This window comes from Methylobacterium sp. UNC300MFChir4.1 (genome assembly GCF_900110155.1).
Taxonomy (GTDB): domain Bacteria; phylum Pseudomonadota; class Alphaproteobacteria; order Rhizobiales; family Beijerinckiaceae; genus Methylobacterium.
Window position 1 is genome coordinate 165,299 of sequence record NZ_FOCS01000010.1, and the last position, 56,754, is coordinate 222,052.

A 56,754-nucleotide genomic window follows, 5' to 3' on the forward strand; every position below is an offset into this window, starting at 1 on the left:
GTCGCTCTCCACCTGCCCGACCTTCGTGGCCTCGGGCGTCGCGCCCCGCCACGTCGACCTGCGGCCCTTCGTGCTGTGCGGGGCCGACAAGATCCGCATCGTTCCGGGCGGCCTGACCCGGGTGGCGCTGAAGGAAGGCTCCCTGGTGGTCAATTCCAGCCAGGGCGGTGGCACCAAGGATACCTGGGTGCTCGACGCCTGAGCTCCGCGATATCCGGACGTTCCGAGGCGCGGACACCGTGGTCCGCACGACTTGGCTGAAGACCGATGCTCTCCAGGACTGCCGACAACCTCTTCTGGCTCTCCCGCTACGTCGAGCGCGCCGACTTCGTCGCCCGCATCCTCGACGCGGCGCACCGATTCGCGTCTCTGCCGACGAGCTACGGCGGCGGCGGGAGCAACGAGTGGGAATCGGCCCTCGCCTCGGCCGGTGACCCCGACGCGTTCAAGACCCATTACAGCGCGATCAACGCCGACACGGTCTGCGACTTCCTGGCCTTCAGCCCACACAACCCGTCCTCGATCCGCTCCTGCATCGAGGCGGCCCGCGAGAATGCCCGCTCGGTGCGCACGGCGCTCACCACCGAGATGTGGGACGCGATCAACGGCGCGTGGCTGGAACTGCGCAACTACGCCGGCAAGGACCTGAACCGCGACGAGTTCGGCCGCTTCCTCGACTGGGTGAAGACCGTCTCGCTGACCTTCGACGGCTCGGCCTTCCGGACGATGCTGCGCAACGACGCCTTCTGGTTCACCCGGCTCGGCACGGCGATCGAGCGGGCGGACAACACCGCCCGCATCCTCGACGTGAAGTACCAGATCCTGCTGCCGCACGACGAGACGGTGGGCGGCAGCCTCGACTACTTCCAGTGGACCACGATCCTGCGCGAAGTGTCGGCGTTCAACGCCTACCACTGGGTCTACCGGGAGAGCATCAAGCCGCTGCTGGTGGCCGACCTCCTGATGCTCAACAAGCAGATGCCGCGCTCCTTCGCGAACTGCTACGGCGTGATCGTCGAATATCTCGACCTGATCGCCGACGCCTACGGCCGCCGGGGCCCGAGCCAGCGCCTCGCGGGAAACATGTTGGCGAAGCTGGAGGGCGAGGATATCGACCGGGTCTTCGCCACCGGGCTGCACGAGTTCGTCGAGGCGTTCATCGCCGAGAACAACAAGGTGGGCGAGGCGATCGCGAAGCAGTATCTGGTCGGCTGAACAGGACGGACAGGACGGCGCATGCGCATCCGCGTGGTTCACGAGACCATCTACACGTACGAGCAGCCCGCCCGCGGGCTCGTGCAGGTTCTGCGGCTGACGCCGCGCGACCATGATGGGCAGTACGTCCGCGGGTGGCGGATCGACACCACCGTCGACGGGCGGCTGACCGCCCGCGAGGACGGGTTCGGCAACGTCGTCCACTGGTTCACCCCGGACGAGCCGGCCGACGCCCTGACCATCCGGGTCACCGGCGAGGTCGACACCGACGACACGCACGGCGTCGTGCGTGGCACGGTGGAGCGCCTGCCGGACGAGTTCTACCTGCGCGACACGGACCTGTGCGCCGCGAGCCCGGAGTTGCACGCCTTCGCGGAGCGCGTCGCCGCCGAGGACGACGGTGCGACCTTGGGCCGACTCCACCGGCTGATGGGGGCGGTCCACGGTGCTGTGGCCCACGAGCCCGGTCCCGCGAGCGGCGCGGTGCCGGCCGGCAAGGCGTTCGCGGCGGGCCGCGGGATCTGCCAGGATCTCGCCCACGTGCTCATCGCCGCCGCACGCCACATCGGCATCCCGGCGCGCTACGTCGCCGGCTACCGGGCCCGGGAGGACGGGCAGGCGGATGTCGAGGCGCCCCACGGCTGGGTCGAGGCCCTGGTGCCGGATCTCGGCTGGGTGGCGTTCGACCCGTGCTACGACGTCAGCCCGACGGACAACTACATCCGCGTCGCCACCGGCCTGGACTATCTCGGGGCGGCGCCGATCCGCGGCAGCCGGACCGGCGGTGGCACCGAGACACTGGACGTGAAGCTCCGGGTCGAGCAAGGCAGGGCCGCCGCTCAATCCTGACCGTCCCGACCCCGGTCCGCTGACCGCACGAGAGCCCGAAAACGATGACCTACTGCGTCGGTGTCCTGGTGGAGGAAGGGCTGGTCATGGTCGCCGATACCCGCACCAATGCGGGGCTCGACGACATCTCGACCTACCGCAAGCTCCACCATTTCAACGTGCCGGGCGAGCGGGTGATGATGCTCGCCTCCGCGGGCAACCTCTCGATCACCCAGTCGGTGCTCAGCCTGCTCCAGGAGGGCGTGCCCGGCGAGGAGGAGGGTGAGCCGCCGCAGAAGCTCGTCGAGGCGCCGACGATGTTCCAGGCGGCGCAGCTGATCGGCCGGGCCATCCGGCGGGTGCGCGCCATCGAGAAGGACGGGTTCGAGGCGGCCAATATCCGGTTCTCGATCTCGCTGCTGTTCGGCGGCCAGATCGGCACCGGCGAGATGCGGCTGTACCTGATCTACTCCGCCGGCAATTTCATCGAGTGCAGCACCGACGCGCCGTTCCTCCAGATCGGTGAACACAAGTACGGGAAGCCGATCCTCGACCGGGCGGTGAAGTACACGACCGACCTCTATGACGCCCTCAAGGTGAGCCTGGTCTCGATGGATTCGACCATGCGCTCCAATCTGGGCGTCGGCCTGCCGATCGACATCGCGGTCGCCCGCCGGAACGCGCTGACGCTCGAGGTGAACCACCGGATCGAGGCCGGCGAGGGCTACTTCCACGATCTGCGCGAGCGCTGGTCGGCTGCGCTGCGCGCGGCGCACCGGGCGATCCCGCGCCCGCCCTACGGACCGTCCAACGCCTAGGGCGACCACAGCATCGGCCGTCTTGCTCCGCTGCGCTCGCCGGGACGGGGGCAGATTTCTACGTGGCTGTCCGAGCCGCTGAAGACTCCGCTGCGCCCCAGGCCGTCAGGAGCGCCCGGGTCGCGTCGGCCGGATCCAGGGCGCGCATCGGGCCACCCATGACGGCGAAGCCCGCAGCCCCCGCCGCGCGACAGGCCCCGATCACCTCCGGACCGACACCGCCCAGGGCCACGATCGGCAGGCCCACCGCGCGTGCGGCGGCGAGGCCCTCCGGTCCGAGAGCCGGTCCGTAACCGGGCTTGCTCGTGGTCGTGAAGATGGGGCTGAGGGTCACGTAGTCGGCGCCGGCCCGCGCGGCGGCCGCGGCCTCACGCGGCGCGTGCGTGGAAACGCCGATGAGCGCAGCCGCGCCCAGGGTGGCCCGCGCCGCCGCGATCGCCTCCGGTCCCGAGCCGCCGCCGAGATGCACGCCGTCGGCACCGAGGGCGCGCGCGAGCGCGACGTCGCCTCCGACCGTCAGGACGCCGTTCGCGGCCCGCACGCGCTCGGCCACGCGCGCGCCGAGGCGCAGGCGGGCATCCGCCTCCAGGTCCCGGTCGCGGAACCAGATCCAGCGCCCGCCGCCGTCGAGGACCGCCTGGACGGTCTCGACGAGGGGCCGCGGATGCCCGTGCCGGTCCGTCACCGCGAGCAGCGGCGACGGCAGCGCCCTCACGAGCCGACGAGGCCGAGCTGCGGGCTCGACGGCTCGGCCCGGCCGCGGCGGGGGATTCGCCCGGCGCGGTGCGCGTCGCGCCCGGCCTCCACGGCCCGGCCCATGGCGCGGGCCATCCGCACCGGATCGTCGGCCTTGGCGATCGCGGTGTTGATCAGGCAGGCGGAGGCGCCGAGTTCCATGGCGATCACCGCGTCCGAGGCGGTGCCGATCCCGGCATCGATTACCACCGGCACTGTCGCCCGGCGGCAGATCAGCTCTAGGTTGGCCGGATTGGCGACACCCATCCCGGAGCCGATCAGCGAGCCCATGGGCATCACCGCGGCGCAGCCGAGATCCTCCAGGCGCTGGCACACGATCGGGTCGTCGTTGCAGTAGGGCAGCACCACGAAGCCGTCGTCCACGAGATGGCGGCAGGCCTCGATCAGCTCCATCACGTCCGGGTAGAGCGTCTCCCGGTCGCCGATCACCTCGACCTTGATCCAGTTGGTGTCGAGCGCCTCGCGGGCGAGCTCGGCGGTCATGATCGCGTCGCGGGCCGTCTCGCAGCCGGCGGTGTTCGGCAGGAAGCGCTTGCCCTTTAGGATCTTGACCGTGTCCGAGCCGTGGCCCTGGAGCGAGACCCGGCGGATCGAGGCGGTGACCACGTCGGCGCCGCTCGCCGCGACGGCGTCGCGCATGATCGCCTGCGTCGGGTAGCCGGCGGTGCCGATGAACAGCCGGGACGACAGCCTCACCCCGGCGATGGTCAGGCTGTCATCCCCACCCTCGGGGCGTGGCGGCGTGTGACTCTGGTCCATGCTCAACCTCCCTGCATGGCGCGGACGATCTCGACCCGGTCGCCCTCCGCGACCGGTGTCTCGCCCCAGTCCCGGCGGCGCAGAACGCGGCCGTTCAGCGCGATGGCGACGCCCTGCGGACTCTCGATACCGCTCTCCTCCGCCTCGAGGCGGAACAGGGCGTCCACCGTCTCGACCGCGCACTCGCGCGGCTCACCGTTGACCAGGAGTTTCATGCCGAGGCCCTCAGCGCTCCCGGCTGGCCGAAGCGCGCGCGGGTGAAGGTACGCGCCACCTCCGGCAGCGCGCCGCGCAGCACCAGCGCGGCGATCGCGTCGGCGGTGACCGGGGCGAGCAGGTAGCCGTTGCGGTGATGCCCGGTGGCGGCGACGAGGCCAGGGGCGATCGCGTCGAGGATCGGCGCGTCGTCGTCCGAGGTCGGTCGGTAGCCGCTCCACACAGCCTCCACCTCCATCTCCTCGATGCCGGGCAGCACCCGGCGGGCGCCCTCCAGCAGGGCGTAGAGTCCGCCCGCGGTGACGCCGGGCCGAAAGCCGCAATCCTCGACGGTCGCGCCGACGATGAGCTGGCCGTCGCTCTTCGGCGCCATGTGGACCTGCTCGGTCCAGACCATCCGCGCCAGGGTACCGGTCCGGGCGGTGGTGCGCAGGGCCAGGGACTGGCCCTTCAGCGGGCGGACCGGCAGGGCGAGCGCGTCGGGCAGCAGGCCGCCCTCCCCGCTCCAGGCGCCGGAGGCAAGGATGACGGTCTCAGCCGACACGACGCGGTCACTGGCGCGGATCCCGGTCACGCGGCCGCCCGACCAGTCGAGGGCGGTGACGGGGGTCCGCTCCGCCAGGATCGCGCCGGCGCGGCGGCAGGCCTCGGTGAGGGCGTCCATGACCAGGCGAGGATCGACCTGATGGTCGCGCGGACAGTGGATCCCGGCGGTGACGGAGGGGCGCAGGCCCGGCTCCAGGCGCCGCACCTGGCTGCCCGGCAGCCACGTGGCCTCGAGCCCCGAGCGGCGCTGCAGGTCGTAGCGGAAGCGCAGGCGCTCGACCTCCTCGCGGCCGACCGCCAGCACCAGGGTGCCGTCGGCGCGGTAGTCGATCGCGCGGCCGGACTCGGCCTCCAGGGCGTCGCGGAACGCCGGCCAGAGCCGGAGCGAGTCCAGGGCGAGAGGGAGCAGCGGATCGGAGCCTGGCTCGTGCTCGGCGGCGGGGGCCAGCATGCCGGTGGCCGCGAGGCTCGCGCCCGCCCCGATCGTGTCCCGCTCCAGCACCGTCACGGCGCGGCCGGCCCGGGCGAGGCGCCACGCGATCGACAGCCCGATCAGCCCGCCGCCGACCACGGCGACGTCCGTCCGCGCCGGAAGGGTCGCCGGCGCGACGCTGCCGTCCGGGTTGCGGCGGCGGCCGATCGGTGAGGCGGGTCGGTCGAGGGGCACAATCATCTCCGCGGATTGCCGTCGCGGAGATCGGGCCGTGCGCTTCGGTGAGAAGCTGTGGCCTGCCTTTCAGGCGGCCGCGGTCCAATCCCTACGCCGGTATGAGCCGGATCAGGTTCGAAGGATTTCCGCGCCGCAGGTCCTGACGGACGTGCCAGCGGTTTCTCAGCCCCTTGCCGGGGATCTCCCTGGAACAGACGCAGATGTGGCTCCCCGGCCGCTGCCGGTCAACCCCGCGCCGCGAGCATCCAGTCGTTCCCGCGACAATCCGCGGATCCCGGTGACGATCTGGACACCAAGCGTAGCGGAATCGGCGCGCGCGCCGCGGCGGCGACCGCGATCGCGCACCATCCCTTCACCGGTCTGGCATCTCATCACCGGGATTCCGGAACGTCTCCGGTCGCCGGCACTCCACGTCACGGGCGGACTCGCGTGCGCGCAATCCTATTGATCTGCCTGCTCGGCTTCCTCGGTGTCACGGCCGCCTTGAAGCTGCGCGACGGCATGAGGTCGGCGCCGGTGGCCCTCGCCGTCACGCCGCCGCCGGAGCCCGTTCCCGCAGTCGACGCCGCCGGCGTGGCTCTCCAGGCCGGGCGCAACGGCCACTTCTTCGTCAACGCGCTGCTGGACGGCCGCTCGCTGTCGATGATGGTCGATACGGGAGCGAGCGCCTGCGCGTTCTCCGAGGAGGATGCCGCGCGGATCGGGATCCGGGTCACTCCGGCCGATTTCACCCGCGTCTGGAATACCGCGAACGGCACGGTCCGCGTGGCGCCGATCCGGATCGCCATCGTGCAGATCGGATCGATCACGGTCCGGGACGTCGATGCGGTCGTGATCCCGCGCGGGCTCCTGTCGACGAGCCTGCTGGGCATGTCGTTCCTCAGGCGTCTGCGCGATTTCGGCATCTCCGGCAGCACGATGACGCTCAGGGGCTGAGGCGGCCGGAGATCGACGCTGATCTGTCTGGCCGAGGCGCGCCTGTGGGGATCCCCCGGGCCTGCACCACGGGATCGGCTGCGGGCCCAACGCCCGCGCCGATGACCTACGGCGTTCGGGCCTCGTGCCAGCCCGATGGCGGGTGTCTCCTGATCCGCTCGATCAGTCTATCGGTCGCGGGTATTTGCAGTCATAAGACCGTGAGCCGGAGTATTTATATATAACTGGCCGATTATATGTAGTTTCAGATATTTAATCCAAATTTTGCCGAAGGATATGTTTGTTTTTTCAGCGCATTCCGGCAATGCTAGGAGCGTTCATGACTGCGCATCCGACACGTGAGCGCACGATGGGACGGCTTCGGTATGAAGAATCGCGGATCGACGATCTGTTTGTCCATGATCGTGAAGGACGAGGCCCACGTTATTCGGCGTTGCCTCGATTCTGTTCGTCCGATCATCGATCATTGGATCGTCGTCGATACCGGCTCGACGGATGGAACCCAGGATGTCGTCCGTGCCGCGCTCGCGGACATACCGGGTGCCCTGGTCGAGCGCCCCTGGGTCGACTTCGCCTTCAACCGGAACGAGGCCTTGAAACTCGCGCGGCGTCACGCGCAGTACGCATTGATCATCGACGCCGACGATGAGCTGATCATCCCGGCGGACTTCACGATGCCGAAGCTGCGTGCGCCCGGCTATCGGTTCGAGATCATCGACGCGCACACGCGGTACTGGCGCAACCAGCTGGTCAGCACCCGGGAGAACTGGCGTTACCGGGGCGTCCTGCACGAATTCCTCAGCTGCCCCGGCGTGACAGAGACACCGATCCTCCCCCTCGCGATGCGTCGGGGCGACGACGGTGCCCGCCACCGCGACGCGACGGCGGACGCGCGGGATATCGCCGTCCTCGAGAAGGCGCTAGCGGTCGAGACGGACGCCTTCATGATCGCCCGGTACACGATGTACCTCGGCACCACCTACGACGCCGCCGGCGAGTACCGGAAAGCGCTCGCCTGCTTCCTGAAGCGGGCCGATCTCGGCGGATGGGACGAGGAGGTCTATTTCAACCTGCTGATGGCCGCGGTGAACGCGGAGCGCCTCGACGAGCCGGAGGACAGGGTGCTGCAGCTCTACGAGCGCGCCACCGCAATCCGTCCGGGACGGGCGGAGGCGCGCCACGGGGCCAGCCGATTCTGCAGGCTGAGGAAGCGGTTCGCGGAAGGCTATCGTTACGCCGAGGCGGGCTTGGCTCTCGAGCTTCCGAGCGAGGGCATCTCCCTGAACCCGTGGGTCTACGAGTACGGTTTGCTCGACGAGTTCGCCCTCAACGCGTACCACAGCGGCCAGTTCAGCGCCTGCGGACATGCCTGCCTGAAGATCCTCGAGCGGGCGCATGTCCCGCGGGAGGTCGCCATACGCGCCGGCGCCCTGGCCCGGGACGTGATGGCGCAGATGATCGATCCGGTCTGGGGTTGCCGGCACACACCCTACGCTCTGCCGTTCGTGCCGACGTGGTGACACGCACCGCGCGCGGATCGCCCGCGAGCCTCAGATCGCGGCGGATCTCCGCGAGCGCCGCGTGACGTCGGGTCCGATCGGAGGGCCGCTCAGCTGGACTTGCGCGGGCGCAGGAATTTCGGCCGGAACACCGCCATGGGCTCGTCGAAGCCGTTGAGCCGGTGCTCTCCCATTGGGATCGGGTCTCCCCAGAGGAAATCCACGAAGGGCTTCGACATCAGCAGCGGCTCGCCGAGGGCGCGGTTCAGCTGCGCGATGCGGCTCGCGAGGTTCACGTCGCGGCCGATCACCGTGAAGTCGAGGCGTGAGCCGGACCCGACATTGCCGTAGGCGGCCTCGCCGTGGTGGAGCGCGATGCCGGCGGCCACCGGCACCGGGAACTGGTGCAGGGCGTTCGCCTCGTCGAGGGCCGCCAGGGCGTGCTGGGCCGCCGTGAGCGCGCCCTTGGCCGCGCCGCCCAGATCGTCGCCGGTTTCCCGGAAGATCGCCAGCAGGCCGTCGCCGAGATACTTCAGGACCTCGCCGCCCTCACGCTCGATCGGCGGCACGAGGCAGTCGAAGAACACGTTGAGCAGGCCCACCGCCTCCTCCGGCGTCATGTCGGCGGTGGTGCGGGTGTAGTCGCGCATGTCGGCGAACAGGATCGCCGAGCGGATCCGGGTCACCTGCCCGCGGCGGATGTCGCCGGCCAGGATCGCCCGGTGCGGCTCGTCGCCGACATAGAGCCGGAGCACGTGGTCGAGCTGCTTGTTGAGGACGCGCATCTCCATCACGGCCGCCAGCGCCGGCATGACGAAGCGGAGGATCGCGATGTCGTCGTCCCGGAACCCCTCAGGGGCCCGCGTGGCGAAGGTGATGCCGTTCTGCGTGCCGTTCGTGAAGAACAGGGGCGCCACGACGTAGTGGGTGTAGCCGCCGGCCTTCAGGTCGGGAACGATCGCGTAGGCGTCGTCCGGAGTCTTCGACAGGTCGAGGATGAGCCACTCCCCGGTCTCGTGGACCGTGTGGAACGGGCTGTTGAGGTACGCGTCCGTCGAGCGGGCCCCGTGGGGGAACAGCCGCACGGTGGTGCCGCCGTCGCGGGTCCAGATTCGGCCGACTCCGGCATATTCCGAGTGCAGGGTGTCGATCGCCGTGGAGGCCCGGTCCACCGGCACGCCGATCGCGATCAGGCGCTCGGCGAGCCCGGCCAGCATCTCCTCGGCGTTGGGCATCCGCGCGCCCTCGCCGAGAAGCCAGTCGCGGATGCCCACGGAGGGCTGGAGCGCGCCGAAGGGCACGTCGTCGGCCTCCGAGCCGTCCGCGAAGGCCGTCGGGGATCCGGGCGTTGGCGGGCGGCGTTCGAGCATGGCGCCAGACTGGATGCCGCGCGGCACCGTGGCAACGCGGGCGACGGGGAAGCGCCGCGCGGTTCGCGGCGCGGGCTCAGTTGTCCAGGAAGCTCCTGAGCTTCCGGCTGCGCGAGGGATGCTTCAGCTTCCGCAGCGCCTTCGCCTCGATCTGGCGGATGCGCTCGCGGGTCACCGAGAACTGCTGGCCGACTTCCTCCAGGGTGTGGTCGGTGTTCATGCCGATGCCGAAGCGCATGCGCAGCACGCGCTCCTCGCGGGGCGTGAGCGAGGCGAGCACGCGCGTCGTGGTCTCGCGCAGGTTCGACTGGATCGCCGCGTCGATCGGCAGGACGACGTTCTTGTCCTCGATGAAGTCGCCGAGGTGGCTGTCCTCCTCGTCGCCGATAGGCGTCTCGAGGGAGATCGGCTCCTTGGCGATCTTCAGGACCTTGCGGACCTTCTCCAGCGGCATGGCCAGCTTCTCGGCCAACTCCTCCGGGGTCGGCTCGCGGCCGATCTCGTGCAGCATCTGGCGCGACGTGCGGACGATCTTGTTGATCGTCTCGATCATGTGCACCGGGATGCGGATGGTCCGGGCCTGGTCGGCGATCGAGCGGGTGATCGCCTGCCGGATCCACCACGTGGCGTAGGTCGAGAACTTGTAGCCGCGGCGGTACTCGAACTTGTCGACCGCCTTCATCAGGCCGATGTTGCCCTCCTGGATCAGGTCCAGGAACTGCAGGCCGCGGTTCGTGTACTTCTTGGCGATCGAGATCACGAGGCGCAGGTTCGCCTCGATCATCTCCTTCTTGGCCTGCCGGGCCTCGCGCTCGCCCTTCTGGACCATGTTGACGATGCGGCGGTACTCGCCGATCTCCAGGCCCGTCTCCGAAGCGAGGTCGAGGATCTGCGCGCGCAGCTCCGCCACCTGCCTCGAGCCGCGCTCGACCAGGTTCTTCCAGCCCTTGCCGCCGAGCGTACCGACGCGCTCCATCCAGTTCGGGTCGAGCTCGTAGCCCTGGTAGTGGCGCAGGAACTCGTCGCGGGCCACGCCGTGGCTCTCGGCGAAGCGCATCAGCCGGCCCTCGTGGCCGATCAACTGCTTGTTGATCGAGTAGAGCTGGCCGACCAGCGCCTCGATGCGGTTGTTGTTCAGAGACAGGGACTTCACGTCGGCGACGACGATGTCCTTCAGCTCGATCTGCTTCTGGTTCTGGGCCGGGGTGTTCTGCTCGCCGGCGGCCTTGCGCTCGGTGCCCTCGATCTGGAACTTGCGCAGCTTGCGGTAGTTCGCGGCGATCGCGTCGAAGGTCTCGAGGACCCGCGGCTTGATCTCCGCCTCCATGGCGGCGAGCGAGACGTTGTTCTCGAGGTCGTCCTCGTCGTCGCCACCCTCCGGCGGCGCGGGCGGCTCCGCGTCGTCCCCGCCATCCTCGCCCTCGGCGATCTGCGGCGCGTTCTTGCCGTCCGGGCCCGCGTAGGTCGCCTCAAGGTCGATGATGTCGCGCAGGAGGACCTTGCCCTCCACGAGCTCGTCCCGCCAGATGATGATCGCCTGGAAGGTCAGCGGGCTCTCGCAGAGGCCCGCGATCATCGCCTCGCGGCCGGCCTCGATGCGCTTGGCGATGGCGATCTCGCCCTCGCGGGACAGGAGCTCCACCGAGCCCATCTCACGCAGGTACATGCGCACCGGATCGTCGGTGCGGTCGGTCGGCTCCTTGGTGGTCGTGGCGACCGCGACGGCGCGCGCCGGCGCGACCTCGGCGACCTCGCCGCCTTCGGCCTCCTCCTCCTCGCCGTCCGCGGCCTTCTCGCCCGCGGCCTCGTCGGTCTCCTCGGCCTCGACGACGTTGATGCCCATCTCGGAGAGCTGCGAGAGCACGTCCTCGAGCTGGTCCGGATCGGACTGCCCCTCGGGCAGGACCTCGTTGACCTCCTCATAGGTCACGTAGCCGCGCTTCTTGGCGAGCTTAACCATCCGCTTGACCGAAGCATCCGTCAGGTCGAGGAGCGGCCCGTCGGTCTGCTGCTCGGGGGCAGCGTCCGTCTCGTCCCGTTCCGTTGCCTTCGTCGCCATGATCAGCCTATTGTTTCGCACGCGGCGCGTAGCGGAGGCCCCGATGAGGCCAGTCCACGCCGTCGGCGCCGCTGTATGAGATCGGCGCCGGATCGCTCCGGTCGCCGTGAGTCGTCGGTTTCCGTATGCAAGCCCGAGGCTTGACCGATTGTTAACTATGGCGGGACACGTCACCCCGCCACCGCCATGACACAGGCATCACACGGCCGTCGAGTCGCTCGACACCGGTGCATCGGCCTCCGCCTCGGCGGCGATGACGGTTTCCAGCCTCGCCTTCACTTCGCAGAGCCATGCCCACCCGGCATCGGTCGGATCGTCCTCAAACGCCTGCCGTGCTTCGCGAAGTTCGCTATGTAGCGCTCCTGCCTGCCGGTGCAAGATCATCGCCTGTCGGAGCGCGTCTGCGCGGTGGGCAGGATCGGCGTGCGGGGCCAGGGTCGTGCGGTCCCGCGAGCGGGCCAGGGCGAGGATTCGGTCGGCCGCCCCTGTGAGTCCGGCGCGATTGATGCGGTTCTGCAACACCTCGGGCGCCGTGTCCTCGTCCTCGGCCGCGCAGGCCAGCAGGACCGACAGCAGCGCCCGGGCGTCGGGATCGGCGAAGTCGAGCTCGGCCGCCTCCTCACCGAACTCCGCCATCATCTCGGGATGGGCCAGCAGGGTGCCCACGATCACCGCCTCGCGCACCGGGGCAGCGCCCGTGAAGCCCGCCGAGGCCGTCACCGAGGGACTCGGGCTCCCGGTGATGCGCGGCGAGATGGGCTCGCCGGGCCGAGCGAAGCGCTGGCGTCCGCGCGGGGCCGCGCCGGTGGCGCGGTTGGCGCGGGGCGACAGGCCGCGCAGGCGCTCCTCGACATCGTCGCGATAGTAGCGCCGCACGGTCTCGTCGCGGATCGTCGCGACGGTGGTGCGCAGGGTCTGGGTCAGGCCGGCGCGGCGCTCCGGCGTGTCGACCGGTCCCGCCTCGAGGGCGCGCCGCCACAGCAGCTCCGAGAGGGGAAGCGCGGCCGCGAGCACCTGGTCGATGGCCGTCGGGCCGCCCGAGCGCAGCAGGTCGTCCGGATCCTGGCCGCCCGGCAGCAGCGCGATCCGCAGCGAGCGGCCGGGCTCGAGGAGCGGCAGCGCGATGTCGAGGGCCCGGAAGGCCGCCCGCTGGCCGGCCTTGTCGCCGTCGAAGCACAGGATCGGCTCGTCGGCGTGGCGCCAGAGCAGCCCGAGCTGGTCCTCGGTGAGAGCGGTGCCCAGCGGCGCCACCGTCTCGGGATGGCCCGCGAGCGTCATGGCGATGACGTCGACGTAGCCCTCCACCGCGATGATCGAGCCGCGATCATGCGCGGCCTTGCGGGCGCCGTGCAGGTTGTAGAGCGTCCGGCCCTTGTGGAAGAGCGGCGTCTCCGGCGAGTTGAGGTACTTGGCGCGCACCTCCTTGGCGAGCGCCCGGCCGCCGAAGGCCACGACCCGGCCGCGGGTGTCGGTGATCGGGAACATCACCCGGTCGCGGAAATAGTCGTAGGGGACGGAGACCCCCTCCCCCGCCGCGAGCAGGCCGAGTTCGACCATCAGCGCCTTCTCGACGCCCTGACCGGCGAGGTGGTCGCGCAGGGCGTAGCGCTCGCCCGGGGCGTAGCCGAGGCGGAAGGCGCGCTGCGTCTCGTCCCGCAACCCGCGCCGCTCGAGATAGGCGCGGGCCTCGCTGCCCTGGCCGGATCGCAGGCGCTCCTCGAACCAGCGCGCGGCCATCTCCATGACCTCGATCGCCCCGGCCCGCTTCTGCTCGCTGGCCCGGTTGTCCTCGGTGGGCGCCGGCAGGCTGACGCCGGCCTCGCCCGCCAGCCGCTCGACCGCCTCGGGGAAGCTGAGGCCCTCCGTCTCCATCAGGAAGGTGAAGATGTCCCCGTGCTTGGAGGACGAGAAGCAGTGGTAGAACTGCTTCTGATCGTTCACGTAGAAGGACGGCGTCTTCTCGGCGTTGAACGGCGACAGGCCGCGCCACTCGCGTCCGGCCTTCTTCAACTGCACGCGGCGGCCGACCACCGACGAGGCCGGCAGCCGGGAACGGATCTCTTCCAGGATGTGGGGCGGATAGCGCACGGGGCCTGGGACGGGTTGCGTGAACCCGCTCCTATAGCGCGAGAGGCGTGACCGAGTCCCTCACACGCCCGGAATCCGGTGGAGGATTGCGGGGAGAGGTTCAGCCCTTCGCCGCCAGCGCGGCCTTCACCAGGCCGCTCGCCTTGCCGAAATCCATGCGGCCCGCGAAGGTGCCCTTCAGGGCGGCGATCACCTTGCCCATGTCCTTCGGGCCGGCCGCGCCGGTCTCGAGGATCGCCGCCTCGACCGCGGCCTTCGTCTCGGTCTCGTCCATCTGCTTCGGCAGGAACGTCTCGACGATGGCGATCTCGGCGCGCTCGTTGGCGGCGAGTTCCGGCCGGCCGCCCTGCTCGTAGACCGCGGCCGATTCGGTGCGCTGCTTGATCATCTTCTGGAGCAGCGACAGGATCTCCTCGTCGGAGATCGGCTCCTTGCCGTTGCCGCGGGCCTCGATGTCCCGGTCTTTCAGGGCGGCCTGAATCATCCGGACGGTCGCCAGCCGCTCCTTGTCGCCGGCCTTCATGGCCTCCTTCATCTCGGTGGTGAAGCGCGCGCGCAGCATCTCGATGAACCTTCCAACGGTCGAAGCGGGGGGCTGGCCTGCGATTTGCGGGTGTTGAGCCCTGCCGGCAGCGGAGCCACATTGACCCCATCGCGGGCCGCTCGCTAAGAGCGCCGCACACGATCATGCCGCAAGCCGAGAGCGCCGCAACCCGGCGCCCGCCTTCGGCCGGACATAAGCGAGACTCAGCCCATGCTGCAAGACGCCGCCGCGCATGCCCCCGAGCCTCAGGCTCCCGAGCCCTGGGCCGAGCCCGTCGCGACGGCCCTGCTGGTGCTGGCCGACGGCACCATCCTGGAGGGATTCGGCATCGGCCAGACCGGCGTGGCCGACGGCGAGGTCTGCTTCAACACCGCGATGACCGGCTACCAGGAGATCCTGACGGACCCGTCCTATGCCGGTCAGATCGTCACCTTCACCTTCCCGCATATCGGCAACGTCGGCACCAACGACGAGGATCTGGAGAGCCTGGAGGCGGCGCCGGCCTCGGGCGTCCGCGGCACCGTCATCGCCTCGGCGGTGACGAACCCGTCGAACTGGCGGTCCTCGTCGCATCTCGACGGGTGGCTCAGGGCGCGCGGCATCGTCGGCATCACCGGCGTCGACACCCGGGCGCTCACGGCCCGCATCCGCGACCAGGGCATGCCCAACGCCGTGATCGCCAACGATTTCCAGGGCAATTTCGACCGCGAGGCCCTCAAGGCCCGCGCGGCGGCCCTCGCGCCGATGGAGGGGCTGGACCTCGTTCCGCCGGTGACGAGCCGCGCGCCGTCGGAATGGTCCGAGACCGTCTGGGCGCTGGGCAACGGCTACGGCACGCGCGCACCCGGCGAGGGCCTCAGGGTCGTGGCCATCGATTACGGCGTGAAGCGCAACATCCTGCGCCTCCTCGCCCAGGCCGGCTGCGACGTCACCGTCGTGCCGGCCACCACGACGGCCGAGGAGATCCTGGCGCTGAAGCCGGACGGCGTGTTCCTGTCGAACGGCCCCGGCGACCCGGCCGCCACCGGCGCCTACGCGGTCCCGGTGATTCGCAAGCTCCTGGACGAGAAGGTGCCGACCTTCGGCATCTGCCTCGGCCACCAATTGATGGGTCTCGCCCTCGGCGGCCGGACCGTGAAGATGGGCCAGGGCCACCACGGCGCGAACCACCCGGTGAAGGATAAGACCACCGGCAAGGTCGAGATCGTGTCGATGAACCACGGCTTCGCGGTGGACCCGGACAGCCTGCCGGAGACGGCCGTGGAGACCCACGTGTCGCTGTTCGACGGCTCGAATTGCGGCCTGACCCTCACCGACCGCCCGGCCTTCTCGGTGCAGCACCACCCGGAGGCCTCCCCCGGCCCGCGCGACAGCCACTACCTCTTCGAGCGCTTCGTGACGCTGATGCGCTCGGGCGAACCCGAGCGCGCCTGACGCGTCGTCCTCGCGAGCGCCGCGGAGCCGCGGCGCGGCCTTTCAGTCCTGCGTCCCGACCCCAATCGGGCCGCGGCGGGGCCATAAAATCCGCCAGATCGGACGGCTTAAGGGAGCCCACGACGGCCCCTGAACGGCGGCGCATCCGCGCCCGGCGACGGCGGCCCGTCGCAGGGGATTGCCGGATGACCATCGACGAGGCGCGCGACGATTTCTCCCGCCTGCACCGCAGCTTCACCTTCCATCTCGGCGTCGCCGCGGGCCTGTCCTGGCTGACCGCCCTCTACGCCGCCGTCTACGCCCCCTGGGTGCGCAACATCCGGGCGCTGATCGATCCGACCGGCGGCTTCGACCGCGTCGAGAGCACGGTGTCCTACCTCTTCGCCATGCCGGCGGTCCTCGCCCTCGCCTGGGTCTCGGTCTATTTCGGCCGCGAGGCCCTGCGCCGCGCGCAGACGCTCTCGAACGTCGCCGTGGAATTCGCGGCCGCCGCATTGGTGGCCTTCGGAGTGTTCTACCTCTCGATCGACCGGGCGGTCGCCGCGCTCCACGCCGGCTTCTGAGACGGATCGGGGCGGCCAGAGCCGCCCCGGCGCCTACTGGACCTTCTCGAACAGCGGCTCGAACCGCTTGGCGGCCAGCTTGTTCTGCGGCACCGCCCGGGCCGCCTCCAGGTTCTCGGGCCTGTCGCCGACCTGGACGAGGCCGACCATCCCCATGATGTAGTGCGGCGAGCACTTGATGCCGTAGAGGCCGGGCTTGTCGAAGGTCACGGCCTCCTCCTTGCCGACCACCGTCTTGAACGGCGTCGCGCCCTCGGGCGCCATCCCCTTGATCAGCTCGGCATTGTGACCCTTGTCGGCCGGCACGAACCGCACCGTGTCGCCGGGCTGGATTTTCACGAAGGCCGGGTCGAAGACCATCATCCCGCCCGGACCGCTGTTCAAAGTCTTGATGGCGACCTCCGAAGCGTTCGCGCCCGTCATCGAGCCGATCAGAAGTATCGCGAAGAGTGTCGCTGGCCTGGGCATTTTCAGTCTCGAACGATGATGATGTCGATCGGCGCGCTAGCCGATCCATCGGAGCTTAAGGTCCGGTGTCGATTTCCTGCAAGAAATCGATGAATTCTTGTGAGAATTTATAAATCCTCCAAATCGAAGGATCGATGCCGCATCCATGCGCCGGGCGCGCGGCCAGACTGCGCGGTTGTCCCGGCCTTCCAATGCGCCCGTCGCCCGTGTAAACGCGGGGCTCAACGACATTCCCGCCACGCGCGTCCGGGAGCAGGGCTCAGTCGAGCCGTGCCCGATCGGGCGCGCTTGGCCTGAGAAGGCCCACGATGCCCAAACGCACCGACATCTCCTCGATCCTGATCATCGGTGCGGGTCCGATCATCATCGGACAGGCCTGCGAGTTCGATTATTCCGGCACTCAGGCCTGCAAGGCGCTCCGCGAGGAGGGCTACCGCATCGTCCTGGTGAACTCGAACCCCGCGACCATCATGACCGACCCGGACATGGCGGACGCGACCTACGTCGAGCCGATCACCCCGGAGATCGTCGCCAAGATCATCGAGAAGGAGCGCCCCGACGCGATCCTGCCCACGATGGGCGGCCAGACGGCGCTCAACTGCGCCCTGTCGCTGCAGAAGATGGGCGTGCTCGCGAAGTACGGCGTGCAGATGATCGGCGCCACCGCCGAGGCCATCGACAAGGCCGAGGACCGGAGCCTGTTCCGCGACGCCATGACCAAGATCGGGCTCGACACCCCGAAATCGGCGCTAGCCAACGCGTCCGCCGCCAAGAAGGCGGACCGTCAGGCCTACCTGGCCGAGATCGCCAGGATCGAGGCGGCGAACAGCGATCCGGCGGCGCGCCAGGCCGCGCTGGCGGCCTACGAGAAGAGCTGGGCCGCGGGCGAGACCGAGCGGCGCAAGCGCTACGGTGAGCACGCGATCGGGCAGGCGCTGATCGCGCTGGCCGAGGTCGGCCTGCCGGCGATCATCCGGCCGTCCTTCACCATGGGCGGCACCGGCGGCGGCATCGCCTACAACCGCGAGGAGTTCCTCGACATCGTCGAGCGCGGCATCGACGCGTCGCCGACCAACGAGGTGCTCATCGAGGAGAGCGTGCTCGGCTGGAAAGAGTACGAGATGGAGGTCGTCCGGGACCGGAACGACAACTGCATCATCGTCTGCTCCATCGAGAACATCGACCCGATGGGGGTCCACACGGGCGATTCGATCACCGTCGCGCCGGCGCTGACGCTCACCGACAAGGAGTACCAAGTGATGCGCGACGCATCGCTGGCGGTGCTCCGCGAGATCGGCGTCGAGACCGGCGGCTCGAACGTGCAGTTCGCGATCAACCCCGAGAACGGGCGCATGATCGTGATCGAGATGAACCCGCGCGTCTCGCGCTCCTCGGCCCTCGCCTCCAAGGCCACCGGCTTCCCGATCGCCAAGGTCGCGGCCAAGCTCGCCGTCGGCTACACGCTCGACGAGATCGCCAACGACATCACGGGCGGAGCGACGCCGGCCTCGTTCGAGCCGACGATCGACTACGTCGTCACCAAGATCCCGCGCTTCGCCTTCGAGAAGTTCCCGGGCGCCGAGCCGACGCTGACCACCGCCATGAAGTCGGTGGGCGAGGCCATGGCGATCGGCCGCTGCTTCGCCGAATCGCTGCAGAAGGCCCTGCGCTCGCTCGAGACCGGCCTGACCGGCCTCGACGACATCGAGATCGAGGGGCTCGGCAAGGGCGACGACCACAACGCCATCAAGGCGGCGATCGGCACCCCGACCCCGGACCGGCTGCTCAAGGTCGCGCAGGCCCTGCGGCTCGGCGTCAGCCACGAGCAGGTCTACGCCTCCTGCAAGATCGACCCGTGGTTCCTCGAGCAGCTCCAGGCGATCATCGACCTCGAGAACCGCGTGAAGGCCCACGGCCTGCCGAAGACGGCCGGCGCCTTCCGCCAGCTCAAGGCCGCCGGCTTCTCGGATGCCCGCCTCGCGGTGCTGGCCAAAACCGACGAGGCCGCCGTCAGCGCGGCCCGGCGCGCCCTGGCGGTGCGCCCGGTCTACAAGCGGATCGACACCTGCGCGGCCGAGTTCAAGTCGCCCACCGCCTACATGTACTCGACCTACGTGGCGCCGTTCGCGGGCGCGGTCGTGGACGAGGCGGAGCCCTCGGATCGCAAGAAGGTCGTGATCCTCGGCGGCGGCCCGAACCGGATCGGCCAGGGCATCGAGTTCGACTATTGCTGCTGCCACGCCTGCTTCGCGCTGTCGGACGCCGGCTACGAGACCATCATGGTCAACTGCAACCCGGAGACGGTCTCGACCGACTACGACACCTCGGACCGGCTCTATTTCGAGCCGCTGACCGCCGAGGACGTGCTGGAGATCATCGAGACCGAGCGGCAGGCCGGCACCCTGCACGGCGTGATCGTGCAGTTCGGCGGCCAGACCCCGCTGAAGCTTGCCCGCGCCCTCGAGGCCGCCGGCGTGCCGATCCTCGGCACCTCGCCCGACGCGATCGACCTTGCCGAGGACCGGGACCAGTTCAAGCGGCTCCTCGACAAGCTCGCGATGAAGCAGCCGAAGAACGGCATCGCCTACTCGGTCGAGCAGAGCCGGCTGGTGGCCGAGACGCTCGGCCTGCCCTTCGTGGTCCGCCCGAGCTACGTGCTCGGTGGCCGCGCCATGGCAATCATCCGCGACGAGACGCAGTTCGCCGACTACCTGCTCGACACGCTGCCGAGCCTGATCCCCTCCGAGGTGAAGGCCCGCTACCCGAACGACAAGACCGGCCAGATCAACACGGTGCTGGGTAAGAACCCGCTCCTGTTCGACCGCTACCTCTCGGACGCGGTCGAGGTCGACGTCGACGCAGTCTGCGACGGCAAGGACGTGTTCATCGCCGGCATCATGGAGCACATCGAGGAGGCCGGCATCCATTCCGGCGATTCGGCCTGCTCCCTGCCGCCGCGCTCGCTCTCGGCCGAGATCATGGACGAGCTGGAGCGGCAGACCAAGGCCATGGCGCTGGCGCTCAACGTCGTCGGCCTGATGAACGTGCAGTACGCCATCAAGGACGGCACGATCTACGTGCTGGAGGTGAACCCCCGCGCCTCGCGCACGGTGCCGTTCGTCGCCAAGGTCATCGGCGAGCCGATCGCCAAGATCGCGGCCCGGATCATGGCGGGCGAGCCGCTCGCGACCTTCGGCCTGAAGCCCAAGACCCTGCCGCACATCGCCGTGAAGGAAGCGGTCTTCCCCTTCGCCCGCTTCCCCGGCGTCGACGTGCTGCTCGGACCGGAGATGCGCTCCACCGGCGAGGTGATCGGGCTCGACGCCAGCTTCGGCGTGGCCTTCGCCAAGAGCCAGCTCGGCTCGGGCACCCAGGTACCGAAGGCGGGGGCCGTCTTCGTCTCGGTGCGGGATGCCGACAAGGCCCGCATCCTGCCGACCATGAAGCTCCTGTCCGATCTCGGCTTCACCATCCTGGCGACCGGCGGCACGCAGCGCTACCTCGCGGAGAACGGCGTTCCGGCAGAGCGGATCAACAAGGTTCTGGAGGGCCGGCCGCACGTGGTCGACGCGATCAAGAACGGCGGGATCCACCTCGTCCTGAACACCACCGAGGGGGCCGGCGCCCTTTCGGACTCGCGCTCGCTCCGGCGCGCGGCCCTCTTGCATAAGGTGCCGTATTACACCACTCTAGCCGGCGCGATGGCCGCGGCCGAGGGGATCAAGGCCTATCTAGAAGGCGATCTCAAGGTCCGCGCGTTGCAGGAATACTTCGCGGCCTGAACCTCAGGGTTCCGCTGACTTCATTTCATGGCCCGGGGAGAGTGCTGCACTCTCGGCCGGGCCTCTTCATTGTGGCGCGAGACGATGGCGATAGACAAGGTTCCGATCACGGTGCGCGGGCTGGCAGCCCTCGAAGAGGAGCTGAAGCACCGCCAGCAGGTGGAGCGCCAGCGCATCATCCAGGCGATCGCGGAGGCCCGCGCGCTCGGCGACCTGTCGGAGAACGCCGAGTACCACGCCGCCAAGGAGGCGCAGTCCCACAACGAGGGCCGCGTCCTCGAGCTCGAGAGCATGATCGCGCGGGCCGAAGTGATCGACGTCACGAAGCTCTCTGGTGACAGGATCAAGTTCGGCGCCACCGTGAAGCTCGTCGACGAGGACACGGAGGAGGAGAAGACCTACCAGATCGTGGGAGAGCCGGAGGCCGACGTGCGCTCGGGCCGGGTCTCGATCACCTCGCCGATCGCCCGCGCGCTGATCGGCAAGGGCGTCGGCGACACGGTCGAGGTCACCACCCCCGGGGGCGGCAAGTCCTACGAGGTCGTCGCCGTCCAGTACGGCGGCTGAGCCGATGCGCCCGCGTACGTGGGGCCGGCTCGCCGGCCTGCTCCTCGGTGCCGTCGCGGGGTCCGCGACGGCGAGCGACTTTCCGCCGACCCCGGTCTTCTCCGACGTCCGGGTCGACGTGCGGCCGCTCCTGAACAAGGGCGCCGGGCTGCAGGCCGAGGCGCTGGCCGGCGACCTGACCGACGCCCTGCGGAAGAACTTCGCCGGTCGGATCGGCGGCCGCGGGCCGCGCCTCGTCGTGGTCGTGACGAGCCTGTCGCTGCGGCCCTATGTCGGCAGCGGTTCCCTGCGCGGCCTGGGCGGCAACTTCGAGACCGACTACATGGAGGGCGAGGCGCTGCTCGTCGGGCCCAAGGGGCAGGTGCTCGGGCGCTACCCGCAGATGACCGCGACGCCGTCGAGCTACGGCGGCGCGTGGTACGATCCGCAATTCGAGCAGCGCCGGCTCGCCGCCATCGCCGACATCTACGCCCAGTGGCTCGCCCGCGACCTGCCGCGGGATTAGAAGGCGGCCGCCGGCCCCGGTCGGCAGCGTGGGGCGTATCCGGTGAGGAGCATGGCAAGCATCGACGTGTCGGAGGCGCAGAGCGCGCCGGTCAGCAATTCGGACCCGCGGCGCGAGCGCCTGCCCGAGCTCGCCCGCGCCCGCGCCTGGATCGTCACGGACGGCAAGGCCGGCGACGAGAACCAGTGCGTCGGCATCGCCGAGACCTTGGGTCTCGACTTCGAGATCCGGAAGGTGCCGGCCTCAGGACCATTCGGCTGGATGGCGCCCTGGGGGCCGATCGACCCGCGCGAGGGCCCGCGCCGCCGGGCCGGCGCCCTGTCGGGCCCCTACCCCGACATCCTGATCGCCTCCGGCCGCCGGTCGGTCCCGTACCTGCGGACCGTGCGGCGCGCGACCGGCGGCCGGACCTTCACGGCCTTCCTGAAGGATCCGCGGACCGGCGCCGACAGCGCCGACTTCATCTGGGTGCCGGATTACGACGATCTGCGCGGTCCCAACGTCTTCACCACGCTCACGGCGCCGCACCTCGTCACCGCGGCGCGCCTGGCCGCGGCCCGGGCCCGGCCGGATCCGCGGCTCGCGCGCCTCGACGGCCCGCGGGTGGCGGTGCTGGTCGGCGGCGACAGCCGTCACCTGAGCTACCGCAAGACCGACATGAACCGCCTCGTGGAGGATCTGCGCGGGCTGGCCGCGCAGGGCTGCCGGCTGATGGTGACGATCTCCCGCCGGACGCCGAACCCGCTCCGCGACGCCGTGAAGGTGCTCGCCGCCGAGACCGGGGGGTTCCTCTGGGACGGGAGCGGCGACAATCCCTACGTGGCCATGCTGGCGCTCGCCGAGGCGATCGTCGTGACCTCCGACTCGGCCAACATGGTGAGCGAGGCGGTGTCCACCGGCGCGCCGGTCCTGCTGTTCGACCTGCCGCGTACTTATATCCGGCATCGGCGCATGTTCGCCGGGCTGGCGATCGCCGGGGCGCTGCGACCGTTCACCGGTCAGTTGGCAGATCTGACGTACAAGCCGATCGACGCGACTCCGGTGATCGCCCGGGCGCTCGCCGACGCCTATGCCGCGCGCCGCGCGGCCGGACCGGCCTGAGGAGACCGAGACAGATGGCCCACACCCACGCCAAGCTCGTCATCATCGGCTCGGGACCCGCCGGCTACACGGCGGCGATCTACGCCGCCCGCGCCATGGTCGAGCCGCTGCTGATCTCCGGCTTCCAGCCGGGCGGCCAGCTCATGATCACCACGGATGTCGAGAACTACCCGGGCTTCGCCGAGGCCATCCAGGGCCCCTGGCTGATGGAGCAGATGCGCCTCCAGGCCGAGCACGTCGGTACCCGGATCGTCTCGGAATACATCACGAAGGTCGATCTCAAGCAGCGGCCGTTCCGCCTCGAGGCCGATTCCGGCGAGACCTACTCGTGCGACGCCCTGGTCATCGCCACCGGGGCGCAGGCCAAGTGGCTCGGCATCCCGTCCGAGGCGGCGTTCCAGGGCGGTGGCGTCTCGGCCTGCGCGACCTGCGACGGGTTCTTCTTCCGCGGCAAGGACGTCGTGGTGGTCGGCGGCGGCAACACTGCGGTCGAGGAGGCCCTGTACCTCGCCAACATCGCCAGCAAGGTGACGGTGGTCCACCGCCGCGACAGCTTCCGCGCCGAGCGGATCCTTCAGGAGCGCCTGTTCAAGCACCCGAACGTCGAGGTGCTGTGGCACCGCGAGATCGCCGAGATCTGCGGCGTGCAGAAGCCGGCACCGAACGTGACGCACGTCCGTCTCAAGGATCCGCGTTCGGGCGAGATCAGCGAGGTGAAGGCCGACGGCGTGTTCGTGGCGATCGGCCACCAGCCGGCGACCGCCATCTTCGAGGGTCAGCTGCCCATGCGCCACGGCGGCTATCTCACCGTGAAGCCCGGCACGACCGAGACCGAGATCCCGGGCGTGTTCGCCGCCGGCGACGTCACGGACGACGTCTACCGCCAGGCGATCACCGCCGCCGGCATGGGCTGCATGGCGGCTCTGGAGGCGGAGAATTTCCTGGCCAATCTCGAGATCGGTGAGAGCCCGGTCCAGGCCGCCGCGGCGGAATGACGGCCGGACGGGCCTCCGCACCTCCCGCGCGAAGCCGTCAGGCCCCGCATTTCAACAAGTTCGCGCTGCTTATGCTTGCGCAGGACCATGCACCGTGTGCATAGGAGTGCTGACTGCGCCGGGATGCACCGATTGCATGCCCGCGCGGTGTCGGGAGCGGCCATCCGCACGCGGCACCGCGCAGTTCGCCCGGTGATCTGCCCGCCGCTTCGCGCCCCTTCTCCACCCCGGGCGCGACCCGCGGGCGCGCGCTGGTAGGGGTTCTCGCCTTGGACTGGGACAAGATCCGGATCTTCCTCAACGTCGCGGAGGCGGGGAGCTTCACCAAGGCGGGTGACGATATCGGGCTCAGCCAATCGGCGGTCAGCCGCCAGATCAGCGCCCTGGAGCGCGAGCTGAAGGCGCCGCTCTTCCATCGCCACGCCCGCGGCCTCCTGCTCACCGAGCAGGGCGACCTGCTGTTCCGCGCCGCGCGGGACATGAAGCTGCGCCTGGAGAATACCCGGGCGCGCCTCGTCGAGACCTCCGAGCGGCCGACCGGCGACCTCAAGGTCACCACCACGGTCGGCCTCGGCACGTCCTGGCTGTCGCAGCGGGTCGGCGAGTTCCTGGACCTTTACCCGGACGTGCGCATCGAGCTGATACTCACCAACGAGGAGCTCGATCTGGCCATGCGCGAGGCCGACGTGGCGATCCGAATGCGCCGCCCGGCGCAGCCGGACCTGATCCAGCGGCGGCTGTTCACCGTGCACTACCACGCCTTCGCCAGCCCGGATTACGTGAAGCGGTTCGGCGAGCCCAAGACCATCGAGGAGCTCGACGACCACCGCCTCGTCTCCTTCGGCGGCAACGAGCCCTCGTACCTGCTGGCCGCCCACTGGCTCGCCGATGCGGGCCGCGAGGGCCGCGAGCGGCGCCAGGTCCACCTGACGGTGAACAATATCGGCGCCCTGCAGCGCGCCATGGAGGCCGGCGCCGGCATCGGCATCCTGCCCGATTACGCGGTGGATGGCGGCCAGCAGCTCGTGCAGGTTCTGCGCGAGACCGAGATGCCGAGCCTGGAGAGCTACCTCGTCTACGCCGAGGAGATGCGCTCGGTCGCCCGGGTGCAGGCGTTCCGCGACTTCCTCGTCTCGAAGGCGCAGCGCTGGACCTACTGAGCATCCGATGGTTGGATCCGTCTCCTCACGGAGACGATTCGATGCGCGCTGCTCTCTACGCTCTGATCCTCGTCGCGGGCTCCACCGGCGCGATGGCGGATGACTGCGCGGAAGCTTGGTACCAACGCAACCTGATCTACAAGCAGGCCGGCTACTGCTTCACCACGCCGCGCGCGATCCAGACCTTCGGCAACGCCGATTGCCGGTACGACGCCATGGATCGCGTGCCGCTCTCGCGCCAGGAGCAGGCGACGGTGGCGGATCTGCAGGCCTTCGAGCGGGCCCATGCCTGCCCGCGCTAGGCCGCGGACCGTCGACCTCGTCGGCCGGGCAGCGTAGGAGCCGCGCCGTCGCTGCGGAAGCCGCGCCAGATCAGCACGGCTCCGGCAGGCCGGTGCTCACACGAACAGGCGCTCGCCCTCGAGGCCCTTGTAGAGGCCGGCGACCTGCTCGCCGTAGCCGTTGTAGATCAGCGTCGGCACGCGCTGGTCAGTGCCGAGGACGCGCTCGGTCGCCTGGCTCCAGCGCGGGTGCGGCACGGCCGGGTTCACGTTGGCCCAGAAGCCGTACTCCGAGGCCTGCAGACCCTCCCAGAAGGTCTTCGGCCGGTCGGCCGTGAACGAGATCTTCACCAGCGACTTGGCCGACTTGAACCCGTACTTCCACGGCACCGCGACGCGGATCGGCGCCCCGAACTGGTTGGGCAGCGGCTTGCCGTAGATCCCCGTGACCATGAAGGCGAGGTCGTTCCCGGCCTCAGCCAGTGTCAGGCCCTCCGTGTAGGGCCAGGGATAGAAGAACGCCCGCTGGCCGGGCGCCATCGCCTTGTCCATGAAAGTCTCGAAGCGGATGTACTTCGCGCCGGAGGCGGGCTTGGCCAGCGCCACGAGCTTCGCCAGCGGGAATCCGGTCCAGGGCACCGCCATCGACCACGCCTCGACGCAGCGGTGACGGTAGAGACGCTCCTCCAGGCCGACCTTCCGGATCAGGTCGTCGACGCCGATCTCGAACGGCTTCTCGACGAGCCCGTCGATCTTGAGGGTCCAGGGCTGCGTCTTGAGGGCGTTGGCCGCCGGCAGCACCGTCTTCGACGTGCCGAACTCGTAGAAATTGTTGTAGTCGGCGCTGAAGCGCTCCGGGGTCAGGGGGCGGTCGAGCGTGTAGGCGGGGTTCTGCGGCGCCGGGTAGAGCGGTTGGTCGCCCGCCGCCGCGAGGGCCGCGCGCCCACCCAGGAGCGAGCCGGCCGCGAGCCCGGCCGCGCCGCCGATCAGGGCCCGCCGATTGAGGAAGACGGCCTCGGGCGTCGCCAGATGCTCCGGAATCTCCCAACCGCGCCTGCGCTTGATCAACATGGCCGTCTCCTCGGATCTCCTGCCTGCACAACCCACAGATCGGCCGCGGCCGACAGGGGCGCAAGCGCCGCAGCCTCACCTTTCGGCGAACGGCGCGCAGGAGTTACGCCGCCCGTGAGCGGCACCGGGACGCAGGCCGTCGTCCGCCGCGCGGGCGAGGCTCAGGCCGGCGGCGTCTCGTCGCGCAGCATCCGCCGCAGCACCTTGCCGACATTGGTCTTCGGCAGGGTCTCGTGGAGCACCACGCGGCGGGGAACCTTGTAGCCGGTGAGCTGTGTGCGGGCATGCGCCCGCAGGACATCGGTGGAGACCGACGGGTCCTTCAGGACCACGTGGGCCACCACCATCTCGCCCGTCTCCTCGCTCGGCGCGCCGACCACCGCGCATTCGAGCACGGCCGGGTGGGCCGCCAGCACGTCCTCGACCTCGTTCGGATAGACGTTGAAGCCGGAGACGAGGATCATGTCCTTCATCCGGTCGACGATCCGGACCTGGCCGTCCGCCTGCAGGATCGCGACGTCGCCCGTCCGGAAGAACCCGTCCGCGGTCATCGCCCGCGCGGTCTCCTCCGGCCGATTCCAGTAGCCGCGCATCACCTGCGGGCCGCGCACGCAGATCTCGCCCGGCTGCCCGGCCGGGAGGGGTTCGCCGGAGACGGCGCGGATCGAGACCTCCGTGGAGGGCAGCGGGTAGCCGATCGTGCCGGAGAAGTCGCGCATGCCCCGCGGGTTGACGCACACGACCGGCGAGGTCTCCGACAGGCCGTAGCCCTCAATGATCGTGTTGCCGGTCAGGGCCTTCCAGCGCTCGGCCACCGCCCGCTGGACGGCCGTGCCGCCGCCGACCACGAAGTCGAGGTGGGCGAAATCCACCGTGCCGATCTTCGGATGGTTGATCAGGACGTTGAACAGCGTGTTCACGCCCATCAGGTGGGTGAAGCGCGTGCGGCTCAGGGTCTTGACCATGCCGTCGCAGTCGCGCGGATTGGGGATCAGCAGGCAGGAGCCGCCGCTGCGCATGAACTGGAAGAAGCACGCGGTGAGCGCGAAGATGTGGTAGAGCGGCAGCGCCGTGACCACGCAGCGCGCGACGCTCGGATCCTTCGAGTTGAACCAGAGCTGCGACTGCTCGACGTTCGCCATGATGTTGCGGTGGCTCAGCATCGCCGCCTTGGCGATGCCGGTGGTGCCCCCGGTATATTGCAGGAAGGCGAGGTCCTCCGGGTCGACCGCGGCGGACGCGCGCGGCATCGTCCGGCCCTGGCGGAGCACGGTGGCGAACGGGATCGCCAGCCCTTCCGGCAGGCGGAACGGCGGCACCGCCTTGCGAACGTGCCGGCTCGCGAGGTTGATCACCCGCCCCTTCAGCCCCAGCCCGTCGCCCGGACCCACGAGGACGACCCGCTCCAGGGCCACGTCCGGCAGCGCCGCCGCGATGGTGGCGCCGAAATTCTCCAGGACGATCAGGATCCGCGCGCCGGAATCGTTGATCTGCTGCACGCATTCCCGGGGCGTGTAGAGCGGGTTGGTGTTGACCACCGTTCCCCCCGCCAGGAGGACGCCGAAGATCGCCACGGCGTAGGCGGGGACGTTCGGCAGCATGATCGCCACGCGGTCGCCCTTCGCCAGACCCTGTCCGCGCAGCCAAGCCGCGAGGTCGCGCGCCTGCTGGCCGAGGGTCGCGTAGGTCATGGTCGAGCCGAAGCACAGCATCGCCGGCCGGCTTGCGAAGGCGGTCACGCTGGTCTCGAACAGGTCGACCAAGGTCCCGAGGCCCGCGACGTCGATCTCCGCCGGGACGCCGGGCGGATAGAAGGGCAGCCAGGGCCGGTCGGAGGCCCGGTGGCCCGGCATCGCTCCGGCCGTGGCGGCTCGAGCGCCGTGCTCCATCACGTTCGCCTCATGCATCGCGATGCCTCCCGCGGGCCCGACTCTCGGGGGCCGAGTCCCGCAACGCCTGTCGCGCGGACTCTGCGGGAACGGAGGCCGGCCCGCAAGGCAGGGGGGTCAGAGGGCTGGACGATGCCGGCGCAATGTCGCCAGCACGGTGTGGGGCAGGGCCGCCGCGATCAGCAGGCCGGCGGCGAGCGCGGCCTCCTCCGGCCGCATCGCCCGCCGGGGCCAGGGGCCGACGCCCAGGTCGCCGGCGAGGCCGATCAGGATCGCGCCGAGCCACAGGGTCAGGAAGGCGAGCGCGCCGTAGCCGACCCGGCGCAGCCGCGGCCGCAGGGGCCGGTTGGCCGCGACCGCGAACAGGCCGAGGACGCCGCCGAACGTCAGCGCGCCCACGGCGGCGCCGAGCCCGTAGGCCAGCCACAGGGGCTGGTGGGTGAGGAAGGCCATGCCCCCGGCGGCGAAGGCGCCGCGCAGGACGAGGCCGCCGAAGGTCGGGTAGAGCCCGGCGGCGAGGAGCGCGGCCGCGCCCGCCAGTCCGAACACGATCCGGCGCGGCGCGGAGCCCGGGCCCGGGCCCGTCACCACCCGCGCGAGGTGGCCGAGCCCGTAGACCAGCGCGAAGGCGAAGAGCGGGTAGCGGGCGATGAAGTAGCCGAAGATCCAGGGCTCGAGGGCCTCCGGCACGGCGTCGCGCTGGCTCAGGCCGGTCGCCGCGACGAGAGCCAGGGCGGCCAGCATGGCGAGGATCGGCCCCGCCGCTGCCAGAAGGCCGCCGGCGCGGCCTCCGGACGTCCCGGCGCCGGGACCGACCCGGTCGAGCGCGGCGTTGGCGTGTGCGGCCATGCTGGGATCAGCCGGAGAGGCGCGCGGGGTCGGGACCGCCGCGGCCGCTCTAGCGGGCCTCGTAATGGTCGCGGATCAGCCGGTCGAGGAGCCGCACGCCCCAGCCCGCGCCCCAGCTGCGGTTGATCTCGCTGGCGTTCGACGACATCGCGACGCCGGCGATGTCGAGATGCGCCCACGGAACGTCCTCGACGTAGCGCTTGATGAACGACGCCGCGGTGGCGGCGCCGCCGTGGCGGCCGCCGGTGTTCTTCATGTCGGCGAACTTGGAATCGATCGCCTTGTCGTAGGCGGGGATCAGCGGCATCCGCCACACCTTCTCGCCGGTCGCCTCGCCGGCGGCGTGGATGTTGCCCGCCAGCGTGTCGTCGTTCGAGAACATGCCGGCGATGTCCTGGCCCAGCGCCACGATGATCGCGCCGGTCAGCGTCGCGAGGTCGACGATCGCCTTGGGCTTGGTGCTGCGGATGACGTGGGTGATCACGTCGGCCAGCACCAGCCGGCCCTCAGCGTCGGTGTTGATCACCTCGATGGTCTGGCCCGACATGGAGGTCAGGATGTCGGACGGGCGGTACGAGCCGCCGTCCGGCATGTTCTCCACGATGCCGATGGCGCCGACCACGTTGCAGCGCGCCTTGCGGGCGGCGAGCGCGTGGAGCGCGCCGACGACGGCGGCGGCGCCGCCCATGTCGCCCTTCATGTCCTCCATGCCGCCGCCCGGCTTGATCGAGACGCCGCCGGAATCGAACACGACGCCCTTGCCGATGAGCGCCACGGGCGCCTCGGCCGCGGGGCCGCCGTTCCAGCGCATGATCACGATCCGCGGCTCGCGGGCCGAGCCCTGCGCCACCGCGAGCAGCGCGCCCATGCCGAGTTCCCGCATCCGGGCCGGCTCCAGCACCTCGATCTCGACGCCGAGCTTGGCGAGTTCCGAGGCGCGGCGGGCGAACTCAGCCGGGAAGAGCACGTTCGGCGGCTCGTTCACGAGGTCGCGGGCCAGGACCACGCCGTCGGACAGGCACTTGGCGCCCTCGCCCTCGCGGGCGGCCGCGCCGTGATCGGCGAGCAGCAGGGTCAGCGCGGTGACGGTCTTGTCGTCGGCGTCGGGCTTCTTCTTGGTCTTGTAGCGGTCGAACGCGTAGGTCCGCAGGCGCGCGCCGAGGGCGAACTCGCCGGCCTGCGCCGCCGTGACGGTCGCGCCCGGCCAGTCGAGCACGACCCGGGCGGTCCGTCCCGCCACCTTGCCGGCGGTGAAGCCGCCGAGCGCCGGCCAGTCGGTCTTGGCCCGGTCCTTCTCCGAGCCCAGGCCCACGACCACGAGGCGGTCGGCACCGACGCCCGCCGGGGCCGGCAGGGACAGGGCGCTGAGCGAGCGGCCCTTGAACTTCTCGGAGGCCGCGGCGCGGGCCACGAGATCCGCCCCGGAGGCGCCCAGCGCCTCGCGGGCGGCCGACCCGAGCGACAGGTCGTCGCCGACGAAGACCACGAGATCGCCGGATCCGCCGGGGCCCTGGCCGCTCTGCTCCAGGGGACCGAAACCGACCTCGATACCGTCCGCCATACCCGTCGCCCTGCCCGTTATTCCGGAGCCGTACTACGCACCCGCGCGCCGAGGCGCGGGCGATCCGCCCTGTGTAGCCGCTGAGACGGAGAACGCAACGCGGCGTGACAGCCCTGGAATCGCCCCTTTTGTCGGGTCCCTGCCGCCACGAGGGCGCGAGAGGACGAGCGGGACTGCCGGGCCGATGAGGCAGATCGAGCGCTACATCTTTCGGATCGCCCTGGGCGCCACCCTCGCCTGCCTGATCGGGCTGACGGGCACCATCTGGCTGACCCAGGCCCTGCGCGAGCTCGATCTCGTGACCGCCAAGGGCCAGACGCTGCTGGTCTTCCTCTTCGTCACCGGCCTGTCGCTGCCGACCCTCGTCGTCGTCATCGCTCCCGTGGCGCTGTTCATCGGCACGATCTACGCGCTCAACAAGCTGAACGGCGATTCCGAGCTGATCGTCATGTCGGCGGCCGGGATGCCGCCGCGCTCGCTGCTGCGGCCCTTCCTCACCCTGGCGCTGTTCGTCAGCTTCCTGGTGGGATTCCTGGTCGTGGTGGTCATGCCCGCGAGCTTCCAAGAGCTGCGCGACGTGATCACCCGGGTGCGCGGCGACTTCATCGCGAACGTCGTCAAGGAAGGGCAGTTCACCCAGCTCGACAACGGCATCACCTTCCACTTCCGCGAGCGCGGGCCGGGCGGCACCCTCAAGGGGCTGTTCATCCAGGACCGGCGCGAGGCCGGGAAGACCAAGGTCTACCTCGCCGAGCGCGGCAACGCGGTCGACGTCGACGGCCAGAGCTACCTGATCCTGGAGAACGGCAGCGTCCACCAGCAGCAGAAGGACTCCCGCGATTCCTCGATCCTGACCTTCGAGCGCTACACGATCGACCTCGCGGCCTTCGCGCCCCCGGATTCCGACACGATCTACAAGCCGCGCGAGCGCTCGACGGCGCAGCTCCTGTTCCCCGACACGACGGAGGGCTACTACAAGCTGCAGAAGGGCCGGTTCCGGGCCGAGCTGCACGACCGGCTCTCCGCCTGCCTCTACCCGCTGGCCCTGGTCTTCATCGCCTTCGCGGCTCTGGGCGATCCCCGCACGACCCGGCAGGGGCGCGGCGTCGCGATCGCCGGCGCGATCGTCGCCGTCGTGGCGCTGCGCATCGGCGGCTTCGCGGCGGTCAGCGCCGCCGCGCGCAGCCCCGCCGCGGTCCTGGCGGTCTACGGCGTGCCGCTGCTGGCGATCCTCCTGTCGAGCCTCCTCATCTTCTACGGGCCCCGGGTGCGCGCCTTCAACGCCGCCCTGGCCCGCGCCGTCCGCGGCCGGTTCCGCGGCCCGCGCCTCGCGCCGGCGGCCTGAACCCGATGATGCTGATCGGTCCCACTCTCGGGCGATACTTCGCCGCCCGGTTCCTCCGCACGGTGCTCGGCGTCTTCATCACCGTGTTCGCGCTGGTCTACACGCTCGACTTCGTCGAGCTGCTCCGCCGCGCCGGCGAGGCCCAGGGCGCGTCCGCCGGCCTGATGGCGCAGCTCTCGCTCTACCGCACCCCCGCGGTGGCCGAGGGCGTCCTGCCCTTCGCGGTCCTGTTCGGCTCCATGGCGGCCCTGCTCCAGCTCTCGCGCAAGCTGGAACTGGTGGTCGCCCGCGCGGCCGGGATCTCGGCCTGGCAGTTCCTGCAGCCCGGCTTCTTCGTGGCCCTCGCCCTCGGCGCGCTGGCGGTCGGCGTCTACAACCCGGTCTCCGCGATGCTGAAGCAGCGCTCCACCGAGATCGAGGCGAAGATCTTCGCCAAATCCACCAAGGCGAGTTCGGGCAAGGACCTCTGGATCCGACAGAAGGGCCTCGATGGCGAGGCGATCCTGCGCGCCGAGACCGCCATCGAGGGCACGACCACCCTGGCGGGCGTGTCGGTCTTCACCTTCGACGGCGCCGGCAAGTTCGCCGAGCAGCTCGTCGCGGCCCGCGCGACGCTCCACGACGGCTACTGGGAACTCTCCGATGTGCGCGTTCTCACACCGGGCACACCGCCTGAGTCGTTCGACACCTACCTGATCGCCTCGAACCTCGACCCCGCACAGGTGCGTCAGGGGTTCACCCCCCCGGAATATGTGCCTTTCTGGCAACTTCCCACAACGATCGCGCGGACCGAGCGGGCCGGTTTGGACGCCACCCGCTACCGTCTCCAGTACGATGTCCTGTGGGCGCGGCCGGTGCTGTTCGTGGCCATGGTCATCGTCGCCGCAACCGTTTCCTTACGGTTCTTCCGCTTTGGTGGTGTCGGTAAACTCGTCCTCGGTGGCGTCGCGGCCGGCTTCGCCCTCTACGTGGTCCGACAGGTCATGGAGGGGCTCGGAGCATCCGGACTCGTCGCCGCACCGGTGGCGGCCTGGTTCCCGGCCGTGGTAGGCAGTCTTCTCGGTACGCTCACGCTTCTGTACCAGGAAGACGGCTGACTTCCGCGATCCTTCGCGGGACGGGAGACGGGTGTTGAGGTTGGTGGCGGCAGACGTCACAGGGGTTGGGACGCGCGTTGCGTAAGGTCGCCGACATCCTGCGGAAGGCTGGTTTCCGGGCCGCGCTGGCGCTCGCCGCGCCGCTGGCCGGGGGCCTGTCCGCCCATGCCCAGGGCCTGCCCGCCGTCGCGGCCGGGAAGCCCGGCGACAAGCTGCTCGTCGAGGCCGACGAGCTGATCTACGACAACGACCGCGGCACCGTGACGGCCCGTGGCAACGCCGAGCTGCATTACGGCCCCCGGACCCTGCAGGCCGACCGCGTGCGCTACGACCGGAATTCCGGCCGGGTCTTCGCCGAGGGCAATGTCCGCCTCACCGAGGCCGACGGCGGCGTCGTGACCGGCGCGCGCATGGAGCTCACCGACGACTTCAAGACCGGCTTCGTCGACGCCTTCCGCGGGCAGCAGACCGTGCAGCGGAAGTTCGAGACGGTGCGCACCCGCTTCTCCGCGCCGCGGGCCGAGCGCCTGAACGGCGAGCAGACGAGCTTCGAGTCCGGCAGCTACACGGCCTGCGAGCCGTGCAAGGACAACCCTGAGACGCCGCCGCTGTGGCAGATCAAGGCGAAGAAGATCATCCACGACAACGAGACCCACACGGTCTACTTCGACGACTCGACGCTCGAGATCGCCGGCATCCCGGTGGCCTACCTGCCGTATTTCGAGGCGCCGGACCCGACGGTGAAGCGCAAGACCGGCTTCCTGACGCCGCGCTTCGTCACGACGACGGCGCTCGGCAACGGCGTGTCGCTCCCGTACTTCATCAACCTCGCGCCGAACTACGACCTGACGCTGACGCCGACCCTGCTCAGCCGCCAGGGCCTGCTCGCGCAGGGCGAGTTCCGCCAGCGGATCGACAACGGCTTCTACAACATCCGCCTGTCGGGCATCTCGCAGACGACGCCCTCGGCGTTCCTGCCGAGCCCCCTCGGCGCCGGCGAGCGCGACTTCCGCGGCTCCGTCGAATCGCAGGGCCGGTTCTACATCAACCCGCGCTGGCGCACGGGCTGGGACCTCGTCGGCGTGACCGACAAGTGGTTCCTCGACAATTACCGGATCCGCAACCAGAACATCACCACGGACTATTTCCGTGAGGCCACCTCGACCGCCTTCCTGATCGGCCAGGGCGACCGCTCGTGGTTCGAGGCGCGGGGCTACTACTTCAAGGGCCTGTCGAGCTTCGACTGGCAGAAGCAGCAGCCGATCGTGGCGCCGGTGATCGACTACGACAAGCGGATCAATGGCCCATCGGAGATCGGCGGCGAGGTGCGCTTCCAGGCGAACATCACCAGCCTGACCCGCGAGACCACGCAGTACCAGGGCCTGCCGCGGACCTCGAGCTACCTGTTCTCGCCGAGCGTCAACGGCGTCAGCTTCCCGCTCTACCAGACCTGCACGGTCTTCCAGCGCGGCCTGTGCGCCATCGACGGGCTCGCCGGCACGAACACCCGCGCCTCCGCGGAGCTGTCCTGGCGCCGCAGCTTCATCGACGATCTGGGCCAGAAATTCACGCCCTTCGCGTACCTGCGCACGGACGCGTTCTTCAACAGCACGAGCTTCTCGGGCTACCAGAATGACCTCGTCCCGCAGGTCGCGCACGTCGATCAGGGCTTTGCCGGGCGGGTCATGCCGGCGATCGGCCTCGACTACCGCTACCCGTTCGTCGCCAATTTCGGCGCGCTCGGCGTCCACACCCTGGAGCCGATCGGCCAGATCATCGCGCGCCCGTCGGAGACCCGGATCGGCCGCCTGCCGAACGAGGACGCGCAGAGCCTCGTCTTCGACGACACCTCGCTGTTCGAGTGGGACAAATTCTCGGGCTACGACCGGGTCGAGGGCGGCGTGCGCACCAATCTCGGCGGCCAGTACTCGGTCGTGACCCCGTCCGGCTGGTACGCGAACGTCCTGTTCGGCGAGTCCATCCAGCTCGCGGGCGTCAACTCGTTCCGCCGCGGCGACATCGCCAACACCGGCCTCGATTCCGGGCTCGAGACGCAGCGCTCGGACTTCGTCGGCCGTTTCCAGGTCTCGCCGAACCAGAACATCACGTTCATCAGCCGGGCCCGGTTCAACCAGTCCGACTTCCACGTGGCGCGGTTCGAGACCGGCGCGACGGCGCGGTTCGCGCCGTTCCTGCCGCTCACCGTCTCGGCCTTCTACTCGTACTACGAGGCGCAGCCTCTGCTGGGCTACAGCCACTACCGCGAGGGCATCACCGCCACCGCGACCTACAACATCACGCCGAACTGGTTCGTGTCGGGCTCGCTGCTCGTCGACCTGACCCACTACCTCGACGTGCGCAACACCTACACGGACGCGCTGAGCTCGTACCTGGCGAACCCGATCGGGACCGTGCCGATCTACCAGAACCCGGGCCGCTTCTACCTGTCGGGCGCGAGCTTCGGCGGCGGCTACCAGGACGAGTGCACCACCGTCTCGCTGAACTACATCAACTCGCCGATCGCGACCGCGACGGGCGTCCGCGAGCGCAACCAGACCGTGCTGCTGCGGGTCGAGCTGAAGACCCTGGGCGAGGCCGACCTGCGCCAGAACGTCGGGACCGCCACCACCGCCGACGGCATCGCCTCGATCCGCTGAGGAACCGGGACCGGCGGCGCGCCGGTCCGGCGCGTCGGCCGCCGCGATCCCGCCGCTCGGTCTGAGCCGCCGAGGATGCGCCCGCGCCGCGCGGGCGCTATAGAGCGCCCATGCCGCCCCTCGCCCTCACCCTCGGAGATCCCGCCGGCATCGGCCCGGAGCTGGCGCTCAGCGCGTGGCTCGGGCGCGGCGGGGCGGATCCGTTGCCGCCGTTCTTCTTGGTGGCCGATCCCGACTTCGTCGAGCGCCTCGCCCACCGCCTCGACCGCCCCGTCCCGGTGGCGGAGGTCGATCCTGAGACGGCCGCCGAGGTGTTTCCGCGCGCGCTCCCCGTGGTGCCCTTGCCGAGCGGCGCCCGCGTCGCGGCCGATCCCGGCGTCCCCGATTCCGGCAATGCCGGCGCGACCATCGAGTCGATCACCGCGGCGGTGGAGTTCGTGAAGGCCGGGCGCGCGAGCGCGGTGGTGACCAACCCGATCGCCAAGTTCGTGCTGACCCGGACGGGCTTCGCCCATCCCGGGCACACCGAGTTCCTGGCCGCCCTCGCGGTGCCGCCCGGCGTGACGCCGCCCCGGCCGGTGATGATGATCTGGAGCGCCGGCCTCTCGGTGGTGCCGGTGACGATCCACGTGCCGCTGAGGGACGTGCCGGACCTGCTCACCCAGGAACTCGTCGAGGAGACCGCCGCGATCGTCGCCCGGGACCTGCGGGAGCGGTTCGGCCTGCCCGAGCCGCGCCTCGTCCTCGCCGGCCTGAACCCGCACGCGGGCGAGGCCGGAACGATCGGCCGCGAGGACCGCGACGTCCTCGCCCCCGCCGTGGCGCGCCTGCGGGCGCGGGGCATCGACATCCGCGGGCCGCTCCCCGCCGACACCCTGTTCCACGCCCGCGCCCGGGAGACCTACGACGTCGCCCTCGCGCCCACGCACGATCAGGCCCTGATCCCGATCAAGACGATCGCGTTCGACGACGGCGTGAACGTCACCCTCGGCCTGCCCTTCGTGCGCACCTCGCCGGACCACGGGACGGCCTTCGACATTGCCGGCCAGGGCGTCGCCCGGCCGGACAGCCTCGTGGCGGCCCTGCGCCTCGCCGACCGGCTGGCCGCCAACGCGGCGGCGCGGAGCGAGGCCCCCGCCGGGGCCGAGATCATCCCGTTCAGCGTCTATGCCGGCCGTCCCCGGCCCGTCGGCGCCCGCCACTTCGATCCCGAGGACGAGCTGTGAGGCAGCCAGCATGAGCGCCGGGGACGGTCTTCCCCCGCTGCGCGAGGTCGTCGCCCGCCACGGCCTGGAGCCGAAGAAGGCGCTCGGCCAGAACTTCCTCTACGACCTCAACCTGACCGGCCGGATCGCCCGGGCGGCCGGTCCGCTCGCGGGGGTGACCGTGGTGGAGGTCGGGCCGGGCCCGGGGGGGCTGACCCGCGCGCTCCTCGCCGAGGGCGCCGCCCGCGTCGTGGCGATCGAGCGCGACCCGCGCGCCCTGCCGGCCCTCGCCGAGATCGCCGCCCACTATCCCGGCCGGCTCGAGGTGGTCGACGCCGACGCCCTCGCCTTCGACCCGCGGCCGCTGGTGGGCGAGGCCCCGGCGCGGATCGTCGCCAACCTGCCCTACAATGTCGGGACCGCCCTGCTCACCGGCTGGCTCGACGGCGAGGTCTGGCCGCCCTGGTGGGATCAGGCCGTGCTGATGTTCCAGCGGGAGGTCGCCGAGCGGATCGTCGCCGGCCCGGAGGAGCGGGCCGATTACGGCCGGCTCGGCGTCCTGTGCGGCTGGCGCACGGAGGCCGAGATCCTGTTCGACGTCAGCCCCTCGGCCTTCGTGCCGCCGCCCAAAGTGACCTCGAGCGTGGTCCGGCTGGTGCCGCGTGCCCAGCCCCTGCCCTGCCGCGCCGGCGCGCTCGAAGCCGTCACCCGGGCGGCCTTCGGCCAGCGGCGGAAGATGCTGCGCCAGAGCCTCAAGGCCTTGACGCCCGAGGCCGGCGCCCTGCTGGCCGCCGCCGGCCTGTCCGAGACCGCGCGCGCCGAGGAGATCCCGGTGTCCGGGTTCGTCGATCTCGCCAATCGGTGGGACGCGCACAGAAAGGCCGGCGCCCCGGTGGGGACGCCGGCCTGAAGGAGAGCCGTGGCTCCGGCCCGGAGGCCGGAGCGCTGCCGGGTCAGCGGGTCTGCTGGATCGCCGAGAGCACCCAGCCGCGGCCGGGCTGGCGCAGGAAGGTCCAGAGCTCCGTCGCCTCGGACGAGTCCGTGGAGACGACGCGGCCGCTCGCCCGCTCGATCATCACGTCCTTGAGGGCGTAGCGCATGGCCACGGTCGCGTAGTCGGTGCGGTCCTCGCCCCAGGCCTCCGCGAGGTCGCCCTGCAGCAGCTTCACGTCCGAGATCTTGTTCACCACACCGCGGGCCGCGTTGCCGCGCAGCTCCTCGTCGAAGTAGCTGACCATCTCGGGCGTCGACAGGTTGCCCAGGGTCACCCGATCCTCGCGCGAGTAGGCATCCTGGATGTCGCCGAGCAGGCGCTCGAAGGCCTGGTAATCGGCCGGGCCGATCTGCACCGGGCGCGTCTGCGGCGGGCGCTGCCCACCGCCGAACATGCCGCCGGGAGCCGGGCCGCCCGGAGCGCCGCCCATCGGGCCGCGGGCGCCCGGCTGATCGTCGAGCGACGAGCGGGCGTAGGGCGCGCCGGCGCCGGCCGGCTCGTTCCGGCGGCGGAAGAACCGCAGGGCCAGCATCACCACGAGCACGACGAGACCGACCTGGAACAGGAGGCCGATTATCGAGGCGAGGCCACCGAGATTGCCGAAGAAGCCGCCGCCGAGCAGCGCGCCGATTAGGCCGGCGCCGAGCAAGCCCGCGAAGAAGCCGCCGCCGAACCGGCGACCCGGCGCGGCCGGCGCCTGCATGCCGGGGCTGCCCATGCCAGGCGAGGGCGCGGTCTGCGAGCGCTGCATCGTCGACCCGCCGCCCGGGGCGGTCGGCGTGGCAGAGGGCGCCGTGTAGGTGCGCGAGCCGCGGGACCCGACGGACCCGCCGCCGCCCGGACGGGCTTCCACGACGGGTGCCGCGACGGTCAGCGCAGCGGCCAGCGCCAGGAGGGCGGCCACACGCCGGCGGCGCGAAATCTCAGTAAACATGTACACGCCTCAGAGGACGAGAACCGGGTGGCGCGGAGCGCCAGTGACGATATGGGAACGGTCGGGCAGCGGTTTTAGTCCTGGCCGCCGTCGCCCGGGCGACGTTTTCCACCGGATCGGTGCTGCGCATTCCGAGCCCGCCCGTCGCGCCCATCGCGTGAATGGCACGGCTCTAGTGGAGCGTGCGCTCCGGGGCGGCCGGGAAGGAGAGGCGCACCTGCGTCCCCTCCCCGCTGCGGCTGTCGAGGGTGATGGTCCCGTTCTGCCGCTTCATGAGACCGTGGACGATCGCGAGGCCCGCGCCGCGCCCGGCCTCGTGGCTGGTCTGGAACGGCGCCAGGGCCCGGGCGAGCATCTCGGGCGACATGCCCTGCCCGGTGTCGCCGACCGCGATCCCGACGCTCCCCTGGCCCGGCTGCTGCAGGGAGCGGTCGCCGGGATCCACCCGGAAGGTCGACAGGGTCAGCGTCCCGCCCGACGGCATCGCCTCGCAGGCATTGGCGACGAGATGCCGCAGGGCGAACTCGATCTGCGTGGGATTGCTGATCGCCCGCGGCAGGCCCGGCGTCGCCGCCACGGTGAGGCGGATGCCGGGCGGCAGGTCGGGCTCGAGGCGGGCGGCGAGGTCGGCCACGATGGCGTCGAGGTCGACCGACCGGACGTCCGGCGCGATGCGGCGCGAATAGGCGAGCAGGTGCCGGGTCAGGATCGCCGCGCGCTCGGTAGCGTCGGCCGAGCGGGCGATCGCCCGCTGGACGAACGGCTCCTGCCGGTCCCCGAGCCTCCGCTTGAGGCCGTCGATGTAGCCGATCAGGATCTGCAGGAAGTTGTTGAACTCGTGGGCGACGCTGTTGGTCAGGAGTCCCAGCGCCTCGCGCTGGCGGGAGAGCGCGAGTGCGCCCTCGGCCTCGCGCCGGGCCGTCTCGTCGCGGATCTGGCCGATCCGGAACGGGGTTCCGGGCAGGGCCGCCGTCTCCAGGCGGGCCCAGAAGCTCGTCCCGTCCGCGCGGCTGGCCAGGAATTCCTGAGGCTCGGTGCCGGCGGGGTCGAGGGGCGCCGTGCGCTGCGCCAGGATCAGGTCGAGTCCCTGCGCGACGAGCCGCTCCGCCGGGTAGCCGGCGATCCGCTCCAGGGCGGGATTGGCGTGGCGGACACGGCCCTGCGGATCGAGCACCAGGCTGGGCGTCGGCAGCGCGTCGAGGAGCGCGCGGGCCTCGTCCGCCAGCGACCCGCCTTCGGCCGCGCTGTGATCCGTCCCGGGCTGCGCCATGCTGCGTTCGCGCTCAGCGGATGCGGAAGGTCCGCGACGGGCCAGCGATAGCGATGAACGGCCTCACGGCCAAGCGTGGATCCGCGGGTGGATCCGCGCGTCGAACGGCGTGCCGACCCGTTCGGGCACCGCCTACTGGCGCACCCACATCACCCGGGCCATCCAGGCCACCTCGCCGAGATTGAGGACCCGGTCCTCGTGCTCGGGGTTCAGGGAGGCCAGTTCCACGGTCCGGGCGGTACGCCGCCGCAGCTCCTTGGCCAGAACCTCGCCGCCGTGCAGGCGGACCACGACGCGGTCGCCCTTGCGCACGCTGGCCGTCGGCGACACGATCAGGACGTCGCCGTCCCGGAACAGCGGCAGCATGGAATCGCCCTGGATCTCCAGCGCGAAGGCCCGCTCCTCGCCGAGATCCGGAAACTCGATCTCCTCCCAGCCGGCGCCCCCGGTGGGCATGCCCTCGTCGGTGAACAGGCGGCCGGCCCCGGCCTGGGTCAGGCCGATCAGCGGCACCATCGTGCGGGCGGGGATCTCGCGGGCCTCGATGAGCCGCAGGAACTCGTCGAGGCTCGAGCCTGTGGCGGCCAGGACCTTCGACACGGACTCGGTGGACGGCCAGCGCTTGCGGCCGTCGGCGCCCACGCGCTTCGACCGGTTGAAGCTGGTCGCGTCGAGGCCGGCGCGGCGGGCGAGGCCCGAGGCCGAGTAGCCGTGGCGCTCGGCGAGCCGGTCGATGGCGTTCCAGATCTGCTCGTGCGACAGCATAGCGGGCTCGGAAGCTCAGCCTGAGCGGGCCGGCACCCCCGTCTCACCAGCCGGGATCCGGCTGCCTCGGAGGCACGGAGACGGTTCGCCCGCCGGGTCCGTTCGACACCCGCCGGGTACGCGCGGAGATACTTGACAATCTGCTTTCCGGATCCGCTCTGCCGGTCCGGACGGGGCTGTGTGACGTCCAGCCTAGTCGTAGGAAAGTAGAACTACGGGCGGCAGATTGCAATCGCTCCTCGAATCGGGCGCGGCGCGGCGCGGTTGCCGCCGCGGCCCGGCGCCTCTATCGCAGCGTCGTCTCCGGGGAGCTTCGATGCCGCTCATCTACAAGATCTGTCCGCGCCCTCTGTGGCGCGAGGCCGAGGCCGCGGGCCGGTTCACGGGCGCCCCGATCGATCATCAGGACGGCTTCATCCATTTCTCGACGGCCGCCCAGGTCGCCGAGACGGCGGCCCGGCACTTCGCCGGGCAGGACGACCTGCTCCTCGTCGCGGTCGAGGCCGACGCCCTCGGCGACGGCCTGCGCTACGAGCCCTCTCGCGGCGGCGACCTGTTCCCGCATCTCTACGGCCCGCTACCGCTGTCCGCCGTGGTCGCGGTGGACGATATGCCGCTGGGCGCCGACGGCCGGCACGCCTTCCCGGCCGGGATCCTGCCGGCATGATCGCGGCCGCCTTCCCCCTCGTCAGACCGCTGCTGCACCGCCTCGACGCGGAGCGCGCGCACGACCTGACCCTCGCCGCCCTGGCGCTCCTGCCCGCGGGGCCGCGGCCGGCGGACGACCCGCGCCTCGCCGTCGACCTGCTCGGCCGCCGCTTTCCCAACCCGGTCGGCCTCGCGGCCGGCTTCGACAAGGGCGCGCGCGTTCCCGACGCGCTGCTGGGCCTCGGCTTCGGCTTCGTCGAGGTCGGCGGGGTCGTGCCGCGGCCCCAGCCCGGCAACCCGCGGCCGCGGGTCTTCCGCCTCCCCGACGACCGCGCCGTGATCAACCGCTTCGGCCTCAACAGCGAGGGGCTGGAGGTGGTGGCCGACCGTCTGCGCGCCCGGAGGGGGCGACCCGGCATCGTCGGCGTCAACATCGGCGCGAACAAGGAATCCGCCGACCGCCTCGCCGACTACGCCGCCTGCACCGCAGCCCTCGCGCCGCTCGTCGACTTCGTCACGGTCAACGTCTCCTCCCCCAACACGCCGGGCCTGCGCGACCTCCAGGGTGAGGCCTTCCTCGACGAGCTCCTCGCCCGCACGGTCGAGGCCCGCGACGCGGCAGGCGCCGGCGCGGCGATCCTCCTCAAGATCGCCCCCGACATGTCGCTCGACGCCCTCGACGCGGTCTGCGCGACGGCGCAGCGGCGCGGGGTCCAGGCCCTCGTCGTGTCCAACACCACGGTGGCCCGCCCGGCGAGCCTGCGCGAGCAGGGTCTCGCGCGGGAGACGGGCGGCCTCTCGGGGCGGCCGCTCTTCGGCCCGGCGACGCGGATGCTCGCCCAGACGCGCCTGCGCGTCGGGGACGCGCTGCCGCTCATCGGGGTCGGCGGCGTGGATTCGGCCGAGGCGGCCTGGACCAAGATCCGGGCCGGGGCGAGCCTCGTGCAGCTCTACTCGGCGCTGGTCTACGAGGGGCCGGGCCTCGTCGGGCGCATCAAGGTCGGGCTCCTGCGGCGCATGAGCGAGGCCGGCATCGCCTCGCTCCGGCAGGTCGTCGGGCGCGACGCCGCCGACCTCGTCCGCGGGGACTGAGCCGGCGCGGGCGAACCGTTCGCGGCGCCGCGCCGGACAATTTTTTTGGGGCCGCAGTTTAGAAAGGCTTTGCATAGCGGGAGCTTAGCCTGTGCCCCGTGCATGAGGGGCCTGCGCCGACACGCCATTGTGAGGGGGTCGGAGAGGCGCTTATCTCGCGGTTGCGAGACACATCGCGTCAGCCAATCCAGGACGGTTCATGGCCCAGTCTGAAGGGTCCACCAAGCGCTCCTCCGCCGCCGGCGGCTGGGGTGCTCTGAAGAGCTGCGGCAAGCACCTGCTCGGCAGCCGCGCACCCCTCACCGGCGCCCGCGCGCTGCTGAAGGCGAACCAGCCCGACGGGTTCGACTGCCCCGGCTGCGCCTGGGGCGACCCGGAGCACGGCTCGTCCTTCGAGTTCTGCGAGAACGGCGTGAAGGCGGTTTCCTGGGAGGCGACCGACAAGCGCACGAAGCCGTCCTTCTTCGCCAAGCACACCCTGACCGAGCTGCGCACCTGGAGCGACTACGCCCTGGAGGGCCAGGGCCGCCTGACGCACCCGATGCGCTACGACGCGGCGAGCGACCGCTACCTGCCGGTGAGCTGGGACGAGGCCTTCGCGGAGATCGGCGCGACCCTGCGCGGGCTCGACCATCCGGACCAGGCCGAATTCTACACCTCGGGCCGCGCCTCCAACGAGGCGGCGTACCTGTACCAGCTCTTCGCCCGCGCCTACGGGACCAACAACTTCCCCGACTGCTCGAACATGTGCCACGAGGCGAGCGGCGTCGCGCTGATCGACGCCATCGGCATCGGCAAGGGCACGGTCCTGCTGGAGGATTTCGAGAAGGCGGACGCGATCTTCTGCGTCGGCCAGAATCCCGGCACCAACCACCCGCGGATGCTCGGCGACCTGCGCCGGGCGGCCGAGCGCGGCGCCAAGGTCGTGGTGCTGAACCCGGTCCGGGAGCGCGGCCTGGAGCGCTTCGCCGACCCCCAGAACACCGTCGAGATGCTGCGCGGCGCCAGCCGCCCCATCGCCAGCCACTACCTGCAGCCGCGCTCGGGCGGCGACATGGCGGCCTTCCGGGGCATCGCCAAGGTCGTGTTCGCCCGCGACGCCGAGGCGCTGGCGGCCGGCCGGCCCTCGCTCCTCGACCGCGCCTTCCTCGAGCACCACACCGCCGGGCTCGAGGCCTACCGCGCCGCCGTCGAGGCGACGTCCTGGGACGCAATCCTCGACCAGTCGGGCCTGACCGTGGACGAGATCGCCGCGATGGCGGACGTCTATCTGGGCGCCCAGCGGGTCATCGCGACCTGGGCCATGGGCGTGACCCAGCACCGCCATTCGGTTGCGACGATCCGAGAGATCGCTAACCTGCTGTTCCTGCGCGGCCATATCGGCCGGGCCGGCGCGGGCCTCTGCCCGGTCCGCGGCCACTCGAACGTGCAGGGCGACCGCACGGTCGGCATCAACGAGCGCCCGTCCGCCGCCTTCCTGGATTCCCTGGAGCAGCATTTCGGCCTCGCCATGCCGCGCCGGCACGGCCACAACGTCCTGGCGGCGATCCGGGCCATGCGCGACGGCACCGCGAAGGCCTTCATCGGGCTCGGCGGCAACTTCCTGCGGGCGACGCCCGACACGCCGGTCGTGGCGCAGGCGCTGGCCTCGTGCCGGCTCACCGTGCACATCGCCACCAAGCTCAACCACGCCCATCTCGTGCCGGGCGCGGTCGGCTACCTGCTACCCTGTCTGGGCCGCACCGAGATCGACCGGGGCGCCGAGGGCAAGATCCAGATCGTGACCGTCGAGGATTCGATGAGCATGGTCCACGGGTCGGGCGGCATCAACAAGGCCGCCTCGAAGGAACTGCGCTCCGAGATCGCCATCATCGCCGGCATGGCGCAGGCGACCGTCGGCTCCGCCGCCATCGACTGGGCCGGCTTCGCCGCGGATTACGACCGGATCCGCGAGGCGATCGCCGCCACGATCCCGGGCTTCACCGGCTACAACACCCGGGTGCGCAAGCCGCGCGGCTTCATGCTGCGCAACCTCGCCGCCGAGCGGGTGTTCGAGACCGCCACCGGCCGGGCCACCTTCTCGGCCGACGCCCTGCCGGCCGAGACCGAGCACCAGGCCGCCCGGAAGACGCGCGACACCTACGTGCTGCAGACCTTCCGCAGTCACGACCAGTACAACACGACGATCTACGGCCTGGATGACCGCTACCGCGGCGTCTACGGCGAGCGCCGCGTGATCTTCGCCCACCCGGACGACCTCGCGGAGATCCGCGACCGGCTCGGCGACCGGGTCGACGTCGTCGGCACGCACGACGACGGCATCACCCGCCGGGCGGAGGATTTCCGCCTCGTGCCCTTCGACATGCCGCGGGGCGCGCTGGCCGGCTACTATCCGGAGCTGAACGTGCTCGTGCCGCTCTCGACCTACGGCGAGAAGAGCGACACGCCGACCTCCAAGTCGGTGCTGGTCACCCTGCAGGCGCGCGCGGCCGCGTGAGCGCGGAGCCCGACGAGGCGGCGTTCGTCGCCGCCCTCGACCGGGTTTCGGCCGCCCGCCCGGATCTCGACCCGCTGGCGGCGGGCCTCCTGGCGGCGCTCGACCTCGGCCTGCCGGGCGACAGCCGCGCCTTCGCCCGCACCTTCGGGGTGGAGCACGCCCTGGTGCTGCGCGCCCTCTCGGGCCTGGACGAGGCGGGCCTCGTCGCCGTCACGGCCCGCGACGGGCGCACCCAGCGGACGCGCTACACCACCGCCGATTCAGGGTCGTCGGTGCCGTCATCACGCGCGTAGCGAAGTGACCCAGGGACCGCGACAGACTCGGGCGCGGCGCTGCCCTGGATCGCTTCGCTCCGGCGAGGACGGACGCGCTCAGAACCCCTTCGCCTTGATCGCCTCGGCCCAGGTGACCGCCCGCCGGTTCACGCCGAGATGCTGCCGCTCGTAGAGCCGGCCCTCCAGCTTGATCGCGCCGCGCTTGGCGTATTCCGGGCGCTCGAACGCCTCGATAACCAGCTTGGCCCGGCGCACCTCCTCATCGGTGGGGGCGAAGGACGTGTTGGCCGGCTCCAGCTGCGTTGGGTGGATCAGGGTCTTGCCGTCGAAGCCCAGGTCGCGGGCCTGCCGGCACTCGTCGCGGCAGCCCTCTGTGTCGGCGATGTCGTTGTAGACGCCGTCGAGGATCGCGAGCCCCTCCGCCCGCGCGGCGGCCAGCGCCATCATCATCCAGGGCAGCATCGGCACGCGGCCGGGGACGATCTTGGCCCAGGTGTCCTTGGCGAGGTCGTTGGTGCCGAGCACGAGGCAGGTCAGCCGGTTGCGCGGGTCGCGCTTCGCCCGGGCGATCTCCTGGATGTTGAGGATCGAGGCCGGGGTCTCGATCATCGCCCAGATCGCGATTCCGTCCGGCGCGTCGAGGGATTCGAGCCGGTCGGCGATGCTCTCCAGCACGGCGGGGGACGAGACCTTCGGCATCAGGATCGCGTCGGGCTCGGCCTCGATGGCGGCGTGGAGATCCGCCTCGCCCCACGGGGTCTGCGGGGCGTTGACCCGGATGACCAGCTCGCGGCTGCCGTAGGCGCCGCTCTTCACCGCGGCGCAGACCTGATCGCGGGCGAGCTCCTTCTCCTCCGGGCCGACGGCGTCCTCGAGATCGAGGATGATGCTGTCCACCGGCAGGGACTTGGCCTTGTCGAGCGCCCGCTGGTTCGAGCCGGGCATGTAGAGCACGCTGCGGCGCAGGCGCAGATCGGTGGTCGTGGCCATCGGCTTCTCCCTTCTGGGCCGTCGCGCGGCCTCCCGTCGTTGCGCTGCACCCTAAAGCACGAACCCGGCCGCGCCACACCCTAAAGGTCGGGGCGGGTGAGTCCCCGCGCGGTTTGATACCGCGCCGTCTCTCCGCAGATCGAAGCCGCGGTTTGGTCATGTTCCGCCGCTTAAAGGCCGGACGAAACCAATTCTCGAAGTCCGGGATCTCTACGATGCGCAAAGTCTTGGTCACCCTCGCCTTGCTCGGGACATTGGCGGCACCTGAGGCGGCCCGGGCCCAGAGCCGGACCACCCTCGGCGTCGGCTCCGGCGCGGTCGCGGGGGCGCTGGTCGGCGGCCCCATCGGCGCGGTCGCGGGGGCCGTGGTCGGCGGCTTCGTGGGGAACTCGTCGGAGCGCGGGCGCCGGCACGTCCGCCGGGGACGCCGCTACGGCTACGCGGCCCCGCGCCGGTCCTACCCTCGGCGGGCGGAGGCGGCCGTGCCGCGCACCACCGGCTCGGTGGCCCGCGCCGCGTCAGCGGCCCAGCCCACCACCTGGAAAGACCCGCGCTAGCGCGCCTCGAGGTTGCGCGCGGCTGCCGCCTAGGCCGCCGGTTCGAGGGCGGCCGCGGCCGGCGTCCGGAACGTGTCCCGGGCGAGGCGCGGGAACGCGATCGCCTGTCCGAGGCCCCGGGCGCCCAGGAAGCTCACGAAGGCCAGCCACAGCCCGGTATTGCCGAAGCCCAGGCTCTCGACGAGCGCGAGGATCGCGCAGTAGGCGGCGAGCGCGCACACCATCAGGTTGCGCATCGCCCGCGTCCAGGTCGCGCCGATATAGATCCCGTCATACGCGAAGGGCGCCGCGGCGGCGAGCGGCGCCAGGGCGGCGAGGACGAGGTAGGACCGGGCCGCCTCGCGCACCGGTCCGTTCGTGGTCACGGCATCGATGAAGGCCGGACCGCCCGCCAAAGATACCAAGCTGACCGCGAAGCCGAAGCCGAGGCACCAGCGCAGGCTCAGGGCGGCGGCCGCGTCGAACGCCTCCCGGTCCCGGGCGCCGACGGCCTGGCCGCACAGGGTCTCGGCCGCCGTGGCGAAGCCGTCGAGGAAGAAACCGCCGATCAGGAAGAGATTCCACAGGACCGAGTTCGCGGCCAGAACCACGTCGCCCTGCCGGGCGCCGAGCGCCGAGAACAGCACGATGCCGGTGATCAGCGCGAGCGTCCGCAGGATGACGTCGCCGTTGACGCTGAGCGTCCGGCGGAGCGCCGCAGCGTCGCGGAGGTCGCGCAGCGGCACCCGGAAGGGCCGGGAGCCGAGCCGTGCGAGGAGGATCAGCCCGAGGCCGAGCCCGAGCGCCTCGGCGCCGAGGGTCGCCAGCGCCGCGCCGGCGAGGCCCAGGCCGAAGCCCAGGACCAGAATGAGCGTCAGCGCGACGTTGGTCAGGTTGATGGCGATCTGCAGCAGCAGGCCGAGATCGGTGCGCCCGCGCCCCAGGACCGAGCCGAGCACGCCGTAGCTCGCCAGCACGAAGGGCGCGGACAGGATGCGGATGTGGAAGTAGGTCGCGAGACCGGCGATGACCGCCGCGCTCGCCCCGCTGATCGCGAAGGCGAGCTGCGCGAGGGGGCCCTGCAGGGCCGCCAGGACGAGCCCGATCAGGGCGCCCGCCGCCAGCGCCCGCGCCAGGATGCGGTCGACCTCGGCGTCGTCGCGCCCTCCGACCGCCTGCGCGGTCAGGCCGGCGGTCGCCATGCGGAGCGCCCCGAACGACCAGAAGATCGCGTCGAAGATCACCGCGCCGAGGGCGATGGCGCCGAGCAGCGCCGCGTCGCCGAGCCGCCCGATCACCGCCGCGCCGACGAAGCCGAGCATCGGCGTCGTGACGTTGGCGATCGTCATGGGCAGCGCCAGGGCCAGGACGCGGCGGTTCGTCGGGCGGGCGGAGCTGGCGACGGTGTGCATCATGCCGCACGCTAAGAAGCCGCGCCCTCCGCGCAAAGCGGGGTGATCGCATCGGCGGGTTGCGATGGCGGGCGGCCGATCTACCCGAACCCCCGGCGCGCCGGGCCGTCGGGGCGCGACCGGACCGGATCGGCCCCGGACCCTCTCAGCGGGAGACGGCGAAGAGGCGCGCGATCAGCCAGAGCGGCACGACGACGATCGCCCCGGCGACGATCCAGCCGCCGAAATCGTGGAGCGAGGCGAGCCCGACCTCCACCAGCGCCCGCGCCGAATCGTAGACGTGCCAGAACAGCCGCCCCGGCGTCAGGCCGAGCATCGACATGAAGGCGCCGACCAGCACCGACAGGAACAGGAGCCGCAGGAACACGCCGGCCGGCGAGCCGCCGAGGAACCGCCGCAGGGCGGAGGGGCGCGACCGGTAGCTGTCCGCGCCGTAGGGGGCGTTCGGCGGGGCGCCCTGCTGATAGCCTTGCCGGCGCCGGTCGTGATCGACGAGCATTGCGTCCTCGTGAAGCCTCAGGGCCCTCGGATCGGCGACGAAGCGGGCGGAACCGTGACCGGCACACCACACCGCGTCGAAACTCGAGCGCGGATCAGGCGTTGGCGGGTTTCTCGCGCGCCGTGCAGATGGCAAGCGGCGTCGCGCGCGCCAAGATGCCGGACGGGGTGGACTACGCCGCGGGACTCTCGCGGCGCGGCCTCGGCCAAAGGGAGAACTCCCGGGAATCGGGAATTGGTGTGAGAGGCTCTGAGTGCCGACGGGACCATACGCACGATGATCGACCACGCCCTGTTCGACCCGGCGACGATCGATCCCGAGACGCTCCGGCTCAATGCCGAGATCGTCGCGGCGCACGCCGCGCTGCCCGATCCCTGGTCGCTGCCGATCGCCGAGGTGCGCGAGCGGCGCCGTCTGGGCACCAAGGCGGCGCCCGCCATGCCGCACAGCGCCCGGGCGGAGTGGCTGACGATCGACGGGCCCGGCGGCCCCCTCAAGCTCCGCGTGGTCCGGCCCAAGCCCGGCACGAAGCTGCGCGGCGCCTACCTGCACGTCCACCGCGGCGGCTGGGTCTGGGGCTCCGCCGACGAGCAGGATCCCTGGCTGGAGCGCATCGCCGACACCTGCGGCTTCGTCGCCCTGTCGGTCGAGTACCGCCTCGCCCCCGAGCACCCGTATCCGGCGGCGCTGCTCGACTGCGAGGCGGCGGCCCTGTGGCTGGCCGGTCCGGGCAAGACCGAGTTCGGCATCCACGCGCTGACCATCGGCGGCGAGTCGGTGGGGGCGCACCTCGCTGTGATGGTGCTGCTGCGGCTGCGCGACAAGCACAACTTGCCGCGGGCCTTCCGGGGCGCCAACCTCAACGCCGGCTTCTTCGATCTCGGTCTCACACCGTCGGTGCGGAACTGGGGCGAGGAGCGGCTGGTCGTGAACACCCGCGACCTGACCAAGTTCGCCGACGGCTACGTCCGGGAGGGCATCGACCGGCGCCGTCCGGACGTGTCGCCGATCTACGCCGACCTGAAGGGTCTGCCGCCGGCCCTGTTCACCATCGGCACCGCCGACCCTCTCCTCGACGACACGCTGTACATGTCGGCGCGCTGGGCGGCGGCGGGCAATGGCGGCCACACGGCGATCTATCCCGGCGGCTGCCACGTCTTCGCCCGCTACCCGAGCCCGATGAGCGAGCGGGCGCTGGAGCTGATCGACCGCTTCCTGATGGCGCTCGCCTGAGCGACCCGTCCGAGATCCTGCCGGAGCGGTTCCGCGCCTGGTTCGCCGGGCGCGGCTGGGCTCCCCGATCGCACCAGCTCGATCTCCTGCGGATCGCCGGCGCCGGCCGCTCGGCGCTGCTGGTGGCGCCGACCGGGGCCGGCAAGACGCTGGCCGGCTTCCTGCCGAGCCTCGTGGCCCTCGCCGAGCGTGGCCCCCAGCAGAAGGCGGCGGGCCTCCACACCCTCTACGTCTCGCCCCTGAAGGCGCTCGCGGTCGACATCGCCCGCAACCTCGACGCGCCGATCGCCGAGATGGCGCTGCCAATGCGCGTCGAGACCCGCACCGGCGACACCCCGGCCCACAAGCGCACCCGCCAGATCAGCCGGCCGCCGGACATCCTGCTGACCACGCCCGAGCAGCTGGCGCTGCTGATCGCCCATCGCGAGGCGGCGGAATTCTTCTCCGGATTGCGCTGCGTGGTGCTCGACGAGCTGCACGCGCTGGTGACCTCGAAGCGCGGCGACCTGCTGTCCCTGGCACTGGCGCGGCTGCACCGGCTGAGCCCCGGCCTCGCGGCGATCGGGCTCTCCGCCACGGTGCGGGAACCGGACGAGCTGCGGAAGTACCTGGTGCCGCAGGGGCCGCTTCCCCCTCCTCCCGCCGCGCGCGGGGACGGCGCGTCCAGTCCTGACGCGTCTCCTCCCCCACCCCGACCCTCTCCCGGACGGGACGGGGAGCGCGTCGCGCCGCCCATGGCCGATCTCGTCACCGTCGCCGGCGGCGCGAAGGCGGACCTGCGCATGCTCGATCTCGGCCGGGCGCTGCCGATCTCCGGCCACACCGCGTGGCACTCGATGCCGGCGATCTACGACCTCATCCGCGAGCACCGGACCACGCTGGTCTTCGTGAACACCCGCCTCCAGGCCGAGTACACGTTCCAGGAGCTGTGGCGGCTCAACGACGACGCCTTGCCGATCGCGATCCACCACGGCTCGCTCGATGCCCAGCAGCGCCGCCGGGTCGAGGCCGCCATGGCGGCGGGCCAGCTCCGGGCGATCGTCTGCACCGCGACCCTCGATCTCGGCATCGACTGGGGCGACGTCGACCTCGTGGTCAATGTCGGCGCGCCGAAGGGGGCGAGCCGCATCATGCAGCGGATCGGCCGGGCCAACCACCGCATGGACGAGCCCTCGAAGGCCTACCTCGTCCCGGGCAACCGCTTCGAGATGCTGGAGTGCCAGGCGGCGCTGGACGCCGTCGAGGAGGCCGCCCAGGACACGCCGGACGCTCGCCAGGGCGCCCTCGACGTCCTCGCCCAGCACGTCCTCGGCATGGCCTGCGCCGACGCCTTCGATCCGCTCGACCTCTACGACGAGATCGTCTCGGCCGCGCCCTACGCCGGGCTGACCTGGGAATCGTTCGAGCAGGTGGTCGACTACGTCGCCACCGGCGGCTACGCGCTGCGCGCCTACGAGCGCTTCGCCAAGATCCTGCGCGGGCCGGACGGACTCTGGCGGGTGCGCGACGCCCGCACCGCCCAGGCCTACCGGATGAATGTCGGCACCATCGTGGAGGCGGCGCGGGTGAAGGTCCGCCTCGGCCGGACCCTGCGCGGCAAGCCCGGCACGGTGCTGCCGAAGACCGGCCGCGTGCTCGGGGAGATCGAGGACGAGTTCGCCGAGACGCTGACGGTGGGCGACACCTTCCTGTTCGCCGGCGAGACCCTGCGCTTCGAGGGGCTCGCCGAGGACGAGTGCCTCGTCACCCGCGCGCCGGCCGGCACCGACCCGGCGATCCCGTCCTACGCGGGCGCGAAGTTCCCGCTCTCGACCTTCCTGGCCGCCCGGGTCCGGGCGCTGATCGCCGACCCGTTCGAGTGGGACCGTCTGCCCGAGCAGATCGGCGCCTACCTGCTGCAGCAGCGCCGCCGCTCCGTCCTGCCGGGCGAGCGCGACCTGCTGGTGGAGACCTTTCCGCGCGGCAAGCGCTACTACCTCACGGCCTTCCCGTTCGAGGGCCGCCTCGCCCACCAGACGCTCGGCATGCTGCTGACCCGGCGGCTGGAGCGTTCCGGCCTGCGCCCGCTCGGCTTCGCGGCCAACGATTACGGCATCGCCATCTGGTCGACCCGCGACGTCTCGGAGCGCGCCGCGATCGATCCGGACTTCATCGGCGACCTCTTCGCCGTCGACATGCTGGGCGACGATCTGGAGGCGTGGCTCGACGAATCGGCCATGATGAAGCGCACCTTCCGGCAATGCGCGGTGATCGCCGGGCTGATCGAGCGCCATCACCCGGGACAGAAGAAGTCCGGCCGGCAGGTCACGATCTCGACCGACCTGATCTACGACGTGCTGCGCAAGCACCAGCCCGACCACCTGCTGCTGCGGGCCGCGCGGCAGGATGCGGCAACCGGACTCCTCGACGTGAGGCGCCTCGGCATGATGCTAGAGCGCATCCAGGGGCGAATCATCCACAGGTCTCTCGACCGGGTCTCGCCGCTCTCCGTGTCCGTGATGCTCGAGATCGGGCGCGAGCGAGTCTACGGCGAGGGCGCCGACGAGATCCTGGCCGAGGCCGAGGCGGAGCTTCTCCAAGAGGCTCTGTCCTGACCGTCGATCCGCCCTCCCCCGACGACACCGAGGATGCGATCTTGGCGGCCGGCCTGAGACTCGAGAAGACTCCCAAGCACCCCACCCTGCAGCTCGCGGGCGAGACCCTGGTGCTCGATCTCTGCGGCGGCCTCTGGCTGCCGGAGCACCGGACGCTGATCGTGTCCGACCTCCACCTGGAGAAGGGCTCGTCCTACGCGGCCCGCTCCGGCCAGTTCCTGCCGCCCTACGACACCCGGGAGACGCTCGCCTGCCTGCACGAGGCGGTGGTGCGGCACGATCCGGCCCGGGTGGTGGCGCTGGGCGATTCCTTCCACGACGCCCGCGGTCCCGAGCGCATGGAGCCGGGCGACCGCGCCCTGGTGGCGGCCCTGCAGGAGGGGCGGGACTGGGTCTGGATCGCCGGCAACCACGACGCGGCCGTGAACGAGGGCGTCGGCGGCCGCTACGCGGACGCACTGACGCTCGGCGGCCTCGTCCTGCGCCACGAGCCGAGCTCGGAGCCCGTGCCCGGCGAGATCGCCGGCCATCTCCATCCCTGCGGGAAGGTGGCGATGCGCGGGCGGGCGGTGCGCCGCCGCTGCTTCGTCACGGACGGCACCCGCCTCGTCATGCCGGCCTTCGGCGCCTACGCGGGCGGCCTGAACGTCCGCGACCGGGCGATCGAGAGCCTGTTCCCCGACGGCTTCACCGCCCATCTCCTCGGGGACGGGCGGGTCTTCGCCATCGGCCGGGCGCAGCTCGCCCGGGACTGAGTCGCCCGATCAGGCCGTCTTCATGAACCGGATCACGCTCTCCGACAGGCTCGTCGAGTGGCCGGCCAGGCTCTCGGCGATGCCTTGGACCGTCTGGGCGAGCTGACCGGTGGCGTTGGCGGCCTCGGAGACGCCGCCGATATTGCCCGCCATCTCGTGGGTCGAGACCGCCTGCTCCTCGACGGCGCTCGCCATCGCCAGGGTGAGCTTGGACAGTTCGTCCACCGCGGCCGTGATCATCTCGATGGCGCCGACCGCCTCGCCGGTCGCGCTCTGGATCGCCGAGACCTGCTGCGTGATCTCGCCGGTCGCCTTGGCGGTCTGCTCGGCGAGCGCCTTCACCTCGGAGGCCACCACGGCGAAGCCGCGCCCGGCGGCGCCGGCGCGGGCCGCCTCGATGGTGGCGTTCAGAGCGAGCAGGTTGGTCTGGTCGGCGATCGACTTGATCATGCCCACCACCGCGTCGACCTTGCGGGCGTTCTCGGCGAGCTGGCGCATGGTCGCGTCGGTGGTCCCCGCCTGGGCGGCGATCTGCTGCGCGCGCTCCGAGACTCGCCCGACTTGGCCGGAGATCTCCTGGATCGCGCCGTTCATCTGCTCGGAGTTCGACGCGACCGACGACGCCTTGTGGCGCGCGGACTCGGCCGACTGCATCAGGCCCACGGCCGAGCTCTGCATTTCCTGGATGGCGGAGCCGACGGCCTCGACGACCCGCTTGACGTCGGTCTCCATGTTCACCTGCGCGGTGACCACCGCCCAGGTCAGCATCGGGCCGAGGTACTGCCCCTTCTCGTCGTTCACGGCCGTGACCCGCAGGTTGAGGGTCTCGGGCCCGACCTTGATCTTGGTGCTGTGCGGCAGCCGGCTCGCGTCGGCCAGCATCGTGCGCTGGTGGCTGGGGTTCTTGTGGAAGATGTCGAACGAGCGGCCGAGCATGTCGTCGACCTTCACCGGCAGGTGCTGGTCGATCGTGCCGAGGGTCTTGCGCGACGTGGCGTTCATGTAGTCGATCTTGAAGTTGTCTTTCAGATCGGCCGTCATGACCGCAACCGGAACGTTGTCGATCATCGTCAGGAGCCGGTTGATCTCCTTCTTCTTCGCCGAGATGTCCGCGGCGAACTTGACGACCTTGATCGGCTTGCCGCGCGCGTCGAGGACAGGATTGTACGTCGCCTCGAGCCAGACCGAGTCGCCCTCCTTGTCGAGGCGCAGGAACTCGCCCGTGACGTACTGGCCGTCCTTCAGCTTGCTCCAGAACGCCGCGTAATCGGCGGACTCGGCGTAGCTCTTGTCCACGAAGATGCGGTGATGGCGGTTCTGGACATCGCTGAGGCCGTATTTCATCAATCGCAGGAAGTTCTCGTTCGCGTGAAGGACCGTTCCGTCCATCGAGAACTCGATGATCGCCAGCGAGCGGTCGAGCGCGTCGATCTTGGCCTGGGCTTCATTGAAAACAGTGCGATTGAACATGGTACGGCTCGCGTTCCCCCGGCGTGGGGTGTAGCCTCACAGCGTTAATGAATCCCTTATTCTGGCATTCGTCCAGTTTAAGAGTTGCCTGACGGAAATCGAATGCTTGGAGCGCCGTGCCCTCTGTGCGTCCGTAACCGGACCGACGCCATCGTCGAGATTGCATTCAAATATAAACTCGGTCAGGGCCGAAGCATACTTACGAATATCAGAACCAGCCGCGCATGCGAAAGTATACGATCGGCGCGACCGCGCTGATGAGGATCAGGCCGAGCGCGTAGGGATATCCGAGCGCCCAATCCAGCTCGGGCATGTGCTTGAAATTCATGCCGTAGATCGACGCGATCAGCGTCGGCGGGACGCCGACCACCGAGACGACGGTGAGGACGCGGAAGACGTTGTTCTGCTCGATGGTGATCAGGCCGAGGGCCGCGTCGAGCAGGAACTGCACGTTCTCGGCGAGCCGAGTTTCGAACTCGTCGAGGGATTCGATGTCCCGCTTGATCGTCTCGAAGCGCGCATCCTCCGGCAGGCCGAGGCTGTCGCAGGCCGCGGCGACGAACGGGATGATCCGTTCGAGCCCGAGCAGGCTCGACCGGATCTTGCCCAGAACCTTCCCGCGGTTGCTGATGCCGCGCAGGATCCGGCGCAGGGCGAGGTCGCGGCGCCGGGGCGGCGGGCTCTCCAGGCGCCGCCGCTCGGCACCGCGGACGTCGAAGTCGAAGATGCGGGTCGAGAGCGTGTCGAGCTCGGAGCCCATATCCTCGAGGGCGTCGGCGAGGCTGTCGACCAGTTCCTCCAGCACGACGAGGAAGATCTCGCTCGGCGTCGTGCTGCCGTCGCCGTCGGCGATACGCTTCGCGGACGCCTCGAAGGCGCGCAGGTCGTGGAAGCGGATCGTGACGAGGTGATCCTTGGTCAGCAGGAAGCCCAGCGGCTTCAGCTGCGACGCGCTCTGCTCGAACGTGATCATCGGGGTCGAGAGCGAGAGGCCGCCCTTCACGCGGCGCAGGCGACTCGACGTCTCGACCTCCGAGAGCGCCGCCCGCGACGGCACCCGCAGGCCGGTCGCGGCCTCGACCGCCGCGGCCTCTTCCGGCGTGGGGTCGTTCAGGTCGAGCCACACGGTGTCGCGCGCGATCGGGCCGCCGGGTCGCAGCGCCACCGGGCCTTCGGGTCCGTGCAGGCTCAGCATGAGAGCGCGTTATCCATGAGGGAGAACGGGGCCGCCGGCGCGTCATCGCACCGTCGCGCGGGGGTGCGACAGCCTTGACTCGGAACCCGCCCGCGCCTATCTCGCGGCCGTCTTTGGCACTCGCCGAGACAGAGTGCTAACAGTCGAGTTTGCGAACGGTCCCGCCGGCCGCATCAACGCCAACTCAAGACCTGAAGCAAGAGGGCAGCTCATGAAGTTCCGTCCGCTGCACGACCGCGTGGTCGTCCGTCGCATCGAAGGCGAAGAGAAGACCAAGGGCGGCATCATCATCCCGGACACCGCCAAGGAGAAGCCGCAGGAGGGCGAGGTCGTCGCCGTCGGTCCCGGCGCCCGCGACGAGGCCGGCCGCGTCAACGCGCTCGACGTGAAGGCTGGCGACCGCGTCCTGTTCGGCAAGTGGTCCGGCACCGAGGTCAAGATCGACGGTCAGGACCTCCTGATCATGAAGGAATCCGACATCATGGGCGTCGTCGCCGCCTGATCGGGTCACCCGCCATCGCCCTTTGAGGCCGTCCCGGCCTTGGGGTTCAACAACCAGCTAAGAGGCACACAATGGCAGCGAAAGACGTTCGTTTCTCCGCCGACGCCCGCGATAAGATGCTGCGCGGCGTCGACATCCTCGCCGACGCGGTGAAGGTGACGCTCGGCCCGAAGGGCCGCAACGTCGTGATCGAGAAGAGCTTCGGCGCCCCGCGCATCACCAAGGACGGTGTGACGGTCGCCAAGGAGATCGAGCTCGC

At 70.8% G+C, this 56,754-nt stretch carries 51 protein-coding genes and 1 riboswitch (1 of these 52 running past the window's edge); of the genes, 30 read left to right on the plus strand and 21 right to left on the minus strand.

The genetic code is table 11. The annotated features are described in order from the left end of the window. The 4 genes from BMY19_RS15620 to BMY19_RS15635 form a co-directional block, all read left to right on the plus strand. Window positions 1-202, plus strand: the 3' portion of a protein-coding gene (locus tag BMY19_RS15620; protein ID WP_020093520.1) for a circularly permuted type 2 ATP-grasp protein. The gene continues 1,232 nt to the left of window position 1, outside the view; only the last 202 of its 1,434 coding nucleotides appear in the window; its start codon lies beyond the left edge, outside the window; the stop codon is at window positions 200-202. Window positions 203-267: 65 nt separating this feature from the next. Continuing rightward, the gene (locus BMY19_RS15625; protein WP_020093521.1) at window positions 268-1,215 is read left to right on the plus strand and encodes an alpha-E domain-containing protein; all 948 of its coding nucleotides are present in this window, start codon (window positions 268-270) and stop codon (window positions 1,213-1,215) included. Window positions 1,216-1,236: 21 nt separating this feature from the next. After that, window positions 1,237-2,064 (plus strand): transglutaminase family protein, encoded by an 828-nt coding sequence (locus BMY19_RS15630; protein ID WP_100252221.1) that lies wholly within the window; start codon window positions 1,237-1,239, stop codon window positions 2,062-2,064. Window positions 2,065-2,108: 44 nt separating this feature from the next. Next, the gene (locus BMY19_RS15635; protein WP_020093523.1) at window positions 2,109-2,861 is read left to right on the plus strand and encodes a proteasome-type protease; all 753 of its coding nucleotides are present in this window, start codon (window positions 2,109-2,111) and stop codon (window positions 2,859-2,861) included. A gap of 58 nt (window positions 2,862-2,919) precedes the next feature. Here BMY19_RS15635 and BMY19_RS15640 read toward each other — a convergent pair whose 3' ends face one another. The 4 genes from BMY19_RS15640 to thiO are packed head-to-tail and all read right to left on the minus strand — an operon-like array spanning window position 2,920 to window position 5,811. Then, the gene (locus BMY19_RS15640) at window positions 2,920-3,576 is read right to left on the minus strand and encodes a thiamine phosphate synthase (RefSeq protein ID WP_100252222.1); all 657 of its coding nucleotides are present in this window, start codon (window positions 3,574-3,576) and stop codon (window positions 2,920-2,922) included. Then, window positions 3,573-4,376, minus strand: a complete 804-nt coding sequence (locus tag BMY19_RS15645; RefSeq protein ID WP_100252223.1) for a thiazole synthase — start codon at window positions 4,374-4,376, stop codon at window positions 3,573-3,575. Before BMY19_RS15645 ends, BMY19_RS15640 begins: the two co-directional genes overlap by 4 nt. Window positions 4,377-4,378: 2 nt before the next feature. Continuing rightward, on the minus strand, window positions 4,379-4,591 hold the full coding sequence (gene thiS, locus BMY19_RS15650; RefSeq protein ID WP_020093526.1) for a sulfur carrier protein ThiS: 213 nt from the start codon (window positions 4,589-4,591) through the stop codon (window positions 4,379-4,381). Then, window positions 4,588-5,811 (minus strand): glycine oxidase ThiO, encoded by a 1,224-nt coding sequence (gene thiO, locus BMY19_RS15655; RefSeq protein WP_100252224.1) that lies wholly within the window; start codon window positions 5,809-5,811, stop codon window positions 4,588-4,590. The genes thiS and thiO overlap by 4 nt, the downstream gene beginning before the upstream one ends. Before the next feature lie 64 nt (window positions 5,812-5,875). Continuing rightward, a riboswitch (TPP riboswitch) is annotated at window positions 5,876-6,004 on the minus strand. Window positions 6,005-6,237: 233 nt separating this feature from the next. Between thiO and BMY19_RS15660 the strand changes: the two genes are divergently transcribed. After that, entirely contained in the window at window positions 6,238-6,744 is a 507-nt protein-coding gene (locus BMY19_RS15660; RefSeq protein ID WP_244534927.1) for a retropepsin-like aspartic protease family protein, read from the plus strand. Between the two features lie 398 nt (window positions 6,745-7,142). Next, the gene (locus tag BMY19_RS15665) at window positions 7,143-8,264 is read left to right on the plus strand and encodes a glycosyltransferase (RefSeq protein ID WP_244534928.1); all 1,122 of its coding nucleotides are present in this window, start codon (window positions 7,143-7,145) and stop codon (window positions 8,262-8,264) included. Window positions 8,265-8,353: 89 nt separating this feature from the next. Here the strand turns inward: BMY19_RS15665 and BMY19_RS15670 are convergent, their stop codons facing one another. The 4 genes from BMY19_RS15670 to BMY19_RS15685 all read right to left on the minus strand — a co-directional run bounded on the left by BMY19_RS15670 (window position 8,354) and on the right by BMY19_RS15685 (window position 14,322). Further along, complete coding sequence (locus BMY19_RS15670; protein WP_020093530.1) at window positions 8,354-9,613, minus strand: adenylate/guanylate cyclase domain-containing protein; 1,260 nt, start codon at window positions 9,611-9,613, stop codon at window positions 8,354-8,356. 76 nt (window positions 9,614-9,689) lie between these two features. Next, complete coding sequence (gene rpoD, locus BMY19_RS15675) at window positions 9,690-11,672, minus strand: RNA polymerase sigma factor RpoD (protein ID WP_020093531.1); 1,983 nt, start codon at window positions 11,670-11,672, stop codon at window positions 9,690-9,692. A gap of 198 nt (window positions 11,673-11,870) precedes the next feature. Continuing rightward, a complete protein-coding gene (gene dnaG / locus BMY19_RS15680) occupies window positions 11,871-13,760 on the minus strand; it encodes a DNA primase (protein WP_100252227.1) in 1,890 nt (629 codons plus the stop codon). A gap of 100 nt (window positions 13,761-13,860) precedes the next feature. After that, on the minus strand, window positions 13,861-14,322 hold the full coding sequence (locus tag BMY19_RS15685; RefSeq protein ID WP_020093533.1) for a GatB/YqeY domain-containing protein: 462 nt from the start codon (window positions 14,320-14,322) through the stop codon (window positions 13,861-13,863). Between the two features lie 192 nt (window positions 14,323-14,514). Between BMY19_RS15685 and carA the strand changes: the two genes are divergently transcribed. Together carA and BMY19_RS15695 are read left to right on the plus strand one after the other, a co-directional pair. Continuing rightward, window positions 14,515-15,738 (plus strand): glutamine-hydrolyzing carbamoyl-phosphate synthase small subunit, encoded by a 1,224-nt coding sequence (carA, locus tag BMY19_RS15690; protein WP_100252228.1) that lies wholly within the window; start codon window positions 14,515-14,517, stop codon window positions 15,736-15,738. Window positions 15,739-15,923: 185 nt separating this feature from the next. Continuing rightward, window positions 15,924-16,301: a hypothetical protein gene (locus tag BMY19_RS15695; RefSeq protein ID WP_020093535.1), complete on the plus strand. Its 378-nt coding sequence runs from the start codon at window positions 15,924-15,926 to the stop codon at window positions 16,299-16,301. A gap of 33 nt (window positions 16,302-16,334) precedes the next feature. Here the strand turns inward: BMY19_RS15695 and BMY19_RS15700 are convergent, their stop codons facing one another. Continuing rightward, on the minus strand, window positions 16,335-16,724 hold the full coding sequence (locus tag BMY19_RS15700) for a pseudoazurin (protein WP_100252229.1): 390 nt from the start codon (window positions 16,722-16,724) through the stop codon (window positions 16,335-16,337). 353 nt (window positions 16,725-17,077) lie between these two features. Between BMY19_RS15700 and carB the strand changes: the two genes are divergently transcribed. From carB to BMY19_RS15735, 7 genes are all read left to right on the plus strand, one after another. Beyond that, window positions 17,078-20,551, plus strand: coding sequence for a carbamoyl-phosphate synthase large subunit (carB, locus tag BMY19_RS15705; RefSeq protein WP_100252230.1), 3,474 nt, complete (start codon window positions 17,078-17,080; stop codon window positions 20,549-20,551). Between the two features lie 90 nt (window positions 20,552-20,641). Beyond that, entirely contained in the window at window positions 20,642-21,118 is a 477-nt protein-coding gene (gene greA / locus BMY19_RS15710; RefSeq protein ID WP_170855149.1) for a transcription elongation factor GreA, read from the plus strand. A gap of 4 nt (window positions 21,119-21,122) precedes the next feature. Then, on the plus strand, window positions 21,123-21,623 hold the full coding sequence (locus BMY19_RS15715) for a hypothetical protein (protein WP_100252231.1): 501 nt from the start codon (window positions 21,123-21,125) through the stop codon (window positions 21,621-21,623). 51 nt (window positions 21,624-21,674) lie between these two features. Next, window positions 21,675-22,724: a mitochondrial fission ELM1 family protein gene (locus BMY19_RS15720; RefSeq protein WP_020093540.1), complete on the plus strand. Its 1,050-nt coding sequence runs from the start codon at window positions 21,675-21,677 to the stop codon at window positions 22,722-22,724. Between the two features lie 14 nt (window positions 22,725-22,738). Continuing rightward, a complete protein-coding gene (gene trxB / locus BMY19_RS15725; RefSeq protein ID WP_100252232.1) occupies window positions 22,739-23,719 on the plus strand; it encodes a thioredoxin-disulfide reductase in 981 nt (326 codons plus the stop codon). Window positions 23,720-23,988: 269 nt separating this feature from the next. Further along, on the plus strand, window positions 23,989-24,879 hold the full coding sequence (locus BMY19_RS15730; protein ID WP_012317569.1) for a LysR family transcriptional regulator: 891 nt from the start codon (window positions 23,989-23,991) through the stop codon (window positions 24,877-24,879). 41 nt (window positions 24,880-24,920) lie between these two features. Continuing rightward, complete coding sequence (locus BMY19_RS15735) at window positions 24,921-25,181, plus strand: YARHG domain-containing protein (RefSeq protein WP_100252233.1); 261 nt, start codon at window positions 24,921-24,923, stop codon at window positions 25,179-25,181. A gap of 96 nt (window positions 25,182-25,277) precedes the next feature. On the opposite strand, the gene msrP is transcribed toward BMY19_RS15735, so the two are convergent. From msrP to BMY19_RS15755, 4 genes are all read right to left on the minus strand, one after another. Further along, complete coding sequence (gene msrP / locus BMY19_RS15740) at window positions 25,278-26,231, minus strand: protein-methionine-sulfoxide reductase catalytic subunit MsrP (RefSeq protein WP_091680143.1); 954 nt, start codon at window positions 26,229-26,231, stop codon at window positions 25,278-25,280. A 161-nt stretch (window positions 26,232-26,392) separates the two neighbouring features. After that, entirely contained in the window at window positions 26,393-28,084 is a 1,692-nt protein-coding gene (locus tag BMY19_RS15745) for an AMP-binding protein (RefSeq protein ID WP_100252234.1), read from the minus strand. A 153-nt stretch (window positions 28,085-28,237) separates the two neighbouring features. Continuing rightward, window positions 28,238-28,969, minus strand: a complete 732-nt coding sequence (locus BMY19_RS15750; RefSeq protein ID WP_100252235.1) for a hypothetical protein — start codon at window positions 28,967-28,969, stop codon at window positions 28,238-28,240. A gap of 49 nt (window positions 28,970-29,018) precedes the next feature. After that, window positions 29,019-30,530, minus strand: coding sequence for a leucyl aminopeptidase (locus BMY19_RS15755; RefSeq protein ID WP_100252236.1), 1,512 nt, complete (start codon window positions 30,528-30,530; stop codon window positions 29,019-29,021). Between the two features lie 184 nt (window positions 30,531-30,714). Between BMY19_RS15755 and lptF the strand changes: the two genes are divergently transcribed. The 5 genes from lptF to rsmA all read left to right on the plus strand — a co-directional run bounded on the left by lptF (window position 30,715) and on the right by rsmA (window position 37,744). Beyond that, window positions 30,715-31,875, plus strand: coding sequence for an LPS export ABC transporter permease LptF (gene lptF / locus BMY19_RS15760; protein ID WP_020093547.1), 1,161 nt, complete (start codon window positions 30,715-30,717; stop codon window positions 31,873-31,875). Window positions 31,876-31,883: 8 nt separating this feature from the next. Then, window positions 31,884-32,972 (plus strand): LPS export ABC transporter permease LptG, encoded by a 1,089-nt coding sequence (lptG, locus tag BMY19_RS15765; RefSeq protein WP_100252249.1) that lies wholly within the window; start codon window positions 31,884-31,886, stop codon window positions 32,970-32,972. Window positions 32,973-33,049: 77 nt separating this feature from the next. Then, complete coding sequence (locus BMY19_RS15770; protein ID WP_091680147.1) at window positions 33,050-35,629, plus strand: LPS-assembly protein LptD; 2,580 nt, start codon at window positions 33,050-33,052, stop codon at window positions 35,627-35,629. 110 nt (window positions 35,630-35,739) lie between these two features. Continuing rightward, on the plus strand, window positions 35,740-36,855 hold the full coding sequence (gene pdxA / locus BMY19_RS15775; protein ID WP_091680149.1) for a 4-hydroxythreonine-4-phosphate dehydrogenase PdxA: 1,116 nt from the start codon (window positions 35,740-35,742) through the stop codon (window positions 36,853-36,855). Between the two features lie 10 nt (window positions 36,856-36,865). Next, window positions 36,866-37,744 carry a 16S rRNA (adenine(1518)-N(6)/adenine(1519)-N(6))-dimethyltransferase RsmA gene (gene rsmA / locus BMY19_RS15780; RefSeq protein ID WP_056522390.1) on the plus strand — a complete coding sequence of 293 codons (879 nt, stop codon included), beginning with the start codon at window positions 36,866-36,868 and terminating at the stop codon, window positions 37,742-37,744. Window positions 37,745-37,787: 43 nt separating this feature from the next. Here the strand turns inward: rsmA and BMY19_RS15785 are convergent, their stop codons facing one another. The 3 genes from BMY19_RS15785 to BMY19_RS15795 all read right to left on the minus strand — a co-directional run bounded on the left by BMY19_RS15785 (window position 37,788) and on the right by BMY19_RS15795 (window position 40,797). After that, window positions 37,788-38,762: a TIM44-like domain-containing protein gene (locus tag BMY19_RS15785; protein WP_100252237.1), complete on the minus strand. Its 975-nt coding sequence runs from the start codon at window positions 38,760-38,762 to the stop codon at window positions 37,788-37,790. A gap of 172 nt (window positions 38,763-38,934) precedes the next feature. Beyond that, entirely contained in the window at window positions 38,935-40,032 is a 1,098-nt protein-coding gene (locus BMY19_RS15790) for a two-component system sensor histidine kinase NtrB (RefSeq protein ID WP_020093553.1), read from the minus strand. 132 nt (window positions 40,033-40,164) lie between these two features. Then, entirely contained in the window at window positions 40,165-40,797 is a 633-nt protein-coding gene (locus BMY19_RS15795; protein ID WP_012317556.1) for a S24 family peptidase, read from the minus strand. A 316-nt stretch (window positions 40,798-41,113) separates the two neighbouring features. Between BMY19_RS15795 and BMY19_RS15800 the strand changes: the two genes are divergently transcribed. The 4 genes from BMY19_RS15800 (at window position 41,114) to BMY19_RS15815 (ending at window position 45,327) form a co-directional block, all read left to right on the plus strand. Beyond that, window positions 41,114-41,464 (plus strand): DUF952 domain-containing protein, encoded by a 351-nt coding sequence (locus tag BMY19_RS15800; RefSeq protein ID WP_020093554.1) that lies wholly within the window; start codon window positions 41,114-41,116, stop codon window positions 41,462-41,464. Beyond that, on the plus strand, window positions 41,461-42,537 hold the full coding sequence (locus BMY19_RS15805) for a quinone-dependent dihydroorotate dehydrogenase (RefSeq protein ID WP_100252238.1): 1,077 nt from the start codon (window positions 41,461-41,463) through the stop codon (window positions 42,535-42,537). The genes BMY19_RS15800 and BMY19_RS15805 overlap by 4 nt, the downstream gene beginning before the upstream one ends. A 199-nt stretch (window positions 42,538-42,736) precedes the next feature. Further along, the gene (locus BMY19_RS15810; RefSeq protein ID WP_100252239.1) at window positions 42,737-45,034 is read left to right on the plus strand and encodes an FdhF/YdeP family oxidoreductase; all 2,298 of its coding nucleotides are present in this window, start codon (window positions 42,737-42,739) and stop codon (window positions 45,032-45,034) included. Next, window positions 45,031-45,327, plus strand: a complete 297-nt coding sequence (locus BMY19_RS15815; protein ID WP_100252240.1) for a hypothetical protein — start codon at window positions 45,031-45,033, stop codon at window positions 45,325-45,327. The genes BMY19_RS15810 and BMY19_RS15815 overlap by 4 nt, the downstream gene beginning before the upstream one ends. Before the next feature lie 78 nt (window positions 45,328-45,405). Here BMY19_RS15815 and BMY19_RS15820 read toward each other — a convergent pair whose 3' ends face one another. Beyond that, entirely contained in the window at window positions 45,406-46,299 is an 894-nt protein-coding gene (locus BMY19_RS15820; protein ID WP_100252241.1) for an HpcH/HpaI aldolase/citrate lyase family protein, read from the minus strand. Window positions 46,300-46,514: 215 nt separating this feature from the next. Here BMY19_RS15820 and BMY19_RS15825 point away from each other — a divergent pair, with 215 nt between their 5' ends. Then, entirely contained in the window at window positions 46,515-46,856 is a 342-nt protein-coding gene (locus BMY19_RS15825) for a YMGG-like glycine zipper-containing protein (RefSeq protein WP_100252242.1), read from the plus strand. 29 nt (window positions 46,857-46,885) lie between these two features. Here BMY19_RS15825 and BMY19_RS15830 read toward each other — a convergent pair whose 3' ends face one another. Together BMY19_RS15830 and BMY19_RS15835 are read right to left on the minus strand one after the other, a co-directional pair. Beyond that, entirely contained in the window at window positions 46,886-48,250 is a 1,365-nt protein-coding gene (locus tag BMY19_RS15830) for an MATE family efflux transporter (protein WP_100252243.1), read from the minus strand. Between the two features lie 142 nt (window positions 48,251-48,392). After that, a complete protein-coding gene (locus BMY19_RS15835; RefSeq protein WP_020093561.1) occupies window positions 48,393-48,746 on the minus strand; it encodes a DUF6460 domain-containing protein in 354 nt (117 codons plus the stop codon). Window positions 48,747-49,022: 276 nt separating this feature from the next. On the opposite strand from BMY19_RS15835, the gene BMY19_RS15840 reads away from it, so the two are divergent. Genes BMY19_RS15840 through pdeM form a run of 3 tightly spaced genes read left to right on the plus strand, consistent with a single transcriptional unit; the run spans window position 49,023 to window position 53,328 of the window. Then, window positions 49,023-49,979 carry an alpha/beta hydrolase gene (locus tag BMY19_RS15840; protein WP_100252244.1) on the plus strand — a complete coding sequence of 319 codons (957 nt, stop codon included), beginning with the start codon at window positions 49,023-49,025 and terminating at the stop codon, window positions 49,977-49,979. Continuing rightward, on the plus strand, window positions 49,976-52,573 hold the full coding sequence (locus BMY19_RS15845; RefSeq protein WP_100252250.1) for a ligase-associated DNA damage response DEXH box helicase: 2,598 nt from the start codon (window positions 49,976-49,978) through the stop codon (window positions 52,571-52,573). The genes BMY19_RS15840 and BMY19_RS15845 overlap by 4 nt, the downstream gene beginning before the upstream one ends. A gap of 41 nt (window positions 52,574-52,614) precedes the next feature. After that, on the plus strand, window positions 52,615-53,328 hold the full coding sequence (gene pdeM, locus BMY19_RS15850; RefSeq protein ID WP_100252245.1) for a ligase-associated DNA damage response endonuclease PdeM: 714 nt from the start codon (window positions 52,615-52,617) through the stop codon (window positions 53,326-53,328). A 9-nt stretch (window positions 53,329-53,337) separates the two neighbouring features. Here pdeM and BMY19_RS15855 read toward each other — a convergent pair whose 3' ends face one another. Continuing rightward, window positions 53,338-54,798, minus strand: coding sequence for a methyl-accepting chemotaxis protein (locus BMY19_RS15855; RefSeq protein WP_091680166.1), 1,461 nt, complete (start codon window positions 54,796-54,798; stop codon window positions 53,338-53,340). 208 nt (window positions 54,799-55,006) lie between these two features. Continuing rightward, entirely contained in the window at window positions 55,007-55,993 is a 987-nt protein-coding gene (locus BMY19_RS15860) for a CorA family divalent cation transporter (protein ID WP_091680168.1), read from the minus strand. A 211-nt stretch (window positions 55,994-56,204) separates the two neighbouring features. Here BMY19_RS15860 and groES point away from each other — a divergent pair, with 211 nt between their 5' ends. Further along, on the plus strand, window positions 56,205-56,495 hold the full coding sequence (groES, locus tag BMY19_RS15865; protein WP_020093567.1) for a co-chaperone GroES: 291 nt from the start codon (window positions 56,205-56,207) through the stop codon (window positions 56,493-56,495). Between the two features lie 71 nt (window positions 56,496-56,566). Further along, window positions 56,567-56,754: TCP-1/cpn60 chaperonin family protein (locus BMY19_RS15870; RefSeq protein WP_280141634.1), on the plus strand; the 188-nt coding region annotated here is incomplete at its 3' end.

Coding starts and splice junctions, on each gene's coding strand:
- msrP (WP_091680143.1), bottom strand. CDS start 26,231: ATGTTGATCAAGCGCAGGCGCGGTTGGGAGATTCCGGAGCATCTGGCG.
- BMY19_RS15855 (WP_091680166.1), bottom strand. CDS start 54,798: ATGTTCAATCGCACTGTTTTCAATGAAGCCCAGGCCAAGATCGACGCG.
- BMY19_RS15645 (WP_100252223.1), bottom strand. CDS start 4,376: ATGGACCAGAGTCACACGCCGCCACGCCCCGAGGGTGGGGATGACAGC.
- BMY19_RS15820 (WP_100252241.1), bottom strand. CDS start 46,299: ATGGCCACGACCACCGATCTGCGCCTGCGCCGCAGCGTGCTCTACATG.
- BMY19_RS15825 (WP_100252242.1), top strand. CDS start 46,515: ATGCGCAAAGTCTTGGTCACCCTCGCCTTGCTCGGGACATTGGCGGCA.
- BMY19_RS15670 (WP_020093530.1), bottom strand. CDS start 9,613: ATGCTCGAACGCCGCCCGCCAACGCCCGGATCCCCGACGGCCTTCGCG.
- thiO (WP_100252224.1), bottom strand. CDS start 5,811: ATGATTGTGCCCCTCGACCGACCCGCCTCACCGATCGGCCGCCGCCGC.
- BMY19_RS15755 (WP_100252236.1), bottom strand. CDS start 30,530: ATGGCGGACGGTATCGAGGTCGGTTTCGGTCCCCTGGAGCAGAGCGGC.
- BMY19_RS15695 (WP_020093535.1), top strand. CDS start 15,924: ATGACCATCGACGAGGCGCGCGACGATTTCTCCCGCCTGCACCGCAGC.
- BMY19_RS15805 (WP_100252238.1), top strand. CDS start 41,461: ATGATCGCGGCCGCCTTCCCCCTCGTCAGACCGCTGCTGCACCGCCTC.
- BMY19_RS15700 (WP_100252229.1), bottom strand. CDS start 16,724: ATGACGGGCGCGAACGCTTCGGAGGTCGCCATCAAGACTTTGAACAGC.
- BMY19_RS15625 (WP_020093521.1), top strand. CDS start 268: ATGCTCTCCAGGACTGCCGACAACCTCTTCTGGCTCTCCCGCTACGTC.
- BMY19_RS15635 (WP_020093523.1), top strand. CDS start 2,109: ATGACCTACTGCGTCGGTGTCCTGGTGGAGGAAGGGCTGGTCATGGTC.
- BMY19_RS15715 (WP_100252231.1), top strand. CDS start 21,123: ATGCGCCCGCGTACGTGGGGCCGGCTCGCCGGCCTGCTCCTCGGTGCC.
- carB (WP_100252230.1), top strand. CDS start 17,078: ATGCCCAAACGCACCGACATCTCCTCGATCCTGATCATCGGTGCGGGT.
- BMY19_RS15795 (WP_012317556.1), bottom strand. CDS start 40,797: ATGCTGTCGCACGAGCAGATCTGGAACGCCATCGACCGGCTCGCCGAG.
- BMY19_RS15800 (WP_020093554.1), top strand. CDS start 41,114: ATGCCGCTCATCTACAAGATCTGTCCGCGCCCTCTGTGGCGCGAGGCC.
- BMY19_RS15665 (WP_244534928.1), top strand. CDS start 7,143: ATGATCGTGAAGGACGAGGCCCACGTTATTCGGCGTTGCCTCGATTCT.
- BMY19_RS15810 (WP_100252239.1), top strand. CDS start 42,737: ATGGCCCAGTCTGAAGGGTCCACCAAGCGCTCCTCCGCCGCCGGCGGC.
- BMY19_RS15860 (WP_091680168.1), bottom strand. CDS start 55,993: ATGCTGAGCCTGCACGGACCCGAAGGCCCGGTGGCGCTGCGACCCGGC.
- lptF (WP_020093547.1), top strand. CDS start 30,715: ATGAGGCAGATCGAGCGCTACATCTTTCGGATCGCCCTGGGCGCCACC.
- BMY19_RS15630 (WP_100252221.1), top strand. CDS start 1,237: ATGCGCATCCGCGTGGTTCACGAGACCATCTACACGTACGAGCAGCCC.
- BMY19_RS15790 (WP_020093553.1), bottom strand. CDS start 40,032: ATGGCGCAGCCCGGGACGGATCACAGCGCGGCCGAAGGCGGGTCGCTG.
- rpoD (WP_020093531.1), bottom strand. CDS start 11,672: ATGGCGACGAAGGCAACGGAACGGGACGAGACGGACGCTGCCCCCGAG.
- BMY19_RS15735 (WP_100252233.1), top strand. CDS start 24,921: ATGCGCGCTGCTCTCTACGCTCTGATCCTCGTCGCGGGCTCCACCGGC.
- BMY19_RS15685 (WP_020093533.1), bottom strand. CDS start 14,322: ATGCTGCGCGCGCGCTTCACCACCGAGATGAAGGAGGCCATGAAGGCC.
- carA (WP_100252228.1), top strand. CDS start 14,515: ATGCTGCAAGACGCCGCCGCGCATGCCCCCGAGCCTCAGGCTCCCGAG.
- BMY19_RS15830 (WP_100252243.1), bottom strand. CDS start 48,250: ATGATGCACACCGTCGCCAGCTCCGCCCGCCCGACGAACCGCCGCGTC.
- BMY19_RS15750 (WP_100252235.1), bottom strand. CDS start 28,969: ATGGCCGCACACGCCAACGCCGCGCTCGACCGGGTCGGTCCCGGCGCC.
- BMY19_RS15785 (WP_100252237.1), bottom strand. CDS start 38,762: ATGTTTACTGAGATTTCGCGCCGCCGGCGTGTGGCCGCCCTCCTGGCG.
- lptG (WP_100252249.1), top strand. CDS start 31,884: ATGCTGATCGGTCCCACTCTCGGGCGATACTTCGCCGCCCGGTTCCTC.
- BMY19_RS15835 (WP_020093561.1), bottom strand. CDS start 48,746: ATGCTCGTCGATCACGACCGGCGCCGGCAAGGCTATCAGCAGGGCGCC.
- BMY19_RS15720 (WP_020093540.1), top strand. CDS start 21,675: ATGGCAAGCATCGACGTGTCGGAGGCGCAGAGCGCGCCGGTCAGCAAT.
- rsmA (WP_056522390.1), top strand. CDS start 36,866: ATGAGCGCCGGGGACGGTCTTCCCCCGCTGCGCGAGGTCGTCGCCCGC.
- groES (WP_020093567.1), top strand. CDS start 56,205: ATGAAGTTCCGTCCGCTGCACGACCGCGTGGTCGTCCGTCGCATCGAA.
- thiS (WP_020093526.1), bottom strand. CDS start 4,591: ATGAAACTCCTGGTCAACGGTGAGCCGCGCGAGTGCGCGGTCGAGACG.
- pdxA (WP_091680149.1), top strand. CDS start 35,740: ATGCCGCCCCTCGCCCTCACCCTCGGAGATCCCGCCGGCATCGGCCCG.
- trxB (WP_100252232.1), top strand. CDS start 22,739: ATGGCCCACACCCACGCCAAGCTCGTCATCATCGGCTCGGGACCCGCC.
- BMY19_RS15840 (WP_100252244.1), top strand. CDS start 49,023: ATGATCGACCACGCCCTGTTCGACCCGGCGACGATCGATCCCGAGACG.
- BMY19_RS15745 (WP_100252234.1), bottom strand. CDS start 28,084: ATGCCGGGCCACCGGGCCTCCGACCGGCCCTGGCTGCCCTTCTATCCG.